Here is a 56939-nt window from a genome sequence, read left to right as displayed (position 1 = left end):
ACGCTGGCGTTGGCGGTGCCGAGGGCGATGGACGGGGACGGGTAGAGGTCCGGGGTGTCGGCGGGGACGCCGAGGGCGACCGCGGTCTCCTTGACCTTGTCGGGGCCGACATCGGTGGCCATCTGCGCGTACACCGAGTTCACCGACAGGTCGGTGGCCTTGCGCACGGTGATCGGGCCGTACGACCGCTGGTCCTCGTTCTCGGGGGCGTAGGGGCCGCCGCTCCAGCCCTGGATCGGGCGCCGGTTGGTGCCGTCGTAGACCGTGTTCGGGGTGATGGTGCGGCCGTCCTGGGTGGTGGACCCGTTCTCGACGGCGGAGGTGAACACGAACGGCTTGAACGTCGAGCCGACCTGGAAGTCACCGCGGGTCGCGCCGTTGGTGTACTGCTTCACGTAGTCGATGCCGCCGTACAGCGCGACGACCTCGCCGGTCTTGGGGTCGACGGAGGCGCCACCGGCCCGGACGTAGGTGTCGACCTTGTTGTTCTTCTTGTCCAGCTTGTTCATCAGCTGGTCGTCGACCGCCTTGACGAAGGCGTCCTGCCGGTCCTTCTGGATGGTGGTGGTGATGCGGTAGCCGCCGGCCTCGAGCTGTTCCGCGGTGACGACCTTGTTGGTGATCAGGTACTGCCTGACCGCCTCGACGAGATAGCCGCGCTGACCGGACAGACCCGTGGAGAGGATCTGCTCCTTGGGCATGGGGAACTTCATGCCGGTGCGCTCGTCCTGGCCGAGCCAGCCCTTCTTGACCATGCCGTCCAGGACGTAGTTCCAGCGGGCGAGGGCCGCCTTCCGGTTCTCCGGGTGGGCCACGACGTCGTACTCGCTCGGCGCGTTGACGAGCGCGGCGAGGTAGGCGGCGCGGGCGGGGTCGAGGTCGGCGGCGTCACGGCCGTAGTAGGCCTGGGCGGCGGCCTGGATGCCGTAGGCGCTGCGGCCGAAGTAGCTGGTGTTGAGGTAGCCCTCGAGGATCTCGTCCTTGGACTTCTCGCGGTCCAGCTTGATCGAGATGAAGAACTCCTTGGCCTTGCGGGTGACCGTCTGCTCCTGGGCCAGGTAGTAGTTCTTCACGTACTGCTGGGTGATCGTCGAGCCGGACTGCTTGCCCTTGCCGGTCGCGGTGTTCCAGGCGGCGCGGATCATCGCCTTGGGATCGACGGCGGACTCGGAGTAGAAATCGCGGTCCTCGGCGGCCAGGATGGCGTGCTGCGCGTCCTTCGAGATCTCGGCGAGACTGACGTTCTCGCGGTTGACCTGGCTGTCGCGCGTGTCGCGGGCGATCTGGGAGCCGTCGGCGTAGAGGTAGACGTTCGCCTGCTTGGTCGCGAACGCGTTGGCCGGCGGGATCTTCACGAGGGAGTAGCCGAGGAAGAACACGCCGAGGATCAGCAGCACGCCGGCCAGGCAGGTGCCGAGCACCATGCGCCAGGTCGGCACGAGCCGCCGCCAGCCGGTCCGCTTGGGCCGCTTGCCCTTCTTGGCGTTCTTGGCGTTCTTGGCGTTCTTGGCCTTCTTGTCCGGGGGCCCGTCACCGTCGGCGGCGGCGAGCACGGTGGTCTCGGCTTCGGAGGCGCCAGGGGTGCCGCCAGGGGTGCCCGCGGTTCCCGCGGAGGGGGACGCGGTCCCGGTACGGGGTCCGGGTACGGCGCGGGTGGCCTCGGTGCCCCGGGTCTGGGGACCGGGCGCACCGGCACCGGCACCGGCTGCGGACGCCGACGCGGACACGGCTCCCGCGGCTCCCGCGGTGCCCGCCGCGCGAGCGGCCCGGGCGGCGCGGGCGGCGGCCGGGGAGGAGGTGCCGGTGGTGCTCGTCGTACCGGCCGCGGGGGCGGCACCCTCGGTGCCGGGGGTCTGCGCGGAGCGCTTCCGGCCGACGGGACGGCCCGGCTCCGCCGGGGAGGAGGCCGGGGTCTTCGTGCCGGGCGCATCCGGCTCGCCCGCGCGGGGCGCGCCGATCCGGCGGAGCACCTGGGTGGTCTCGGGCGCCGTCCCGGCCCCGGCGGCACCGCCCGCCTTGCCGGCGTCCGGGGTGGACCGGTCCGCGCGGCCCGGCTTGCCGCCGGGGCGCTCCGGGGACGCGGGCGGGGTGATCCGCCGGAGGATCTGGGTGCTCTCGGACGGCTGGGCCGGCCCGGCACCCGCCGGTCCGCCCGCCTTCCGGGCGCCGGCGCCAGCGCCGGGTTCCGCGCCGCCCCGCTGTTCCGGACGGGCCCCACGCGCCGCCTGCCGGGCACGCGCCACGGACGCCGCCCGTTCCTGCGGCGTCCGCCCCTCAGCCCCGGCCACGTCACCCGACCGGCCGAACCCGGCCGGAGCCGCGCCGGTCCGCCCGGGCCCGGACCGCTCCGCACCGGACCGGCCGTCGGACCCACTCACACCCGATCCGCCGAACCCTGAAGCCGCACCCGGCCGACCGGCGTCGGAGCGACCCGCACCGGACCGGCCGAGCCCCTGTCGACCCCCATCGGACCGGTCCACCTCGGACCCACTCACACCCGATCCGCCGAACCCGGCAGCCGCACCGGACCGACCGGCCCCCGGCCGGCCCGCACCCGACCCGTCCGCCTCGGCCCCGCCCACACCGGACCCGCCGAACCCTGAAGCCGCACCCGGCCGACCGGCGTCGGAGCGACCCGCACCGGACCGGCCGAGCCCCTGTCGACCCCCATCGGACCGGTCCGCCTCGGACCCGCCCGCGCCCGGCCGGCCGGTGTCGGACCGGCTCGCGCCGGACCGGCCGGTCCCGTCCATGGCGTGGTTCGGCGTGTTCGGGCGCCTCGGGGCACCTTCCCCGCCCTCGGCGCCGCCGACATCCTCGGCACCGCGCCTTCCGGTGCCCACGGCCCGGCCGGTGTTCCCGGTGCCGTCGGCTTCCCGCGCGCCCCCGGGGCGGCGAGGCCGGTCGGTGTGGTGGTCGGTGGCCTTCTCCTCGTGGCCCCCCGGCTTCCCGGGCCCTTCAGCCGGCAGCGGCTTTTCCGGCGCCACGCCTTCGTTCGGCTGCTGCGGCTGCGGCTCGTCGCTCATGTCGTGCACGGACTCCTGTTTCGCGTCGTACGTTCCCGTACGCCTCGTACGCTTCTGCGCTCCCCTGCTGAAGACTCTCGCACCTGGCGTTCCGTTCCCGGATTCCGGCACGGTTCCGGCGGAAAACGCGTGGCCGGCCGCCGGGTCGCCGGACTAGGCTCCTGCGCTTCGGTGTCGAGTGGTCCGAGGAGGTCGACTGGCGTGGGCGCGGGACGGTTGTACGCGGCTGTCGCGGCAGGGGGGTTCCGACGGTACGCGACCTACCGTGCCGCCACTGCGGCAGGGGTGTTCACGAACACCGTCTTCGGTCTGATTCTCGTCTACACCTACCAGGCACTGTGGGACGAGCGGCCCCATCTCGGCGGCTACGACCAGGCGCAGGCGGTGACCTACGTCTGGCTGGGGCAGGCCTTCCTGTCGACGCTGGCGCTCGGCGGCGGCGGGGTCGAGGACGAGTTGATGGAGCGCATCCGCACCGGGGACGTGGCGATCGACCTGTACCGGCCGGCCGACCTCCAGTTGTGGTGGCTGGCGGCGGATCTCGGCCGGGCGTTCTTCCAGTTGCTGGGCCGGGGCGTCGTACCGTTCGTGTTCGGCGCGCTGTGCTTCCCGGTGTCGCTGCCGGCCGACGCCGGTACCTGGGCGGCGTTCCTGCTGGCCGTCCTCCTCGCGATGCTGGTCGGTTTCGGCATCCGGTACCTGGTGGCGCTGAGCGCGTTCTGGCTGCTGGACGGCACCGGAGTGACGCAGATGGCGTGGCTGTTCGGCTACTTCTGCTCGGGCATGCTGCTGCCGCTGAACGTGTTCCCGGGCGCCCTCGGCGAGGTCGTCCGGATGCTGCCCTGGTCCTCGCTGCTCCAGGCCCCCGCGGACGTCCTGCTGGGGCACGCCGATCCGCTGTCCACCTATCTGTTCCAGGGCGCCTGGGCGGTCGTCCTGCTGGGCGCCGGGCGGCTGGTGCAGTCGGCGGCCACGCGCCGGGTGGTGGTGCAGGGTGGCTGAGGGGCGGGCCCGGCGGACGGCCGAGGGGCTCCGGGCGTATCTGCTGATCGCGGGGATGTGGGTGCGGTCCACGATGGCCTACCGCGCGTCCTTCGCCATGACCACGTTCGGGAACTTCGCGGCGACCTTCCTCGACTTCGTCGCAATCATGCTGATGTTCTCCCGTGTGGACGCGCTCGGCGGCTATCCGCTGCCCGAGGTGGCGTTCCTGTACGGGCTGTCGGCGACCTCCTTCGGCCTGGCGGATCTGCTGATCGGGTCGATGGACCGGCTGGGCCGGCGGGTGCGGGACGGCACGCTGGACACGCTGCTGGTGCGTCCGGCGCCGGTGCTGGCGCAGATGGCGGCCGACCGGTTCGCGCTGAGGCGGCTGGGCCGGGTGACGCAGGGCGCGCTGGTGCTGGGCTGGTCGCTGACCCGGGTGGACATCGACTGGACGGCGGGGCGGCTGCTGCTGATGCCGGTGATGCTGGTGAGCGGCTGCGGGATCTTCTGCGCGGTGTTCGTGGCGGGGGCCGCGTTCCAGTTCGTGGCGCAGGACGCCTCGGAGGTGCAGAACGCCTTCACCTACGGCGGGACGACACTGCTCCAGTACCCGCCGACGGTGTTCGCGAAGGAGCTGGTGCGCGGGGTGACGTTCGTGCTGCCGCTGGCCTTCGTCAACTGGCTGCCCGCCACCCGTGTGCTGGGCCGGCCGTATCCGCTGGACCTGCCGGAGTGGACCGCGTTCGTCTCCCCGCTGGTGGCGGTGGCGTGCTGTGCGCTCGCGGGGCTGGCCTGGCGGGCGGGACTTCGTTCGTATCGCAGCACAGGGAGCTGACGTGGGCGACTTCATCACGCTGGAGAACGTCGAGAAGGTCTTCCAGGTGCGCCGCAGGACCGGGTTCCTGCGGCGGGAGCGGCGCGAGGTGCGGGCGGTGGACTCGCTGTCGTTCGCCGTGGCCCGCGGGGAGATGGTCGGGTACATCGGGCCGAACGGCGCCGGGAAGTCGACCACCATCAAGATGCTGACCGGAATCCTGACGCCGAGCGCCGGGCGGCTGCGGGTGGCCGGCATCGACCCGGCGCGGGAGCGGACCCGCCTCGCGCACCGGATCGGGGTGGTGTTCGGGCAGCGGACCACGCTGTGGTGGGACCTGCCGCTGATCGACTCGTACCGGCTGGCGCACCGCATGTACCGCATCCCGGACGCCCGTTACCGGCAGAACCTGGACCGGCTGGTGGAACTCCTGGACCTGGGCGCCCTGTTGGACGTGCCGGTGCGGCAGCTGTCGCTGGGGCAGCGGATGCGCGGGGACATCGCGGCGGCCCTGCTGCACGACCCGGACGTGCTGTACCTGGACGAGCCGACGATCGGTCTGGACGTCGTGTCGAAGGCCAGGGTGCGGGAGTTCCTGCGGGAGGTGAACGCCGAGCACGGCACGACCGTGCTGCTGACCACGCACGACCTCCAGGACATCGAGCAGTTGTGCTCCCGGGTGATGGTGATCGACCACGGCCGGCTGGTGTACGACGGCGCGCTCGCGGGGCTGCACGAGGCCGGGGAGAGCGAGCGGACGCTGGTGGTGGACCTGGAGCGGGAGCTGGGGCCGGTCGAGGTGCCGTCGGCCCGGGTGGTGCGGGTGGAGGGACCGCGGCAGTGGCTGGCGTTCCCGGCGGGGCAGTCGGCGGCACCGCTCGTCGCGCACCTGGCCGCCCGCTATCCGCTGGTGGACCTGTCGGTGCGGGAGCCGGACATCGAGGCGGTCATCGCCAGGATGTACGCGGAGAGGACGGAGGAGACGGAGAGGCCGGAGAGGCCGGAGAGGACGGTGCGGTAGCCCGGCCGGCGTGCTACGACGTGCACACCTTCGTCAGTTCCCCGGCCGCGTCCGTCACCGGGCTCACGTCCGGTGTCGCGTCGCCGTTCCTGATCGCCGTACGGACGTTGGCCACGGCCTTGCCGAGATCGTCCACGGCCTTGTCGACGTCGGCGTCGTCGGTCTTGTCGCCGATCTCGCGCAGGTTCTTCTCGATGGCGTCGAGCGAGGCGTCGGCCTGGGAGGGGTCGTTCGCGGCGTTCCGCACGGCCTGCTGGAGGTCGGTGACACTGTCGGCGATGGCGTCGGCGGTCTGGACGCAGTCCAGCGCCTTGTCCACGGCGTCGCAGCCGGTGGTCAGGCCGGCGGTGAGCGCGACGGCGGCCAGCGTGGCGGCGACGACGGCGACCCGGCCCCGGTGCGGGCGTCGGCCGGCGGGCGTGGCGGGCATGGCGGGTTCCCCTCCCCTGGGACGGCGGTACGGGCACGCGGGGCTGAGCCGTGCGTGCCCGTACCCACAGGGACGCCGCCGGGGCCCGTGGGGTTGCGGCGCCGGCCCCGGGGGGCCGACGGGCCGACGGGCCCGGGGTCCGGTCCCGCTTCCGGTCCGACAACGCGGCCGGCCGAACCGGAACCCACAACCGACGAGACGGGACCGGCCCCGCTTCCCGGCCCCGGGGGGTGCCAACGGTCCCGGCAGCGTCGCGGCGCCCCGAGGGACGCCGTCAGATCCGGGCAGCGTCGCGGCGGTCCCGGTTGGGCCGACGGGTCCCGACAGGGTCGCGGCGCCTCCGGGGTACCGACGGAGCTCGGCAACGTCACGGCGACCCCCGGCGGGACGCCAACGGCCCCGCCAACGTCACGGCAATCCCGGCACGGCACCGACAGGCCTCAGCAGCGTCACGGCAATCCCGGCAGGCCCCGGCAACGTCGCGGCAACCCTCGGGGCGCCGAAAGGGCCCGGCAACGTCACGCAACCCCGGCGGGACGCCAACGGTCCCAACCGAGTCACGGCGGCCCCGGCGGGACGCCGACAGGCCCCAGCAGCCTCGCGGCGACCCCCGGGTGCCGACCAGGCCCGGCAGCGTCGCAGCGATCCCCGGGGCGCCGACAAGGCCCGGCAACCCCGGCGGGACGCCAACGGCCCCAACCGAGTCACGGCGGCCCCGGCAGAACACCGGCAGGCCCCGGCAGCGTCACGGCAACCACCGGGGCGCCGACAGGTCCGGACAGCGTCGCGGCGGTCCCGAGGGTGCCGACGGGGCCCGGCACCGTCACGGCGACCCCGGCAGCACGCCAACGGTCCCAGCCACGTCACGGCAAGCCCCGGCAGAACACCGGCAGATCCCGGTAGCGTCACGGCAACCCCGGCGGGACGCCAACGGCCCCAACCGCGTCACGGCATCCCCGGCAGAACACCGGCAGGCCCCGGCAGCGTCACGGCAACCACCGGGGCGCCGACAGGTCCGGGCAGCGTCGCGGCGGTCCCGAGGGTGCCGGCGCGTTCCGGGGGGCTCGTCAGGGGCGGGTCGTCTCCAGGGCCGCGCGCTGGATCGCGGCCAGTTCGGTGCAGCCGGTGACGGCGAGGTCGAGCAGGGCGTTCAGCTCGTCGCGGGCGAAGGGCTCGGCCTCGGCGGTGCCCTGGACCTCGACGAAGCGGCCGTCGCCGGTGCAGACGACGTTCATGTCGGTGTCGGCGCGCACGTCCTCCTCGTAGCAGAGGTCGAGCAGCGGGACGCCGCCGACGATGCCGACGGAGACGGCGCTGACCGTACCGGTGAGCGGCTGCCGGTTCGCCTTGACCAGCTTCTTGCCCTGGGCCCAGGCGACGGCGTCGGCCAGTGCGACGTAGGCGCCGGTGATCGCCGCGGTGCGGGTGCCGCCGTCGGCCTGGAGGACGTCGCAGTCGAGGACGACGGTGTTCTCGCCGAGTGCCTTGTAGTCGATGACGGCGCGCAGCGAGCGGCCGATGAGCCGGGAGATCTCGTGGGTGCGGCCGCCGATCCTGCCCTTGACGGACTCGCGGTCGCCGCGGGTGTTGGTGGCGCGGGGCAGCATGGAGTACTCCGCGGTGACCCAGCCCTCGCCGCTGCCCTTGCGCCAGCGCGGGACTCCCTCGGTGACGGAGGCGGTGCAGAAGACCTTGGTGTCGCCGAAGGAGATGAGGACGGAGCCCTCGGCGTGCTTGCTCCAGCCACGTTCGATGGTGACCGGGCGGAGCTGTTCGGGCGTACGGCCGTCGATGCGAGACATGCCGCCGAGCCTAGCCGTAGCGGACGAAGGGGCTCCTCCCGCGTCGCCCACAGCGTCAGCGTCGGGAGGAGCCCCTTCGGAGTGAACCGGTCCGGCTCACATCATGTCTTCGATCTCCGCGGCGATCGGGTCGGCGTCGGTGCCGATGACGACCTGGATGGCGGTGCCCATCTTCACCACGCCGTGGGCGCCGGCGGCCTTCAGGGCGGCGTCGTCGACCAGGCCCGGGTCGGACACCTCGGTGCGCAGCCGGGTGATGCAGCCCTCGATCTCCTCGATGTTGTCGATGCCACCGAGCCCGGCGACGATCTTCTCAGCCTTGCTGGCCATGTTCCTTCTCCCTGCTCCGAACCGCTTTGTCGCAGTAACCCACAGTTGGCCCATCTTTGCGAGCGGTCTTGCCGTCCGTGCCGAATGATGGCGATCACAACAGCGGAACCGTCCGCCGACTGGTCTACACCACCGTGGGGAGGGTCGCCAAACCCATGTGCGCCGAGAGCACGGCCGGCCCCGTCCGGGCCCACTGGCACGGCCTCTTCCAGGGGCTGCAGAAGATGGGCCGGAGCCTCCAGCTGCCCATCGCGGTGCTCCCGGCGGCGGGCATCCTCAACCGGCTGGGCCAGCCGGACCTGTTCGGCGCGGACGGGCTGGGCTGGACCGCCGCGTCCAAGGTGATGAGCGGGGCGGGCGGCGCGCTGCTGGACGGGCAGCTGGGGCTGCCGCTGCTGTTCTGCGTGGGCGTCGCGATCGGCATGGCGAAGAAGGCGGACGGCTCGACGGCGCTCGCGGCGGTGGCCGGGTTCCTCGTCTACTACGGCGTGCTGCGGCAGTTCCCCGAGACGTGCCCGGCGGGCGCCAGGGTGGTGACGACGGGCTGCCAGGCGGCGAGCGGCACGGTGTCCGCGTTCACCTACCAGAACCCGGGCGTCTTCGGCGGCATCGTCATGGGTCTGCTGGCGGCCTTCTTCTGGGCCCGCTACCACCGCACCCGCCTGGTGGACTGGCTGGGCTTCTTCAACGGCCGCCGGCTGGTGCCGATCATCATGGCGTTCGCGGCGATCGCGTTCGCCGTGGTGTGCCTGCTGGTCTGGCCGGCCGTCGGGGGCGCCCTGGAGAGCCTCAGCGGATGGCTGCGGGACGCGGGCGCCTGGGGGACGGGCGTCTACGGGGTCGCCAACCGGGCGCTGCTGGTGGTGGGCCTGCACCAGTTCCTCAACGTGCCGATCTGGTTCCAGTTCGGCAGCTACACCAAGCCCGACGGCACGGTGGTGCACGGCGACATCAACATGTTCCTCCAGGGCGACCCGCACGCCGGCCAGTTCACCTCGGGCTTCTTCCCGGTCATGATGTTCGCGCTGCCCGCCGCCGCGCTGGCGATCACGCACTGCGCGCGGCCGGAGCGGCGCAAGGAGACCGGCGGTCTGATGCTGTCGGTGGCGCTGACGTCGTTCGTGACCGGCATCACCGAGCCGCTGGAGTACTCCTTCCTGTTCGTCGCGCCGGTCCTGTACGCGGTGCACGCCGTGTTCACCGGGGTGTCGATGGGGGCGACCTGGGCGCTCGGGGTGCACGACGGGTTCAGCTTCTCGGCGGGGCTGATCGACTACGTGATCAACTGGAACCTGGCGACGAGACCGTGGGCGGTCGTCCCGATCGGCCTGTGCCTGGCGGCCGTGTACTACGTCGTCTTCCGCGTCGCGATCACCCGGTTCAACCTGCGGACACCGGGGCGGGAGCCGGCGGAGGAGGTCGAGGACGTCACCCGGGCCTGAGGCCCATCGTCCGAGGTCGGGGGCCTACAGCGCGTAGCGCCGCCGTCGCGGAATCACGGGTTCCTTACGTCGCCTTCATCGTGCTACAACAGGTCTACACCACAGGTGGTGTAGACCAGAGACGCTGCCGTCCCCTTCCATGGTTCCCGGGCGGCGCCCTGCCCGATGGAGGAAGTATGAGCACCGCCACCGAGTCGGCGGCCCCGGCTGCGAAGCCGGCGAAGAAGAGGGGAGCGGGCCTGTTCCAGGGCCTGCAGAAGGTCGGCCGCAGCCTGCAGCTCCCGATCGCCGTCCTGCCGGCGGCGGGCGTCATGGTCCGGCTCGGCCAGGATGACATCTTCGGCAAGGACGGCCTCGGCTGGGACAAGGTCGCGACCGTCTTCAACGCCGCCGGCGGTGCCATCACCGGCAGCCTCCCCATCCTTTTCTGCATCGGTGTGGCCATCGGCTTCGCCAAGAAGGCGGACGGCTCCACCGCGCTCGCCGCGCTGGTCGGCTTCCTCGTCTACAGCAAGGTGCTGCAGGCCTTCCCGGTGACCGAGGAGCACATCGAGCACGGCAAGATCGTCGCGGCGACGTACAACGACCCCGGGGTGCTCGGCGGCATCATCATGGGTCTGCTCGCCGCCGTCATATGGCAGCGGTTCCACCGCACCAAGCTGGTGGACTGGCTCGGCTTCTTCAACGGCCGCCGGCTGGTGCCGATCATCATGGCCTTCGTCGGCACCCTGGTCGGCGTGCTGTTCACCCTCGTCTGGGAGCCCGTCGGCGACGGCATCACGAACTTCGGCGAGTGGCTGACGGGCCTCGGTTCCGTCGGCGCGTTCCTGTTCGGTCTGGTCAACCGCGGTCTGATCCCGATCGGTATGCACCAGTTCGTGAACACCGTGGCGTGGTTCCAGATCGGCGACTTCAAGAACGCCTCCGGTGAGATCGTGCACGGCGACATCACCCGGTTCCTCGCCGGCGACTCGTCCGCGGGCCTCTTCCAGACCGGCTTCTTCCCGGTCATGATGTTCGGCCTGCCGGCCGCCGCGATCGCCATCGCGCACTGTGCCCGCCCCGAGCGCCGCAAGGCCGTGATGGGCATGATGGTCTCCCTCGCGCTGACCTCGTTCGTGACCGGTGTGACCGAGCCCATCGAGTTCACCTTCATGTTCATCGCCCCGGTCCTCTACGTGTTCCACGCGGTGCTGACGGCCGTGTCCATGGCGCTCACCTGGGCGCTGGGCGTGCACGCGGGCTTCAACTTCTCGGGCGGCGCGATCGACTACGTCCTGAACTGGAACCTGGCGACCAAGCCGTGGCTGATCATCCCGATTGGTCTGGTGTTCGCGGCCGTCTACTACGCGGTCTTCCGGTTCGCGATCGTCAAGTTCGACCTGAAGACCCCGGGCCGCGAGCCCGAGGAGGAGGTCGAGGACCTCACCAAGGCGTGAGCCAGGCGTGACGAAGGCCCCGGAGCCCACCGGCTCCGGGGCCTTCGGCGTCTCCGGGGCCTTCCGCAGGTCCGGGGTCTTCCGCGGGTCCGGGGGTCAGATCTCGTACGTCTGCCGGGGCGCGGCCAGGTCCACCGGACCGGGGAACACCTCGCGCGCGTCCCGCAGGTTGACCTGGGGATCCGTCCACGGCGGGATGTGGGTGAGGAGCAGCCGGCGGGCGCCCGCGCGGGCCGCCGTCTCGCCCGCCTCGCGACCGTTGAGGTGCAGGTCGGGGATGCTCTCCTTGCCGTGCGTGAACGCGGCCTCGCACAGGAACAGGTCGGTGTCCCGGGCCAGCTCGTCCAGCGCCTCGGTGACCCCCGTGTCGCCGGAGTACGTCAGCGACCTCCCGCCGTGCTCGACACGGATGCCGTACGCCTCCACGGGGTGGCGGACCCGCTCGGTGTGCACGGTGAACGGGCCGACCTCGAACGTGGAGGGCTTCACCGTGTGGAAGTCGAAGACCTCGCTCATGGAGGAGGCGGAGGGGGTGTCCGCGTAGGCCGTGGTCAGGCGGTGTTCGGTGCCCTCGGGGCCGTAGACCGGCAGGGGGGCGCACCGGCCGCCCTCGTGGCGGTAGTAGCGGGCCACGAAGTACGCGCACATGTCGATGCAGTGATCGGCGTGCAGATGACTGAGGAAGATCGCGTCGAGGTCGTAGAGACCGCAGTGGCGCTGCAGCTCGCCCAGGGCGCCGTTGCCCATGTCGAGGAGCAGCCGGAAGCCGTCGGCCTCGACGAGGTAGCTCGAACAGGCCGATTCCGCGGACGGGAACGACCCCGAGCAGCCGACGACGGTGAGCTTCATGAAGCAGAAACCTCCGTGGGCGCAGAAGCGGTGGGCAGGACGGGGGGCCACTCGGATGTGAGGGCCGGGTGATGGCTGTCGGGGGTCGTGCGGTCCGTCGAGCGTAAGGCGCGACGGCGCGGGTCGCTCCTCCGCCAGGGGCCGTTGTGGGCGAACTCACCTGTGCTGTCACCGGTTCGGCTGGACCCGGGGCGCACCGGGTTCCCCGGAGGGCGCGCGATGTGCGGCGCGCGCCGGTAACGTCGTCGTATGGACACGTCCTGGTGGCTGGCGCTCGCCGCGGTGGTGCTGCTCGCGCTGGTGGCCACGCTCGTCGACGGCTGGGGCCGCAGCCGCCGGCCCGCCGGACGGCGCCTGCGGCCGCCGGGCCGGGCGGGCACCCGGAGCGGGGCCGCGCCGCGGCCCTCCCCCGGGGACATCTGGTGGGCGCGCGTCCCCTTCGAGGACCGGGCGGGGCACAAGGACCGGCCCTGCCTGGTGCTGGCCGTGCGCGGCGACCGGGCCACGGTCGCGAAGATCACCAGCAGGTACCACGACGAGCGCAGCGGGGTGATCCCGCTGCCGCCCGGCGCGGTCGGCGACACCCAGGGCCGCCCCAGCTTCCTGGAGACCGACGAGCTGCGCGAGGTGCCGGTGACCGGCTTCCGCCGCCGGGTCGGCGTGGTCGACCCGGTCCTGTGGGACCAGGTCCGGCACCTGGCGGGTTAGGCCCCGACGCGGACGGTGACCGTCCACTCCTCGACGCCCTCGCAGGCGACCCGGTCCGGTGCGGTGGGCTCGGGGCACCGGGGGCGGGACGAGGTGAGCCGCACCGTGCCGGGGGCCACCGCGCGGTACGCGGCCGTGGCGTCGCCGGGCCGGAGGACGAGCCCGGCGTTCACCGCCCGCAGTCCGGTGCCGCTCGCGGTGACCGGCTTCCAGGGCCGGTCCCGGGTGCCGTCCAGGACGATCCGGAGCTCGCCGCCCTCGGCCACGCAGACGTGGCGGTCCTGCTCGGCGGCCGTCAGGTGCGCGTGAGCGGTGCAGTCGCCGGCGTTCCGGCCGGCCGACGGAGCGCCGGTGCCGGACGGGGCCGGTGTCCGGCCGCCGCTCCCGGTGTCCTGCCGGGAGCCGCAGCCGGCCAGGAGCAGCGCTGCCGCCGCGAGGGCGAGGGGCGTGGTACGGCGCATGGGGGTCCGCCTTTCCGCAGGAGTGCTGGTGCGGATGTGACGTACCACCGGCGCGCGCGGATCCCCGCTACGCCCAGAGCTGTCCCTGGAGGGTCGCGATGGCCTCCTCGGTGGTGGCCGCCGTGTAGACGCCCGTGGACAGGTACTTCCAGCCGCCGTCGGCCACGATGAAGACGATGTCGGCGCTCTCCCCCGCCTTGACGGCCTTGTTCCCGACGCCGATCGCCGCGTGCAGGGCGGCGCCGGTGGAGACGCCCGCGAAGATGCCCTCCTGCTGGAGGAGTTCACGGGTGCGGGTGACCGCGTCGGCCGAGCCGACCGAGAAGCGGGTGGTGAGGACGGAGGCGTCGTACAGCTCGGGGACGAAGCCCTCGTCGAGGTTGCGCAGGCCGTAGACCAGGTCGTCGTAGCGCGGTTCGGCGGCGACGATCCGCACGTCCGGCTTGTGCTCACGCAGGTAGCGGCCGACGCCCATCAGGGTGCCGGTGGTGCCGAGGCCCGCCACGAAGTGGGTGACGGAGGGCAGGTCGGCGAGGATCTCCGGGCCGGTGGTGGCGTAGTGGGCGCCCGCGTTGTCCGGGTTGCCGTACTGGTAGAGCATCACCCAGTCGGGGTGCTCGGCGGCCAGTTCCTTGGCGACGCGCACCGCGGTGTTGGAGCCGCCGGCGGCGGGCGAGGAGATGATCTCGGCGCCCCACATGCCGAGCAGGTCCCGGCGCTCCTGCGAGGTGTTCTCCGGCATCACGCACACCATCCGGTAGCCCTTGAGCCTGGCGGCCATGGCGAGGGAGATGCCGGTGTTGCCGGAGGTGGGTTCGAGGATCGTGCAGCCGGGGGTGAGCCGGCCGTCCTTCTCCGCCTGCTCGATCATGTGCAGGGCGGGACGGTCCTTGACCGACCCGGTGGGGTTGCGGTCCTCCAGCTTGGCCCAGATCCGCACATCGGGGGACGGCGACAGCCGCGGCAGGCGCACCAGGGGGGTGTTGCCCACCGCGGCCAGCGGGGAGTCGTAGCGCATCGCTGGTCGGAGCCGGTCAGCGCATGCCGCCGGCCACGGCCGGCAGGATCGTGACGTTGTCGCCGTCGGACAGCTTGGTCTGGATGCCGTCCAGGAAACGGACGTCCTCGTCGTTCAGGTACACGTTGACGAAGCGGCGCAGCTCGCCGCCGTCCACGATGCGGGCCTGGATGCCGGCGTGCCGGGTCTCGAGGTCGGTGAACAGCTCGGCGAGGGTGTCGCCGCTGCCCTCCACCGCCTTCTGGCCGTCGGTGTACTGGCGGAGGATGGTCGGGATGCGGACCTCGATGGCCATGGCTCAGGGCTCCTGTCGGAAGGTGTCGTCGGTTCGGTCAGGGCGCGCGGCGGCAGCGCGCCGCGGCTCAGGGCCGTACGGCGGCAGCGCGGTGGGTCAACAGAGGGCGCTGTTCAGCCTGCACAGGTCGACGTGCAGCCGCGCCACGAGCAGGGTGCCCGGCGCCTTGCCGCCCACGTCGAGAAGAACCATGGGCTCATCGTATCGATTCCCGGTCCGCCGCCCGGAGTGTGATTCCGCATGCCGGACGGATTCCGTCCGAGGCGCGAGATCAGTAGGCGGGTACGACCCTGACCTCCTCCTCGGTGACCTCGCCGTCCACGATCCGGAAGGAGCGGAACTGGAAGTCGCCGAGGCCGTCGGTGTCGGCGGTGGAGACCAGGACGTAGTGGGCGCCGGGTTCGTTGGCGTAGGAGATGTCGGTGCGCGAGGGATAGGCCTCGGTGGCGGTGTGGGAGTGGTAGACGATCACCGGCTCCTCGTCACGGTCGTCCATCTCCCGGTAGAGCTTGAGGAGATCGCCGGAGTCGAACTCGTAGAAGGTGGGCGACATCGCCGCGTTCAGCATGGGGATGAAGCGCTCGGGGCGGTCCGAGCCCGCCGGGCCCGCCACCACGCCGCACGCCTCGTCGGGGTGGTCCTTGCGCGCGTGGGCGACGATCTGGTCGTACAGGGCCTGGGTGATGGTCAGCATGGGGGTCAGGATAAGCAGAGGGCCGTCCCGTACCGAGGGGTGGTACGGAACGGCCCACATGCCGGACGTCCTGAGCGGCGGCCGACGGGGGCGCCACGAGAGCTCCCGGCGGCCGGACGTCCCTTCCGGAAGGTCCGGGGTCCGGGGTCCGGCTCAGCGCTTGTGGAAGGCCGCGGCCTCCGGGTTGCGGCGCTTGAGCACCTGGTAGGCGACGGCGAGGAGCACACCCCACACCGGCGCGCAGTACAGCGAGACCCGGGCGTCCTTGTCGATGCCCATCAGCACGATCACCATGCCGATGAAGGCGAGCGCGATCACGCTGGTCCACGGCGAGCCGGGGGCGCGGAACTCCGAGCGGGGCAGCTCGCCGCGGTCGGCCTTGGCCCGGTAGCGGAGCTGGCAGATCAGGATGACGATCCAGGCCCACATGCCGGAGATGGTCGCGAAGGACACCACGTAGTCGAACGCCTTGCCCGGCCACTGGTAGTTGATCCAGACGCCGACCAGCATCAGCGCGGCGGAGAACGTGGTGCCGATCAGCGGGGTACCGCTCGACGTCAGCTTGGTGAACGCCTTCGGACCCTGGCTGTTGAGCGCCAGGTCGCGCAGCATGCGGCCGGTGGAGTACATGCCGGAGTTGCAGGACGACAGCGCGGCGGTGAGCACGACGAAGTTGACGATGCCCGCGCCGGCCGGGAGACCCATCCGCTCGAAGGCGACCACGAAGGGGCTGTTGCCCGCGCTGAAGCTGGTCCACGGCACGACCGACAGGATCATGATCAGCGCGCCGACGTAGAAGACGGCGATGCGCCACGGCACGGTGTTGATCGCCTTGGGCAGCACGGTCTTGGGGTCCTTGGACTCGCCCGCGGTCACGCCGACCAGTTCGACGGCGAGGAAGGCGAACATCACCATCTGCAGGGTCATCAGCGTCTCGTCGATGCCGTGCGGGAAGAAGCCGCCCTGGTTCCACAGGTGGGCGACGGAGGCGGTGTCGCCGGCGTCGGAGAAGCCGATGGTGAGGATGCCGGCGCAGATCAGGATCATGCCGACGATGGCGGTGACCTTGACCATGGAGAACCAGAACTCCAGTTCACCGAACAGCTTCACGGAGATCAGGTTGGCGCCGTAGAGGACGACGGTGAACACCAGGGCCGACAGCCACTGCGGGATGTCGGTCCAGTACGTGATGTACTTCGCCGCGGCGGTGACCTCGGTGATGCCCGTGACCACCCAGAACAGCCAGTACGTCCATCCGGTCACGAAACCGGCGAACGGGCCGATGAACTCGCGTGCGTAGTCAGAGAAGGAACCTGACACCGGGCGGTACATCAGCAGTTCGCCGAGTGCCCGCATGATCAGGAAGATGACGAGGCCCGCGACGGCGTACGCCAGGATGAGGCTCGGGCCGGCCTTGGAGATGCCCTTGCCGGCGCCGAGGAACAGGCCGGTGCCGATGGCACCGCCGATGGCGATCATCTGGATCTGCCGGGCACCGAGCCCGCGCTTGTACCCCTCGCCGCCCTCGCTGCCCTCGCCCCGCGCGGCCTCATTGCCGTCGTGCTGCTGGTCGACCTGCGCTGAGGTCATGTGTGGTGCGCCTTTCTCCATAACGACCCGGACCTGTCACGGCCGCGGATCGGGTCTCGATCCCCCCGGATAAATGGAGCTGTGCCTGGCCGACGGTCGTCGGCTCGGTGGCGCACCCGGCCGAACATGGGTGGTGTTGGCCGGGCGGTCGAGAAGATTTATCACGGGCGCAATACTGATCACACCTGGGCAGCGTGAGACAGCGCACATCCAAAAGCGGACAAAGATGGTCCGAAAGTAGCAAAAACAGCTGTCATGGTGATGGGATCGTTATGCCGGTTTGAGGCTTCCCTGAGGAAACGCCGATCGGAACCAGCCAGTCCGCCTCACGGCATCAAGGTCGACACCAGGGTCTCCTGGAGCCCGCCCAGCCAGAGATAGGCCAGCACCATCGGCTTGCGCGGGTCCTCGTCCGGCAGCCGGTAGAGCAGCTCCGTGTCGTCCTCGTCGGTGATCTCCAGCCGGGCGCCGATCGCCAGCCGGAGGTCGTTCAGGGCGCTGAGCCACTGCCGGGACTCCTCGGGGGTCAGCTTCAGCACCGCCCCGCCCTCCCCCGCCGCGGCGAGCGCGTCAAGGGAGCGGATCACGCCGAGCGCGTTCTCCCGCTTGCCCGCGCGCAGGTCGTTCTCGGTGAAGCGGCGGAACTCGGCGGAGTGCGCCCGCCGCTCCTCGGCCTCGGCCGGGGAGGCCGGGGCCTGCTCCGGGTCGCTGTAGGCGTCCGGGAGGAGCCGCCTGAGGACCGGATCGGCCGGCGGCTCGCTCGGCCCCTCGGCGAACAGCTCGGCCAGCGGGTCGTCCGGGGCGTCGGCGCCCGGGCCGGGACCGATCAGCTCCAGGAGCTGGACGGCCAGCGACCGGATGATGGAGATCTCGACCTCGTCGAGCGCGACGGCCGCGCCGCCGCCGGGAATCGGTTCGAAGTGTCCGGGCATCTGCGGCGTTTACTTCCGGTCCTGCTGGAGGGTGGCCCACAGGCCGTAGCCGTGCATCGCCTGCACGTCGCGTTCCATCTCCTCGCGGCTCCCGCTGGAGACGACCGCCCGGCCCTTGTGGTGGACGTCGAGCATGAGCTTGGTGGCCTTGTCCTTGGAGTAGCCGAAGTACGTCTGGAAGACGTAGGTGACGTAGCTCATGAGGTTGACCGGGTCGTTGTGGACGATGGTGACCCAGGGGACGTCGGGCTCGGGTACGGCGGAGATCTCCTCCGCCGACTCGGTGCGTTCGATCTCTACGGGCGCGGGTGACGTCACAGTGACCATGCTGCCACGCCCTCCATAAATCGTCACACCGACGAAAAGGGAGTACGATTCCGCGACATGAACACAGCGGACCTTGGGCTGCCGGTGGACGTTCCCTCGACGGCGCTCTTCACGGACCAGTACGAGCTGACGATGCTGCGGGCCGCCCTGAAGGCCGGTACGGCCGGACGGCGGAGCGTGTTCGAGGTCTTCACGCGGAGGCTGCCGGACGGGCGCCGCTACGGCGTGCTGGCCGGGACGGGACGGGTCCTGGACGCGGTGGAGAACTTCCGCTTCGACCCGGGTGTGCTCGGCTTCCTGCGCGAGCGGCAGATCGTCGACGAGGAGACCCTGGGGTGGCTCGCCGACTACCGCTTCAGCGGTGACATATGGGGTTACCCCGAGGGCGAGGTGTACTTCCCCGGCTCGCCCGTCATGCGGGTCGAGGGCAGCTTCGCCGAGTGCGTCCTGCTGGAGACGGTGATCCTGTCCATCCTCAACCACGACTCCGCGATCGCCGCCGCCGCCTCCCGGATGGCCTCCGCCGCCGGTGACCGGCCGCTGATCGAGATGGGTGCCCGGCGCACCCACGAGCTGGCCGCGGTGGCCGCCGCCCGCGCCGCCTACGTCGGCGGCTTCGCCACCACCTCCGACCTCGCGGCCGGGTTCCGCTACGGCATCCCCACCGTGGGCACCTCCGCGCACGCCTTCACCCTGCTGCACGACCGGGAGCGGGACGCCTTCCGGGCCCAGGTGGAGACCCTCGGCCGGGGCACCACCCTGCTGGTGGACACCTACGACGTCACCGAGGCCGTCCGCACGGCGGTGGAGGTGGCCGGGCCCGAGCTGGGCGCGGTCCGCATCGACTCCGGCGACCTGCTGCTGGTGGCCCACCGGGTGCGGCAGCAGCTGGACGAGCTGGGCGCGACCGATACGAAGATCATCGTGACCTCCGACCTGGACGAGTACGCCATCGCCTCGCTGGCCGCCGCGCCCGTGGACGCCTACGGCGTCGGCACCCAGCTGGTGACCGGCTCCGGGCACCCCACCAGCTCCATGGTGTACAAGCTGGTCGCCCGCGCCGACTCCGCCGACCCGGAGGCCCCGCTGGTGCCGGTCGCGAAGAAGTCCAGCGGCGGCAAGGTGTCGGTCGGGGGCCGCAAGTGGGCGGCGCGCCGGCTGGACGCGGACGGCATCGCCGAGGCCGAGGTCGTCGGCACCGGGCCGGTACCGGCCGAGCTGGCCGGCCGGCAGCTGCTGGTGCCGCTGGTGCGCGGCGGGACGGTGGTGGCCCGGGAGCCGCTGGACGTGACCCGTCAGCGGCACATCGCGGCGCGCGCGAATCTGCCGCTGTCCGCGACCCAGCTCTCGCGCGGGGAACCCGTCCTCCCGACGGAGTACGTGCACGGGCGCCCGGGTAGCTAAAGCGCGACCGCCGTCCGCCCCTTCCCACCCCTCCCGTCCGGGCCCGGAAGTCTCTAGGCTCAGTTACTTCACTCTCAGTCGAAGGACACCCACCATGCGCCGCGCCTTGATCGTCGTAGACGTGCAGAACGACTTCTGCGAGGGGGGCAGCCTCGCGGTGGCCGGCGGGGCGGACGTGGCCGCCGCCGTCACCGAGCTGATCGGCGAGGCTGCGGGCACCGGCTACCGGCACGTGGTCGCCACCCGTGACCACCACATCGCGCCCGGCGGTCACTTCGCGGACGACCCCGACTACGTCCGCTCCTGGCCCGCGCACTGCGTCGCGGGCACGGAGGGCGTGGGCTTCCACCCGAACTTCGCGCCCGCGGTCGCCTCCGGCGCGGTGGACGCCGTGTTCGACAAGGGGGCGTACGCGGCGGCGTACAGCGGCTTCGAGGGCGCCGACGAGAACGGCGTGTCCCTGGCCGACTGGCTGCGCTCCCGGGAGGTCACGGAGGTGGACGTAGTGGGCATCGCCACGGACCACTGCGTACGGGCCACCGCCCTGGACGCCGCCCGCGAGGGCTTCCGCACCCACGTCCTGCTGGACCTCACCGCCGGGGTGTCCCCGGAGACGACCGAGCGGGCCCTGGAGGAGCTGCGGGCGGCGGGCGTGGAGCTGACCGGCAAGCCGGTGGCCGGCGGCTGAGGCGGCGCCTCAGCCCGCCACGGCGGGCCCCCGCAGCAGCGCCCGGATGGGGTGCCACAGCTCCGTCGCCATGACGCCGCCGGCCGCCGTGGGCGCCGTGCGCCAGACCAGGCCGTCGGGGTGGTGCAGCACCGCCGTGATCTCGTCCGGGGTCGGAGGCTCGGCGTTGCCCCGCAGGTACACCGCCCGCAGACCGAGGTTCCGGAGCCTGGTCAGGGCGCGTGCGCGGTTGCCGGCGTGCACCAGGACCCGCACCCCGGCGGAGCCGTACGGCAGGTTCAGCGCCACCACCACCGTGCCGTTCGGCAGCTTGCTGTAGCCTCCAGCGGCCATGCGGTCACATCCCCGTCCGGGTCGGTGTCAATAAGCGGTCCACAGGACGCACCTAAACACGATCGGCGGCAACCCGCCAGGGGGTTGCCGCCGATACGCCTATGACCTGCGGTGATACGGGTTACTTCACCGCGGGGCCGACCTTGAGGGAGATCGTGGAGCCGTCCTTGGCCTCCTTGACGATCGTGATCTTGGTGTTGGTGTCAGTGACCTTCACGCCACCGGTCGGGTTCGCCGGGTCGTAGTAGGTGCTGGTGTGGTCGTTGAAGACCGACACACCCTTCTGCGACTTGATCTTGGTGGCCACGCCCGACTGGTGCAAGGTGAGCGCGTCGGTGGTCTCCAGGCTGAACGGCGAGTCGTAGGCCTGCATGCGGTTGCGCAGCAGCGTGCCGTCGGACCACCGCAGCGCCTTCGGGTGGGCGTCCACCGGCAGGATCAGACCGGTGCCCGGGTGACCGCCGGCGGTGTCGTTGGTGTTGTTGTCCGCCTGGGAGGTGTCCCACTTCCAGATCAGCAGGCCGTTCTGGTACGGGTAGTGCTCCACCCAGTCCGGGCGGCTGGTGTTGAGGTAACCGAAGTTGTACGGACCGGTCTTCAGCGTCTTGTCGTACGACACGTACTGCCGGTTCTCGGCGATGTAGTACTGCTTGTAGTCCTTGGTGAAGGACGCGCCGATGCGGGAGAAGCCGTTCGCGCTCCAGCCGGCGTCCGCCTTCTCGGCGTCGTCCGAGAACAGCGGGGTGCCGTCGGCGGTCACGGTGATCTCGTCGGCGGCGAAGCCGTTCTCCGCGACACCGCCGTCGGTCGCGTAGCGGAAGCGCAGGTCGATCTTCTTGCCCGCGTAGGCGTCGAGCGGGAACGCCAGCTTCTTGTACGTCTGCGAGAAGCCGCTCAGCGCCGGCTTGCCGCTGGCGTCCTTCGGCAGGGCCTGTCCGTCCGCGGTGCCGTCCAGCGCGGTCCAGTTGGCGCCGCCGTCGGTGGACACCTCGGTGTAGACGTAGTCGTAGCCGTCCTCGGTGGCCCACCAGCCGTCCAGGGTGAGGCTCGCCGAGGTCCTGCCGGTCAGGTCCACGGACCGGGTCAGGGTGTTCTTCAGGTCGTTGCCGCTGCCGCTCCACCACTGGGTGGAGCCCTGGGCGGGCTGGACGATCGTGGTGCTGACCGCCTTGTCGGGCAGGTTGACCACGAGGGCCTGCTTGTCGAAGGTGTTGTACTCGGCCGGGCCCAGCTTGTGCGTGGACTGCTTGCCGGCCGTGGCGGTGTCGTAGTTCAGCCAGCCCAGCTGGAGCTTGTCCCAGGCGTTCATGTCGCCGGGCAGGTCGCCGATGGCGTCCTTGCCCCGGCCGAGCCAGGAGCCGGAGGACATCAGGGTCCAGAAGCCGGTGGAGTTGTCGCCGCCGGCGGTGTCGTACTCGTCCGGCAGGCCGAGGTCGTGGCCGTACTCGTGGGCGAAGACGCCGAGGCCGCCGTTCTCCGGCTGGATGGTGTAGTCGCCGACCCAGATGCCGGTGTCGCCGACCTGGGTGCCGCCGAGCTTGTTGTCCTGCGGGCCGGTGGCGCCGGCGTCGGTGCCGAAGGCGTACCAGCGGTGGGCCCAGATCGCGTCCTCGCCCTGGGCGCCGCCGCCGGCGGACTCGTCCTCACCGGCGTGCACGATCTGGAAGTGGTCGACGTAGCCGTCCGGCTCGTTGAAGTCGCCGTCGCCGTCGTAGTCGTAGCGGTCCCACTGGTCGTACTGGGCGAGGTCCTTCTTGATGTCGGCGTCGGTGCGGCCGGCCGCCTTCTGCTGGGCGACCCAGGCGTTCAGGCCGTCGCTGACCACGTTCCACACGCTCGGGCAGTTCTTCGAGCCACAGGCGTTGTTGCCGTAACGGGCCTCGTTGTAGGGGACCTTGACCCAGTCCGTGACCTCGCCGGAGACCGAGTAGCGGCCCGAGGACTGCTTCTCGTAGTACTTCTTCAGCGACTCGGTCTTCGCGCCGGTGCCGAAGTAGAGGTCCTGGTAGTGCTTCCGGTCGTAGTCCTGCTGCCAGGCCGTGGAGTTGTCCTTGGCGCGGTCCGGCGCGGCGATCCGGTTGTGCAGCGGACCGGGCGTGCCGCCGAACTTGGGGTCCGTCTTGTCCCCGAACTCCACCAGGATGGTGAAGATCTTGTCGGTCTTCTCGCGGCTCAGCTCGACGTACTTGCTCTTGCCCTTGCGGCTCTTGAGCTTGACGACCTTCGAGCCGTTGCGCTCCTGCGCGGTGGCCTTGCCGGATATGAGCTGGTTCAGGGCCTCTTCGCGCTGGGCGTCCTGGGTCTTGCTCAGCGGGCCGTCCAGGTCGTGCTTGTGCTGCTTCACCGGTGCCGGGTCGTGCCGGTTCGTGGCGGCGGCCCGGGTCTGGGGGCTCGCCTCGGCGACGGCGAACGTCGCGAACGAGGCGGACGCCGCCGCGAGGGTCACGCCGATGGCGGCCGCTCTGAACGTCCAGGATCTGCTGGTCACTTGAGTTCCTCCCCCGCGTCGCGCACACGGACAGGGGGTTCCGGGCATGGAGGAATCCGTGCGCGCAAGATCAACGCGTGTAGTCAAGTGACGACATTTGACTAGAGGTTTGGCAGAAAAGACAGACCTTGACTTGCGCAGGACAAGTGCACTATGCGGAGGTGGAGTCCGCTTTACGGACAGGTGGCGACGCGCCGGCCGGCCTGCCGCCCCGCCGTTCCGCCGGATCGGTGACTCCGTGCGCCCCCCGTGCACCGGCACCGTGGGTCAGGTGACGCTTACCGGGCGCTCGGCCCGGGCAGGGACGCCAGGAGAATCGAACGGCCCCCGTCTCTCCGCCCCGAGACCGCCGAGGACACGATCGCCATGCCCCGTCCGAGCGCCGCCCAGTTCGCCTACGGCTCCTGCACCGTGATCCTCTCGACGCTCGCCATGCTGCTGCTGTCCCAGACGACGTCGGGTCCCTGGATCACCGTCATCGCCTGCGCGGCCCTGGTACTGGGCCTGCTGGTCGCCTGGACGGTCCCCGCGCCCGGGGCGCGCGGAACGACGCGGCCGTGCGCCGAGCCGGCCGCGGACGAGGGGCGCGTGCCCACGACCCGGTGACCGGCTCCGCGCCGCTCAACGCGTGCTGACCACCACCGTCTTGGCCGCCTTGTCGTGCAGGCCCTGCTTGTACGGCTTGTCGAAGAAGCTCCAGCCGCCCGCGACGGCCGTCCAGACACAGGCGCAGCAGAACGCGAACGGCACCCACAGCACCAGGGCGCGGGTCAGCGCGGTCGGGACGGACGGGGTGGCGCCGTTGTCCAGGTTGGCCACCCGCAGGTCCAGCCACTTCTTGCCGAGGGTCTGCCCCGTCCTGCTGGTCAGGACGGTGTCGTAGGCGATGTAGAGCACGGCCGCGATGAGGGACTGGGCGACGGACCGGCCCACCTCGATCCGGTCGCCGTCGACGGTGTACTCGCTCACGCCGAACGGCCAGGTGAGCAGCCAGACGACGATGCCGACCAGGATCATGTCGATGATCCGCGCGAGCGTCCGCTTGCCGCTGTCCGCGAGCGGGGGCATGCCGGCCAGCGGATCGGCGGGATAGCCGCCGGCCCCGGAGCCGTACGGGCCTCCCCCGTAAGGTCCGCCGCCGTAGGGGCCGCCGGGGGGCGGAGGCTCGCCGCCGCCGTACGGGGGCGGGGTGTCGTACGGCGAGCCCGGCCCCTGGTCCGAGGGGGGCCGCTTCCTGAACGGGTCGTCCTCGGGGGGCTGCTCTCCGGAGCCGGGGGGCGGTTCGCTGCTCATGGCCCGAGTGGAACCCGGGGCCCGGGGCCGCGCATCCGGCAGACGGCCGTACGGGGTACCGGCCCGCTCCCGGCCTCAGCCGGCGACGAACGTGTGCGCCGCCTTGTCGTGCCAGCACTGCCGCCAGGGCCGGTCGAACAGACACCACAGCACGCCCACGACGCCGACGACCAGCAGGCCCGGCACGCTGAACACCAGCCAGCGGCGCAGTGCCGGGCCGAACGACGGCGGCTCGTGCGCCTCGATGTCCCGCACCTCCAGGCCGCACAGCCGCTTGCCGAGGGTGCGGCCCCAGCGGGCGGTGGGCAGCACCTCGTACAGGACGCCGGCGAGCAGCAGGACGGCGAGGACGATGCCGAGGCCGGTGCCGGTCGTGCCGTCGAGCAGCCACACGGTGACCTGGTGGCCGGACAGCCGGGCCGCGTCGATCTTCCGCTGGACGTGGTCCGCGGCCCGGAGGCCGAGCGGCACCGCCGCGGCGGCCGTCACGGCGCCCACCACGGCCAGGTCGATCAGCCGCGCCGCGAGCCGCCGGCCGAGCCCGGCGGGGCGGGCGGAGGCCTGCCGGCGCGCGGCGGCCTGGAAGAGGTCCTCCACCGGCGGCTTCCAGGGCGCCACGGACGGCTCGTCCCCGCCCCCGGCCAGCTGATGCACCTGCTGCGCCCACGACGCCTGACCGCCACCGGGCCCGGCGGCCACCGGCCCGGCGGTCACGGGAGCGGGGCCGGACTGCTGCGGCACGGGAGGTGCCACGGCGGGGGCGGGTGCCTGGGCGGCTGGCCCCGGGTGGGGGGCTTGAGGTGAGTGGGGGGCCTGGGCGGCGGACTTTCCGGCACCGAAGCCGGGGGCGGCGGCGACGGGCCCCTGGGCGCCGAAGCCGGCGGGGGCGGCATCGGGGCCGGGCTGGTCGGAGGGCACCGGGCGCATGGTCATCGTGCCGTCGTCGGTGCGGGCCGCCGCCGGGCCGGGCACCGGGCGCCGGAAGACGAAGGTACCGGGGTCGGGAACCTCGCCGACCTCGGCCGCGGCGCCGTCGGGGCGTGCGGCGCCGTTACCACCGGAACCGGCCGGAGAGTCCGCCGGCACCCGCGGATCGGCGGCCCGGGCACCACTGCGCCCGGCATCCCCCACGTCCCCGCCGAACCCGGCCGACCGGTCCCGCTGCCCGGGGAGGCCGGGGGCGGGGGGCTGAGCGGGGGCGCCCGGCTGGGCGGGCCGGCCGGCCTGGCCGGGTACCCCGGGCTGAGCCGAGGCGGCGGGCAGACCGGGTCCGCCTGACTGACCGGGAACTCCGGGCTGAGCGGGGGCGCCGGGCAGGCTCGGGCCTCCGGACCGGCCGGGTACGCCGGACTGGCCGGGTACGCCGGGCAGGCCGGGTACGCCGGGCAGGCCGGAAACTCCGGGCTGAGCCGAGGCGGCGGGCAGACCGGGGCCGCCCGGCTGACCGGGGGCACCAGGCCCACCGGTCCCTCCCGGCTGACCGGGGGCGCCGAACTGACCGGGCCGTGCGGGCGAGTCAGGCTGACCTGACTGTGCGGCCGAGCCCGGCTGACCCGGCTGACCGGGCTGGGACGGCGGGACCGGCTGGTTCCACTGGGCGGCCCGGCCCGTCTGCGCGGGCGGAGCGGCCTGGGCCCCCGGAGCACTCCGCGCGGCCGGACCGCCCTCGCCCCCCGCGGCAGCGTCCGACTGGGCCCACTGGCCCGCCTGACCACTGAGGCCCGCCTGGTCCACGGCCGCCCACTGCCCGGCCGCACCTCCGGGGCCGGACCGGGCCCACTGATCGGGCTGGCCGGCCTGGGCCTGTTCCGCGGGGTCGCCGGCCGGGCCGGGGCCCGGGTGCCGGGGGGACGGGGAGGCGGGCGGGTCCTCGTCGAAGAAGTGGGGGCCGGTCTCCTCCACGGCGGGGGCGGCCGGCCGGATGCCGGGGGGCGGGATGAGCGGCTCGCCGTCCTTCGGCGCCGGGCGGCTGGTGCCGGGCACCCAGGAGGCGCCGTTCCAGTACCGGACGTAGCCGGGGATGGACGGGTCCGGGTAGTAGCCCTCGCGGGGCCTGTCGTCGCCGGGTGCCGGGGTTGGGGCGCTCATGTCCGTCGTCCCGTATCTGCTCGGGGGTGTGATGGGGGCCTCCACATCTATCAGACCGGGGCAGCCCGCAGCGCCAGTCCCGCGGGACCCACCCCTTTCCGGGCAACGCCGCACCCGCTTGACGGGGCCCGCGAAAAAAATGTTCCCGGACCCGCGTAATGGTCCGGCCCCCGCCCGCTCTCCCCCGGTACGGGCCCGATCCGAGCGGCCCCGACCGGAAGGGAGACACCGTCATGCGGCACACCGTGGTGGAGCGGGAGCTGGAGCTGCGACTCGTCCTGTCGCCGGAGGACAGCGTCCCGGTCCCGGCCCGGCTCACGTACCGTTCCGACGACCCCTACGCCGTCCACATCGCCTTCCACATCGACTCCGGGCACCCGGTGCACTGGACGTTCGCCCGCGAGCTGCTCGTGGAGGGGGTGTTCCGGCCGTGCGGCCACGGGGACGTGCGGGTGTGGCCGGGGAAGTCGGACGGGCGCGCCGTCGTCCTGATGGCGCTGAGCGCACCGGACGGCGACGCGCTGCTCCAGGCGCCGGTCGGGCAGGTCTCGGCCTGGCTGGAGCGGACGCTGCGGGCGGTGCCGCCGGGCACGGAGGGCGGTCAGCCGGGCCTCGACGACGCCCTCGACCAGCTCCTCGCCCGGTGAGCCGGACGCCAGGGCACGGCCTGTCAGAACAGCTTGCCCGGATTGAGCAGGCCCAGCGGGTCGAAGGCCCGCTTCACGGCCCGCTGCATCTCCACCCCGACCGGCCCCAGCTCCCGGGCCAGCCACTCCTTCTTCAGCACGCCGACCCCGTGCTCCCCGGTGATGGTGCCGCCCAGTTCCAGGCCGAGGGCCATGATCTCGTCGAAGGACTCGCGGGCCCGGCGGGACTCGTCGGGGTCGCGGGCGTCGAAGCAGACGGTGGGGTGGGTGTTGCCGTCGCCCGCGTGCGCGCACACGCCGATCGTCAGGCCGTACCTCGCGGCGATCCGCTCGACGCCCTCCAGCATCTCGCCGAGCCGGGAGCGGGGCACGCACACGTCGTCGATCATCGTCGTGCCCTTGACCGCCTCCAGCGCGGTCAGCGAGAGCCGCCGGGCCTGGAGCAGCAGTTCGGACTCGGCCTCGTCGTCGGCGGGGACGACCTGGGTGGCGCCGGCGGCCTCGCACAGCGCGGCGACGGCGGCGAGGTCGGCGGCCGGGTCCGCGGTGTCGAAGGCGGCCAGCAGCAGCGCCTCGGTGGTCTCGGGCAGCCCCATGTGCGCGAGGTCGTTGACCGCCTTCACCGTCGTACGGTCCATCAGTTCGAGGAGGGAGGGGACGTGACCGCCGGCCATGATGCGGCACACCGCGTCGCAGGCGGCGGTGGCCGAGGCGAACTCGGCGGCCAGCACCAGCTGCCTGGGCGGCTTCGGCTTCAGCGCCAGCACGGCCCGGACGACGACACCGAGGGAGCCCTCGGAGCCGACGAAGAGACGGGTGAGGTCGTAGCCCGCGACGCCCTTGGCGGTGCGCCGGCCGGTGGACATCAGCCGGCCGTCGGCGAGGACGACGTCCAGGCCGAGGACGTACTCGGCGGTGACGCCGTACTTGACGCAGCACAGGCCGCCGGACGCGGTGCCGATGTTGCCGCCGATGGTGCACATCTCCCAGCTGGAGGGGTCCGGCGGGTAGCACAGGCCGTGTTCCTCGACCGCGCGGGACAGGGTCGCGTTGATCACGCCCGGTTCCACCACGGCGATCCGGTCGACGGGGCTGATCTCCAGGATGCGGTCCATCTTGGTCAGGGACAGCGCGATACAGCCGTCGACGGCGTTGGCGCCCCCGGACAGTCCGCTGCGGGCGCCCTGCGGGACGACCGGGACGCGCAGCTCGGTGGCGGTGCGCATGACGTGCTGGACCTGCTCGACGGTGCGCGGCAGGACGACGACGGCGGGCCGGCCGGCCGGGCAGAAGCTCGCCATGTCGTGGGCGTAGGAGGCGGTGATGTCGGGGTCGGTCAGGACGGCCTCGGGCGGCAGGCCGGCCAGGAGCCGGTCGGTGAGGTTACCGGTGTGTTCGTCGCGGGGCGCTTCGATACGGCTCATGATCACAGCGTGACACTCGCGGCCATCGGTGTGAACCCCGCCCGCGCCGCCCTTGGGCCACCCGGATGTGCTCGTCGTATTGACGCACAGTGAGCGCCATGGACAACCGGCAGAGCGTGGGTACGTCCCTGATCTCCGAGCCGCCGGCGGCGCGCCGGCGGCGGGTGGTGCGGCGGCTGCTGCTGGCCGCGCTGGCGGGCAGTCTGGCGACGGGCACGGCGCTGGTCCTGCTGCCCGCGGGGCAGGGGCCGCACCGGCCGCCCCGGCCGCCCGCCGCCGGCCCGCAGTCCCGGCCGCGGGAGCAGGCGCTGACGGCGGTGACCTACGGCGTGCCGGCCGCGCTGCCCGGGCTGACCGCGCTGATCGGGCGCCAGGAGCGGCTGGTGCGTGAGCGGCCGAAGGACGCCCTGGCCTGGGCGGTGCTGGGGTCGGCGTACGCGGAGCGGGGCCGCCGGGCGGGCGACGCCGCCGACTATCCGCGCGCCGAGCGGGCGCTCCAGGCCTCGCTGGCGGTACGGGGCACGCGGAACACCGAGGCGCTGGACGGGCTGGCCGCGCTGGCGCTGGCGCGCCGTGACTTCCCGGCGGCGAAACGATACGCCGAGCAGGCGCACCAGACGGCGCCGAAGCGCTGGTCGGGGTATCCCGCGCTGATCGACGCCTATACCGGGCTCGGCGACCACGAGAAGGCCCGGGCCGCCCTGGACAAGCTGCTGGCGCTGCGCACCGACGCGGCGGCGCGGCCGGCCGTCATGGCGCGGGCGGCGGCGGTGTACCGGGACCGGGGCTGGCGCGAGGACGCGGTGGCGCAGCTGACCGACGCGGCGGCCGCCGCCCGTACCCCGGCGGAGCAGGCCGCCTGGCTGGCCGGGGTGGGGCAGCTGGCCTGGGAGCGCGGGGACCTGCCGGAGGCGCTGCGCCACTTCGAGGCGGCGCTGCGGCTCGACCCGGACCAGCGGGCGGCACCGGCGGGGCGGGCGCGGACACTGGCCGCGCTGGGCCGTGCCTCGGAGGCGCTGGCAGCGTACCGGGCCGCCGTCGCGACCCGGCCGCGCCCGGAGGACCTGCTGGAACTCGGCGAGCTGCAGGAGTCGCTGGGGCAGCAGGACGCCGCCGAGGAGAGCTACGCGCGGATGCGGGAGGCGGTGGCGCGGTCGGTGGCGGGCGGGGTGGACGAGGAGCTGCTGATCGGCCGGTTCGAGGCGGACCACGGGGACCCTTGGGAGGCCGTGGAGCGGCTGGAGGAGGAGTGGCGGCGGCAGCCGGGCATCGAGGTGGCCGACGCGCTGGGCTGGGCGCTGCACCGCACCGGCGACGACCGGGAGGCGCTGACGTACGCGTCCGTCGCGACGGACAAGGCGAAGGGCGGCGGGGTGCGCAGCGCGCTGTACGCGTACCACGTGGGCGTGATCGAGGCGGAGCTGGACCGGACCGGCCCCGCGCGGCGGCACCTCCAGGAGGCGCTCAGGATCAACCCGTACTTCTCGCCGCTGCGGGCGCCGCTGGCCCAGGAGGCGCTGCGGGAGCTGGGCGACGTACCCGACGAGCCGCCGCCCAGCGAGTAGGACCCGCGGTCGGGGCCGCTACAGGTTGCCCCGCTTGGCCTGCTCGCGCTCGATCGCCTCGAACAGGGCCTTGAAGTTGCCCTTGCCGAAGCCCATCGAGCCGTGCCGCTCGATGAGTTCGAAGAACACCGTCGGCCGGTCCTGGACCGGCTTGGTGAAGATCTGGAGCAGATAGCCGTCCTCGTCGCGGTCGACGAGGATCTTCAGCTCGCGCAGGGTGTCGACCGGCACGCGGGTCTCGCCGGCCCACTCGCCGAGGGTGTCGTAGTAGGAGTCCGGGGTGTCCAGGAACTCGACGCCGGCCGCGCGCATGGTGCGGACGGTCTGCACGATGTCGTTGGTGTTGAGCGCGATGTGCTGGACGCCGGCGCCGCCGTAGAACTCCAGGTACTCGTCGATCTGCGACTTCTTCTTGGCGATGGCGGGCTCGTTGATCGGGAACTTGACCTTGAGGGTGCCGTCCGCGACCACCTTCGACATCAGCGCGCTGTACTCGGTGGCGATGTCGTCGCCCACGAACTCCTTCATGTTCGTGAAGCCCAGCACCTTGTTGTAGAAGGCCACCCACTCGTTCATCCTGCCGAGTTCGACGTTGCCCACGCAGTGGTCGATGGCCTGGAAGGTGCGCGCGGCGGGCGGCTCGACGAGCGGCTCGGCCGCCGTGTAACCGGGCAGGTAGGGGCCGTCGTAGCCGGAGCGGTCGACCAGGGTGTGGCGGGTCTCGCCGTAGGTGGCGATCGCGGCGAGGACGACCGTGCCGTGCTCGTCCTTCACCTCGTACGGCTCGGTGACGCCCCGGGCGCCGTTCTCGACGGCGTACGCGTAGGCGGCGCGGGCGTCCGGGACCTCGATGGCCAGGTCGATGACGCCGTCGCCGTGCTCGGCCACGTGCCGGGCCAGGAAGTGGCCCCAGTCGCCGGCCGGCTTGATCACCGAGGTGAAGACGAACCGGGCGGAGCCGTTCTCCAGCACGTAACTGGCGGTCTCGCGGCTGCCGTTCTCCGGTCCGGAGTAGGCGACCAGCCGCATGCCGAAGGCGGTGGAGTAGTAGTGCGCGGCCTGCTTGGCGTTGCCCACGGCGAAGACGACCGCGTCCATTCCCTTGACCGGGAAGGGGTCCTCCTGCCGTACGGTCGTGCCGGGAGTGTGGTGTGTGGTCTGCGTCATACCCGAAGGGTGGCTCCGCTCTGCAAGGTGCGCAATAGTTCGCGGATCCACTGGGCAATGTGTTCAGTGGTACGGCCGCTCCTACGGCCTTTCTGTACAGGATGACCATCTCAGGGGGTCCCGTGACGATCGATCATCTGGACGGGCGGATCATCGTGCTGCTGGCCGAGGAACCGCGCATCGGTGTGCTGGAGATGTCCCGGCGGCTGGGGGTGGCGCGGGGCACCGTGCAGGCGCGGCTGGACCGGCTCCGCTCGAACGGGGTCATCCGCGGCTTCGGCCCGCAGGTGGACCCGGCGGCCCTCGGCTATCCGGTCACCGCGTTCGCCACCCTGCAGATCCGGCAGGGCCAGGGCACCGACGTCCGCGCCCACCTGGCGACCGTGCCGGAGGTGCTGGAACTGCTGACGACCACCGGCAGCGGGGACATGCTGTGCCGGCTGGTGGCCCGCTCGAACGCCGATCTGCAACGGGTGATCGACCGGGTGGTGGGCTTCGACGGCATCGTGCGCGCCTCCACGACGATCGTGATGGAGACACCGGTACCCCTACGGGTGATCCCCCTGGTGGAACAGGCGGCGCGGGAGGGGGGATAGGCCGGGGCGGATCCGGCCCCCGGGAACCGCCGGGGGCTCGGCAGCGAACTCAGCAGCTCGGGACCGGGCCCTTCCCCTTCTCCAGGGCCACCAGGGCGTCGACGGCACCCTTCAGCGTGGTCACCGGCACCAGGCGCAGCCCCTTGGGCAGCTCGGCCCCGGCCTCGGCGCACTCCGCCTTCGGCACCAGGAAGACGGTGGCCCCGTCGCGGCGCGCGGCCTGCGTCTTCAGGGCCACCCCGCCGACCGCGCCGACCTTGCCGTCGGCGTCGATCGTGCCCGTCCCGGCGATGGTGCGCCCGCCCGTGAGGTCGCCGCCGCTGCCGTCGCCGTCCAGTTTGTCGATGATCCCGAGGCTGAACAGCAGGCCCGCGCTGGGGCCGCCCACGTCGGCGAGGCGCAGCGTGACCCTGACCTTGTCCGCGCTGAGCCCGAGGTGGTTCAGCGCCGCCCGGGTGGCCGAGTCCTGGGACTCCCGCATCTGCGCCAGGTTGTGCTTCTCGATCTCCTTGACGGTGTCGCCCTCGGGGTAGACCGAGTCGCGCGGCATGACGGCCCGGTCGGTGCGGAACCAGCTGCCGACCAGGTCGCCGAGGGAGATCCGGGCGTCCGGGCCGGTCGCCACGATCGTGGTCATCCGCAGCTGCCCGCTGGTCCTGCGCACCGGCGTGCCGGAGACGGTGATCACCGGGGTGCCCTGGTTCTCACCGAGCACGTTCGCCGTCGAGCCGGGCTGCGCCACGGAGAACGGCAGCGGCGCGAACACCGCCGTGGCCAGCAGCGCCACGACGGGCAGCGCGCAGACGGCGAGGGCCTGGAGGCGTGTGAGACGTGAGAGCACGCCCTCAATCTAACGTGCGGGGTGTCGAGACCCCGTGCCGTGTCGGGACGGGCGACCTTGCCGCACCTGACGGACGGGCGACCGTGCCGCACCTGCCCCTCCGCGACCGTCGCCGTGGCCACGCGTCGGGCGTCCCGGCCCGCGCCCGGGGATCGCGGTCGGCGCAGCACTTCCGCGACCTCACGGACGCGGGCCGCGCCCGGGCATCGAGGGCCCTGCCGTGTCGTGGCCCGGAGCCACTGCGCTGCCCCGGGGCCTATGCGGCGGCCGCAGATTCCCGGGGACGGCACAGCACTTCCGCGACCTCACGGGCGCGGGCCGCGAGCCCGTGCCGCGGCCGCAGGCTTCCGGCGGGCGGCGCAGGCCCCGGTGGTCGACACCGCGCTTCCGCGACCTCACGGGCACGGGCCGCGCCCGGGCATCGAGGGCCCTTGCCGTGTCGTGACCCGGAGCCACTGCGCTGCCCCGGGGCCTATGCGGCGGCCGCAGATTCCCGGGGACGGCACAGCACTTCCGCGACCTCACGGGCGCGGGCCGCGAGCCCGTGCCGCGGCCGCAGGCTTCCGGCGGTCAGCGCAGGCCCCGGTGGTCGACACCGCGCTTCCGCGACCTCACGGACGCGGGCCGCGCCCGGGCATCGAGGGCCCTTGCCGTGTCGTGACCCGGAGCCACTGCGCTGCCCCGGGGCCTATGCGGCGGCCGCAGATTCCCGGGGACGGCACAGCACTTCCGCGACCTCACGGGCGCGGGCCGCGAGCCCGTGCCGCGGCCGCAGGCTTCCGGCGGTCAGCGCAGGCCCCGGTGGTCGACACCGCGCTTCCGCGATCTCACGGGCACGGGCCGCGCCCGGGCATCGAGGTTCCTTGCCGTGTCGTGGCCCGGGAGCCACTGCGCTGACCCCGGAGCCCGTGCTGCGGCCGCAGATTCCCGGGGGCGGCGCAGTGCTCCGCGACCTCACGGACGCATGCCGTACCCGGGCTCCGCGAGCCCGTGCCGCGGCCGCAGGCTTCCGGCGGGCGGCGCAGGCCCCGGTGGTCGACACCGCGCTTCCGCGATCTCACGGGCACGGGCCGTACCCGGGTGCAGGGTCCTCACGCCGCGCCAAGTTCCAGCGGCCCGTGCCGCGTTCGGACCCCGCGGGCCGGTGTCGTGTCCGAGCCGTGGGCCGTTACCGTCCGCGCCGTCTGCGCGCCCCGCGGTCAGCGCAGTGCTTCCGCGACCTCGCGGGCCGCTTCCACCACCCTCGGGCCGACCCGCTCCGGTACGGCGTCGGCCAGCATCACCACGCCCACGCTGCCCTCGACGCCCGTGACCCCGACCAGCGGCGCGGCGGCCCCGCTCGCGCCGGCTTCCAGTTCCCCGTGGGTGAGGGTGTAGCCGGGGTCGGCGGACGGCGACTGGCGTGCGGCGAGGATGGCCCGGCCCGCGGCCCCCCGGTCGAGGGGGTGCCGGAATCCGGCCCGGTAGGCCACGTGGTAGTCGGTCCAGGTCGGTTCCACCACGGCGACGGCGAGCGCCTCCGTGCCGTCCACCAGCGTCAGGTGCGCGGTCGCCCCTATGTCCTCGGCGAGGGACCGCAGGGCGGGCAGCGCGGCCTCGCGTACCAGTGGATGTACCTGCCGGCCGAGCCGCAGCACACCGAGGCCGACCCGGGCCCGACCTCCCAAGTCCCTTCGTACGAGCGCGTGTTGTTCGAGGGTGGCAAGCAACCGGTAGACGACCGTCCGGTTCACGCCCAGCCTGTTGGACAACTCGGTGACGGTCAGCCCATGGTCCGTGTCGGCCAGCAGCTTGAGGACACGCAGTCCCCGGTCGAGCGTCTGAGAGGTCTCCGCGGTCACGACGCCCACTCCTTCGGCGGTGAGGTCGGCGGGTCCCTGAGCGGCGGATGCGTCACCGAGTCCCGTCGGCGACGCGCTTCAGAGGCCGCCGATCGGCAGGACGGCCCGGTGGCTATCCGAGCCCTGTCGCTTCACGGCTGCGCTCCGCGGCGGCGCTGCCACGGGGCGTGTGCGTAGCCGGACAGTAGCGAAGCCGGTTCGCTAAGCGGAAGTCTCAGTCCAGAATCCGGGCAAGGCCAGATCCGGCCTGACTGCATTCGTCCGGATACGCACACCGGGAGAGCGTCGAAACGGCCTCGAACGAGAACGTACTCGAACGTACGTACGGAGATCCGGAAGGGGTTCACCCGGGCCCGACAGCGGGGCACCGTCAGCCCGGCCGGGAGCGCCCCCGCCCCACACCGTCCCCCTCCCCGGGGCCCGTGAGCCGGCCCCGCGGCCCCTCCGGCCCCTCCTCGGGCGGCCGGGACCGCAGCCTTTCTCCGACCGGGGCCACGGGCTCAGTCCAGTCCCTCGCCGCCACCACCGCAGCCCTTCCGGTGTTCCGGGGTGCGGGGCGGAGCCTCGTGGCGTGGGTTCTCTGCCGGCCGAGTCGGTGGGCAGGCGGTCACTTCATCCGCGTGGCCCACTCCTGTACCTTCGCGATGCGCTGCCTCAGCTGTCCCGCCGTGGCCTCCGCGCTCGGCGGTCCTCCGCACACCCGCCGCAGCTCGGTGTGGATCACCCCGTGCGGCTTCCCGCTCTGGTGCACATACGCGCTGACCATCGTGTTCAGCCGCTTCCGCAGCTCCATCAGCTCCTTGTGCGTCACCACCGGCCGCCGCTCGGCCGGCAGTTCCAGCAGGTCGGCCTCCGTGTCCGGCTTCTTCCGGCTGTGCGCGATCTGCCGGGCCTGCCGCTTCTGCAGCAGCAACTGCACCTGCTCGGGCTCCAGCAGCCCCGGAATCCCCAGGTAGTCCTGCTCCTCCTCGCTCCCGGGGTGGGCCTGCATGCCGAACTCGGCACCGTCGTAGAGAACCCGGTCGAACACGGCGTCGGACTCCAGCGCCTCGAACGGCAGCATGTCCTGCTCGCCGGTGTCCTCGTCCTGCTGCTTGTTGGCCTCCTCCATCTCCTTCTCGGATTCTGCGTACGGGTCCTCCTCGCCCTCCTTCTTCGGCTTGTCGAGGGCGTGGTCCCGTTCCTTCTCCATCTCGTTGGCGAAGGTCAGCAGGTCGGGCACGGTCGGCAGGAACACGGACGCGGTCTCGCCGCGCCGCCGGGACCGTACGAAGCGCCCGACGGCCTGCGCGAAGAACAGCGGCGTGGAGATCGTCGTGGCGTACACCCCGACCGCGAGCCGCGGCACGTCGACGCCCTCGGACACCATGCGTACGGCGACCATCCACCGGTCGTCGCTCGCGCTGAAGTCGTCGATCCTCTTCGAGGCGCCGGTGTCGTCGGACAGGACGAGCGTCGCCTTCGTCCCGGTGATCTCCCGGATGAGCTTGGCGTACGCGCGCGCGGAGTCCTGGTCGGAGGCGATGACGAGCGCGCCCGCGTCCGGGATGGCCTTGCGGACCTCGGTCAGCCGCTGGTCGGCGGCGCGCAGCACGCTCGGCATCCAGTCGCCGCGCGGGTCGAGGGCCGTACGCCAGGCCTGGCTGACCGCGTCCTTGGTCATCGGCTCGCCGAGCCGGGCGGCGACCTCGTCACCGGCCTTGGTGCGCCAGCGCATGTTGCCGCTGTAGGAAAGGAAGATCACCGGCCGGACGACGCCGTCGGCCAGCGCCGACCCGTACCCGTACGTGTAGTCGGCCGCGGACCGCCGGATCCCGTCCGCCCCCTCCTCGTACGTCACGAAGGGGATGGGGTTGGTGTCGGAGCGGAACGGCGTACCGGTGAGCGCCAGCCGACGCGTGGCGGGCTCGAAGGCCTCCAGGCACGCCTCGCCCCAGGACTTGGAGTCGCCGGCGTGGTGGATCTCGTCCAGGATCACCAGCGTCTTGCGCTGCTCGACCCGGTTGCGGTGCAGCATCGGACGCACACCCACACCGGCGTACGTCACGGCGACGCCGTCGTACTCCCTGCCGAGCGGGCCCGCGCTGTACTCCGGGTCGAGTCTGATCCCGATCCGGCCCGCGGCCTCGGCCCACTGCTTCTTCAGGTGCTCGGTGGGCGCGACCACGGTGACCTGCTGCACGACGTGGTGGTGCAGCAGCCAGGAGGCCAGGGTGAGCGCGAAGGTCGTCTTGCCCGCGCCGGGTGTGGCGACGGCGAGGAAGTCGCGCGGCTGCTCCTGGATGTACTTCTCCATCGCCCCCTGCTGCCAGGCACGCAGCTTGCTGGCGGTACCCCAGGGGGCCCGGCCCGGGAAGGCGGGCGAGAGGTGATGGGAGGAAGCGGAGGTGGCGGAGGAAGCGGCGGTGGTAGTCACGGTCTCCGTGGATCAGGGTCGGGCGGCTACGTACGACAACCGGGCCACCCTACCGGCGCCGCCCTGCGCGCACGGCGCGAACGAGCCGGGGTCGCCCCCGGGTGGGAGGCACATCACAACGGCCCCGTGATCACCTCCCGTCACTCAGCTCCCGGGGTACGTTCCCGCACCCGCGTGGTCACCCAGGAGCCCGCCAGCGCCACCGCGGCCATCGGCAGGAAGACGGCGGCGAAGGCGGCGGGGTGGCCGCCGTGGCCCGCCGTGCCGGCGGCGGTGCTGCCGCCGCCCAGGGCCGCGAAGGCCGCGCCGGTCGCCGCGAGCAGGACGACGTTGGACAGGGCGTCCGAGATCTGGAGCGCGGCGGAGTTGGCGCCGGCCTCCTCGGGAGCGGACAGCTTCAGCAGCAGCACGCTGGTGGAGGAGATCACCAGCCCCATCCCGAAGCAGCCGACGCCCCAGGCGGCGGCCACGGTCCACACGGGCACGGAGTGGATCAGCACGCCGGGCGCGGTCACGATCGCGGCGGCGACCAGCACCATGCCGAAGGTCATCAGCCGTTCCCGGTACGGCGCCAGGCGCGGCCGGGACTGCACGAACGAGCCCAGCGCCCAGGTGCCGCCGCCGGCCGCGAGCGAGAACCCGGCGAGGGTGGGCGACAGGCCGCGCTGGGTGACCAGCATCAGCGGGACGAAGGACTCGGCGGAGATGAAGGACCCCGCCGCCAGCCCGCGCAGCAGCACGACGGAGGGCAGTCCGCGGGCGGCCCGGTAGGTGCCGCGGGGCAGCAGTCCGAGGACGGCGGGGACCAGCAGGGCGGCCCCGGCCAGCCCCGGGAGCAGGGAGAGGGGGCGCAGATCCTGGGCGGCGTACTGGAGGAGCCCGGCGCCGAGGGAGATCCCGAGGGCGAGCCGGATCCGCCGCCGGTCGAAGGCGCCGGCGCCGGCCCGCCCGTCCACCGGGCCCGCCGCCCGCCGGCGTATCTGCGGCAGGGCGAGGGCGAGCGGGAACACGACGAGGACCGGGATGCCGAGGAACACCCAGCGCCAGCCGAGCTGCTCGGTGACGGCGCCGGAGGCGAGGGGGCCCACGATGGACGGTACGACCCACCCGGCGGCGAACGCGGCCATGATCGCGGGCCGCAGCCGCTCGGGGTAGGCCCGGCCCACGACGACGTACAGCGCGACGATGACCAGCCCGCCGCCCAGACCCTGCACGGCCCGGCCGAGGATGAACACCCACATGGCCTGCGCGGTCCCGGCGATGACGAGCCCCGCGGCGAAGGCCGCGATGCCGCTGGTCAGCGCACCGAGCGGGCCGCGCCGGTCGGACCACTGACCGGCGAGCACCATGCCGAAGAGGCTGGTCGTGAAATACCCGGAGAAGGCGAACGCGTACAGCGCCACGCCGTCCAGCTCCCGTGCGGCGACCGGCATCGCCGTTCCGACGGCGGTCGCCTCGAACGCGATCAGCACGACGACGGACACGATCCCGACACTGAGCGCCCGGTAGGCCCGGCTCAACACGCCGGCCGCCTGGTCGGCCGGGGGATCAAGGACAGCGGGGTCATGGGATTCGAGGGCGCTCATGCCCGTCAGAGTAAGGCCCACGAACGCCTTTGACCCCTGTCAGGAGCCGCACCCGCTCTGGTCCCTTGGTCGTACGCCCACCCCCGCTTCATGAACGCCGTGTGGCAGTCACGTTGCAGCCCTCCCGATCCCCTTGAGCCCCGCCCACCCCACCCCATACGTTCATCTCACCAACACGGCCGTGTGCCCGAGTGGTTGAGGGACTCGCCTGCAAAGCGAGTTACGCGGGTTCGATTCCCGCCACGGCCTCCACTCCGACGCTGCGGCCGGCCACTGGCGGGTGGCCGGCCGCAGCGGTGCGGGAATCCCGTCCGCCGAGTGTCCCGGATTTCGGCGATCTTCCCCGTGGCTGGGGAAAACGAGGGATCCTGGACAACCGTGATCGAAAATCTGAGCGAAACCCATCCGGACGGTGAGGTCAGGGCGCTCCTCCGGGTCCTGGACGGGCAGCGGCGTCACGTGCTCGGCACTCTCGACGGGCTCGGCGCGGCGGACCTGCGGCGGCCCGTGCTGCCGTCCGGCTGGCACTGCCTGGGGCTGGTCCAGCACCTCACGCTGGACGTGGAGCGGTTCTGGTTCCGCGCCGTGGTCGCCGGTGACGAGGAGGTCGTCCAGGGCCTGCCGAGCGGTGACGAGGCGTGGCGGGTGGCACCGGACGTGCCCGCCTGTGACGTGCTCGACCGGTACCGGCAGGAAGCGGAGCTCGCCGACGACGTCATCACCGGGACCCCTGCCGGCGCGGCCCTGGCCTGGTGGCCGCACGATCTGTTCGGCGAACCGCGCCTCCACACCCTGCGTGACGTCCTGCTGCACGTCATCACCGAGACCGCCTGCCACGCCGGCCACCTGGACGCGGCACGCGAGCTGATCGACGGCCGCCGCTGGCTGGTCATGACCTAGCGGTCCGGGGGCGGGGCCGGCGGCCGACCTCCATGAGGAGGGCGGGGTCGACGTGATCGGCACGCTCACGGGTGGTGAGGTCTGACGGGGCCGTGCGTCACAGCACCCCGTCCGTCTCGTCCTGCAAGAGGTGGGTCCAGTAGTGCCAGGTCGTCTGCGGGAGGGTGGCCGTGGGGTCGAGGGACTCCAGGGTGTGGAGCATGAGGGCGGCCAGGTGGTCGTAGGCGTGGGTGGCCAGTTCGTGGTTCAGGTGGGTGTCGATCGTGCGCTCGTGGTGGATGAGCCACAGGGTGAAGGCCAGTGTGGAGACGTCGGAGTTGAGCGGGTGGAGCGCCGCGTCCGGCTCGCTGAACGTCAGCACCGCGCCCGTTCTGCCGTCCACCACCAGGCTGGTGCCCTCCCTCAGACGGCCGAGGCGGATCAGGTGGTCGCAGTGGGCCGGGAGGCCGGTGACCGGGTGGTCGGGGCGCTCATCGGTGACGTACTCCCGGAGCGTGGGCAGCGGCACGTCCGTGTCGGCGGAGGAGAACACCGCCGACTCCGGCAGTCCCGTCTCGCGCAGGAAGCGGCGCGTCGGCTCGTGGGTGAGCGTCGACGGGAAGTCGACCTCCTCGAACCGGGTCACCCTGCCGTGCCCGAACTCCTGGTCCAGCACCCGTGCCGGCATGTCCAGGGCGAGCCCCGAGGCCGTACCGGGGCCGGCGACCAGGGCGAGGGGGCGGATCAGGGCCGCCGCCTTCCAGTACGGCGGGACCGCGCCGTCCGAGCCCTCCTCGAAGAGGATGAGCAGGCGGCGGGAGGCCTCGGTCGCCGTCCGGGGGCCGTACTGGCCCGCCAGGGACGCGAACCGGCCGCGCAGGCCCGCCAGTTCCTCGGTGACCGCGGCGAAGCGCAGCAGGGTGTGCAGGGACGACGCTAACGGGCGCGTGTCGTACGGGTCGCGCAGGTAGGCCGTGGTCAGCTCGCCCGTGGCGCCGTCGAGCAGGATCGACTCGCGCTCCATCCCGGCGGGGGTGAGCAGTTCGCCTATGACCAGCCGGCCGCGCAGCTCCTCCGCGAGGCGCAGGGGGCCGTCGGCGGCGTCGGCGAGGGTGCGCAGGCCGTGCGTGCGCAGCGGGGAGAAGGTCAGCAGGTCGGTCACCGCGGGCAGGCCGGTGCCCGTGAGCAGGCCGCGCGTCGGCGCGTGGGTGACGTAGCGGTCCAGCTCCGCCTCGGTCAGCGTGATCGCCGGAACCCCGGCGTCGGTCGTGCTCATCGCTCCCCCGCGATCTTCCCCGTGCGTGACGGGCCCGCGCACACCGTCGTACGCGACCCGGGCAGGTGCCCCCACCGCTCCGCAGCCTACGCCGCACCACTGACAACGGCCGCTGTCAGGCAAGACGCCGGCCGGGCCGGGCACGTTGCCCGTCCGGCCGGACCGGCGGCCGGCGGCACGCGGGCCGTCCGGCTCAGGTGAAGTAGACCCCACCGAGGACAACGGCCAGTGCCGCCGCGGCGAACAGCAGGATCCACAGGGCCGGCCCGCCCGGCGCGGGAGGGGGTCCGTAACGCGGCTCGCCGGACGAGGCTCCGGGTGGCGGGGTCCGAGCCGGGGTGCCCGGGCCGGCCGGCGGGGTGGTCATCGGTCCGCGGCCACCGCCGCCTGCGGGCGGATCGGGAGGCGGTTGACCGGGCGGCCGGTGGCGGCGCGTACCGCGGAGGCGATGGCCGCGGGGGCCGTTACCACCGGGACGGCGCTGACCGACTTGGCGCCGAAGGGGGCGACCACGTCCCGTTCCTCGACCAGCTTGACGATCCGGATGTCGGGGGCGTCCAGGGCGGTCGGGAGGGCGTAGCCGGTCAGGTCGGGGTGGCGGACCAGGCCGCGGGGCGTGCGCAGGTTCTCGGTGAGGGCGATGCCCACGCCCTGGGTGACGCCGGCCTCGATCCGGGCGGCCAGCTGGGCCGGGTTGAGGATCCGGCCGACGTCCTGGGCGACCGCCAGCTCCACCACCCGTACCGAGCCCAGCTCGACGTCCACGTCCACCACCGCGCGGATCGCGCAGAACGCGAGGCCCACGAAGGCGTCGCCCTGTCCGGAGGCGTCCAGCGGCTCGGTCGGATGCGGGCGGCACTGCGCCGTGGCCCACAGCTCCTTGCCCTCCAGCGCCTCCATGACGGTGGTCGACAGCACCCCGTCGTACGAGGTGATCTTGCCGTCGGTGATCTGGAGCAGCTCCGTCGACATGCCGAACTTGTGCGCGAGCGGCTGGAGGAGCTGGGTGCGGACCATCTTCGCCGCGCGCTCCACCGCGCCGCCCGACACCCAGGTGTGCCGGCCCCGGCAGCCCGCGCCGGCCGGCGGCTGGTCGGTGTCGACGGGCGCGACGTGGACCTCCTCGATGCCGAGGGTGTCCTGGACGATCTGCCGGGCCAGGGTGGTGAAGCCCTGGCCGGTCTCCACGGCGGCGCACAGCACGGTGGCCACCCCGTCGTGGACCTTGACCGTGGCCGTGGACACCTCGTCGGCGCCCTCCGCGCCCAGCATGTGCACCATGCCCAGGCCGTAGCCGACGCCCCGGCGCACCGCGCCCGGTTCGCCCGCGCCCTCGGGGCCGCCGGGCAGCAGCCACTCCTCCTCCGGCGTGTCCTTCGGCAGCGCGGGCAGCGGGAAGTCCCGTACCGCCTGGAGGAGTTCGGCCACCGGGGCCGGGCAGGTCACGGTCTGGCCGATGGGCAGGACGTCCCCGGTCGCCAGGACGTTGCGCAGCCGCAGCTCGGCCGGGTCCACGCCCAGTTTCCGCGCCAGCTTGTCCATCTGCGCCTCGTAGGCGGCGCACACCTGCATGGCGCCCTCGCCGCGCACGTGGCCGGAGGGCGGGTTGTTGGTGCGGACGGCCCAGCCCTCGATGAACGCGTTCGGGACGACGTACGGGCCGCACGCGAAGGAGACGGCGGCGGCCAGCGCGTCGGCGGAGGTGTCGGCGTACGCGCCCGCGTCCAGCAGGATCTGCGCCTCGACCTTGACCAGCCTGCCCTCGGCGTCGGCGTGGTGGCGGTAGCGCAGCAGGGTGGGGTGGCGGTGGGCGTGGCCGAGGAAGGACTCCTCGCGGGTCGCCGTCAGCTTCACCGGGCAGCCGGTGCGCAGCGCGAGCAGGCCGAGCGGGAGCTGGAATCCCTGGTCCTCGCGGTCCGCCGTGGCGCCGGGCACCCCGGTGACCACGATCTTCACCCGATCGGGGGGCAGGCCGTAGCAGGCGGCGGCCGTGTTGCGGTCGGTGTGCGGGTCGGTGGAGGCGAGGTACAGCTCCACCCCGCCGTCCGGGCGCGGTACGGCGAGACCGGCCTCGGCGCCGATGGGGGCGGGGTCCTGGCGGCCGATGCGGTACAGGCCCTCGACCACGACCTCGCCGACCGCCTCCGGGTCGCCGTGGCGCAGCGGGATGTGCCGGATCAGGTTGCCGTCGGGGTGCAGCGGCTCGGCCTCGAAGGCCTGTTCCGGGTCGGTGACGGGCTCCAGGACCTCGTACTCGACGATGACGGCGGCGGCGGCCATCCGCGCGGTGTCCGGGTGGTCGGCGGCCACCGCCGCGATGGGCTCGCCGTGGTGGCGTACGACGTCGGAGGCGAACACCGGCCGGTCGGGCGTGCCGCGGCCGTGGCGGGGCGTGCCGGGGACGTCCTCGTGGGTGATGACGGCGCGGACGCCGGGCATCTCGCGCGCGTGGGTGGTGTCGATGGACACGATGCGCGCGTGCGCGTGCGGGGAGCGCAGGACGGCCGCCCAGAGCAGGCCCTCGGCCCACAGGTCGGCGGCGTACGGGAAGGTGCCCTCGGTCTTGGCGCGGGCGTCGGCGTGCGGCAGGGAGACGCCGAGGCCGTGCGGCGACGGCTCGGTCTCGGGGGCGGGTTCCGCGGCGGTGGCCGCGATGCCGGCTTCGTTGCTCACGCCTGGCCTCCGTCCTGGCCGTAGTGCTGCTGGTCCTGCGGTCCTGGGGGTGTGGTGCCGTACGGGTCCGGCGCGTCGTACTGCTCCGGGGGCCGGGGGGCGGCGAACGCGCCGGGGGCCTCGAAAGCCGACGGGTGGACGCCGCCGGAGCCGGGGGCCGCCTGGTGCGGAACGCGTGCCTCGTCCCCGTCCGCCTCCGTCCCGGCGTGGGACGCCTCGCGCTCGGCGACGACCTCCTTGACGGCCTCCAGGACGCCCCGGTAGCCCGAGCAGCGGCACAGGTTGCCGCACAGGGCCTGCCGGGTCTCCAGTTCGGTCGGCGCCGGGTTGCCCTCCAGCAGGTCGTGCACGGTCATCGCCATGCCGGGGACGCAGAAGCCGCACTGCACGGCGCCGCAGCGGGCCAGCGCGCGCTGGACGTCGGAGGGCTGCCCGTCGACGGCCAGGCCCTCGACCGTGCGGACCTCGCTGCCGGCCGTGGTGACCGCCGGGACCAGGCAGGACGCCACCAGCCGGCCGTCCACCTGGACGTTGCAGGCCCCGCACTCGCCCTGCGAGCAGCCGTCCTTGGCGCCCGCGAGACCGAGCCGTTCGCGCAGCACGTAGAGCAGCGACTCGCCGATCCAGGCATCGGTGACCGGCCGGTCGGTGCCGTTGACCCGCAGGACGTAGGAGGCGAGGGGGTGGTCGTCGTGCGGCGGCAGCGGGGCGGCGGGGGCCTCTTCGGCGCCGTCGGGGGCGGGTTGCCCGTTTCCGGGGGCTTCAGGAGTTCCGGGAGCTTCAGGACTTCCGGGAACTTCGTGGGGCTCCTGGGCGTCCTGAGCGGCTTCGGCTTCCTGAGCCTCTGGGGCCTCCTCGGCCTCGGCCTCGGTCTCGGCCTGCGGGGTGTCCTCGGCGGTCCGGCCGGCTTCCGACGGCCCGGGCGCGTCGGCCGCGGCGGGGGGCTCGGGGGTCTCGGCCGCGGCGAGGTCGGTGGCGGGGTGCGGGGCGGCCGGATCCGGAGCCGCTTCGGTGCCGGGCGTGTCGGCCGTGGCCTCCGGGTGGGCGGCGGGAGCCGGGGCGTCCGGGGCCGGGGGCGCGGGCGCGGGGGCCGGGTCGCTGGGCTGCTCGTGGCCCGCGGGAGCTTCGGAGGGGAGTTCGAGGGCTTCGGCGAGGCCGTGGGCGTCCGCTTCCGGCGTCGCGTCGGAGCCGGCCGGCCGCTGCGCCGGTACGACCGGTTCGCCGGGCGTGGCGGACGTGGCCACGGCGCCCGGCGTGCCGGTGCCGCCGGGCGTGTCGCCGTCGGTCACGTCAGCGTGTCCGGCGTGGGCCGGCCCGTCCGCGCGACCGTGCTCGTCGTCCCCCGCCTCCGGGGAACCGGCGCCCGTGTGACCGCCGTCGGCGTGCCCGGCGTCCGGCAGGGCGTGCCCCGCGTCCCCGTGATCCGCCTCGACGCCGTCGGCCCCGACGCTCTCGACCGCGCCGTTACCGACGTGGCCGTTCCCGGCGTGCCCGGCGTCAGGGTGACCCGCACCGGCGTGCCCGGCAGCACCCTCATGGCCGCCCTCGAAGTACCCGACGTCTTCGTGGCCGCCCTCGGCGTGACCGCCATGACCGCCATGACCGCCGTCCACGTGGCCGGCATCCGCGTACCCGGCGCCCACGTGCCCGGCGGCCGCCTCGTGGACGTCCTGGACCTGGCCGGGGTCCGGGTAGCCGCCCCCGTGGCCGTCCGGATAGGTCTCGCCGGGGCCGGAGGGGCCCGGTCCGTACCCGGGCCCGGGGGTGTACGGGTCCGGGGCCGGGCCGGACGGGTGGGAGCCGGTGTGGCCGGGGGCGTCCCAGGGCGTGGCCCAGGGGGCCGGGGCGCCGCCGGGCAGGGTGGCCGGGGGGGTGCCGCCCCACTGCTCGGCCAGCGAGGAGGTGGTGTACTCGCCGGACTCGTCCGGGAGGTCGCCCCCGGCGACGGGGATGGACCACTGCCCGGTGACGTCGTGTCCCGGGGCGGCCGGCGCCGCGGGCTCCTCGAAGGTCCACTGCTGGGTGGCCCCGGGCTCGTAGGTGAACCGGTCGTCCGCGGCGTGCGACGGGGCTTGCGCGGCGTTCGGGTCGGGCCACTGGCCCTCCGGCACCGGCCAGCCGGCCGTGCCGTCGGCGGGCGCGGCCGTGATCGGCGGCGGCACATAGCCGTGGCCCGGCGCGGCCAGCGGGCTGTCGGCGGACAGCAGGGCGTCGATGCCCCCCTCGGGAAGCTGGACGAAGGCGGTGGCGCCGTCGTCGTAGTCGCCCTGGGGCAGCGGGTTCCAGCGTCCGCCGCCCTGGGGCGTGCCCTCTCCGTGCTGGTCGTCGGTCACGACAGCGCCCTCCCCAGTGCTCGTCGGGCCAGCGCGGCGACGGTGCGCCGCAGGTGCAGTACGGCGGGCGGAAGCGGGGCCACCGTGCCGTCGGGTTCGGGGGCCGCGTCGGGGATGCAGGCCGCGGCGACGTACTCGCCGAAGGCGTGCAGGGCCTCCGGGACGAGGGCGCGGTCGTTGTCCCAGTCGATGAGTCCCGCGATCCACTGCTCGGCCTCCAGGGGCCTCAGCGGCATCGGCGCTATGGCGCCCACGGCGCAGCGCACGCCGCGCCGGGCGGGGTCGAGGACGAGGGCCACGGAGGCCGTCGCGCGGCCCGGGCCGGTGCGTCCGGTGGCCTTGAGGAAGACCTGCGGGGCGTGCAGCAGCGGTACGCGGACGTAGCCGATGAGTTCGCCGCCGCGCAGCATCTCCACGCCGGCCAGCAGGTGCGACACCGGGATCTCCCGGCGGGCGCCGCCCGGGCCCGCGATGATCAGGGTCGCCTCCAGGGCGGCGAGCACCGGCAGCGCGTCCCCGGTGGGGGCGGCCGAGGCGATGTTGCCGCCCAGGGTGCCCGCGTTGCGGATGTGCGGCGGGCCGGCGGCGCGCGCGGCGGCGGCGAGCGCCGGGATGAGGGCCGCGAAGTCGGGGCGGCCCATGCGCGCGTGGGTGAGGCCGGCGCCGAGCAGGGCGTGGCCGTCCTGGTACTGCCAGCCGCGGATCTCGCTGATGCGGCCCAGTCCCACCAGCGCGGCGGGCCTGAGCTGACCGGAGTTGACGGCGGCCATCAGGTCGGTGCCGCCCGCCACGGGGACGGCGGTGGGCATGGCCGCGAGGGCCGCCACCGCCTCGTCCAGCGTCGTGGGCAACGTGACGGCCTGCGCCGTCCGCGGTGCGTGCGTGGTCAAACCGGCTGCCCCTTCCCGCTGCCCCACCTGGTCCCGCCTGTGTTGCCGTACGGTACGTGCTGACAGGGCGGACGACGCAACTCTGGCACATCTTCGCGACGCCCGAACGCGGGGGTCCGCTAGGAGGCTTTCGCCCACCTCACCGGGGGGTTGGTCCGGTTTCGCACGGCATCACCGGTGCGGGTGGATTGCCACTCTTCGGTGATACTGCCGGGGTTTTTCCGGCACTTGTTCGGGGCAGGACGGGGGCGACCCCGTGCGGTCAGCGGTTCGGGGGCGGTCCCTCGATCGGGCGGCCGGGCACGCCGGGCCGGCGCTGCCACGGACGGGGGCCGGTGGGTGGCCGGTAGGCGACGCCGAGGGCGTCAAGTCGCCGGTAGTGGGCGGTCATCCGGCGTTCGAAGTCAGGGAAGTCCCGGTCGGCGGGGGCGGGCAGCGCGCTCCAGGCGACCTCGGCGAAGGCGGCGAGGCGGGGAAAGGCCTGGTAGTCCACGCGCGCGGAGTCCTCCAGGACCTCGGTCCACACGTTGGCCTGGGTGCCCAGCACGTGCCGGGCCTCCTCCTCGGTGAGCCCGGCCGGTACCGGTTCGAACCGGTAGACGTCCTCCAGGGTGCGCACGAAGCCGATCGGCACCGGTTCGTCGTCGCCGGGGGCCTGACGGTGGTCCAGATACACGTACTGCTCGGGGCACATGACCACGTCGTGGCCGGCCCGCGCGGCGGCGACGCCGCCCGCGTAGCCGCGCCAGGAGGCGACGGCCGCGCCCGGCGCGAGCCCGCCCTCCAGGATCTCGTCCCAGCCGATGAGGCGGCGGCCGCGCGCGGCGAGCCAGGCGTCGAAGTGCCCGATGAACCAGGACTGGAGCGCGTCCTCGTCGGTGAGGCCGAGGTCGGCGATGCGGGTCTTGGCGGTGACGGACTCGGTCCACTGCTCCTTGCGGCACTCGTCGCCGCCGACGTGCACGAACGGGGAGAACTCGGCGGCGTCGGCGGGGAACAGCTCCAGGACCTCCTCGAACACCCCCTCGTAGAAGCGCAGGGTGGTGTCGGTGGGGGCGAGGACGTTGGACGAGATACCCCAGGTGTCCCAGACGGAGAGGGCGGCGGTGTCCACGACGTCGGTGTTGCCGAGTTCGGGGTACGCGGCGATGGCGGCCTGCGAGTGGCCCGGTACGTCGATCTCGGGGACGACGCTGATGTGCCGCTCGGCGGCGTAGGCGACGATCTCCCGGATGTCGTCCTGGGTGTAGTGACCGCCGTGCGGTTTCTCGTCCCACAGCGGTGAGGCGCGGTGGCCGAATTTGGTCCGCGAACGCCAGGATGCGATTTCGGTCAGTTTCGGATAGCGCCTGATCTCGATCCGCCAGCCCTGATCGTCCGTCAGGTGCAGGTGCAGGACGTTGAGTTTGTGCGCGGCCATCAGGTCCAGGTAGCGCAGCACGCCTTCCTTGGGCATGAAGTGCCGGGCGACGTCGAGGAGCAGGCCGCGCCAGCGGAACCGGGGGGCGTCCTCGACGACCCCGGGAGGGACGCGGAGCGCCGCGGCCGGGCGCACCGGGGCGCGGCGGAAGGCGTCGGCGCCGAGCAGCTGGCGCAGGGTCTGGGCACCCCAGAACACCCCGGCCGGCCCGCCGCCGCGGATCTCCACGCCGTCCCCGGCGCCGGCGGTGAGCCGGTACGCCTCCGGGGCCAGGGTGTCGTCCAGGAGCAGCCGTACGCCGTCGCGGGCGTCCCGGGGCCCGGGGCGCAGCGGCAGGCCCAGGGCCGCGCCGAGGGTGGCACGCAGCCAGCGTTCGGTGCGCTCGGTGCCCTCGGCGGCCCACAGCGTGGTGCCGGGACCGAGCGGCACGCCCGGTCCGGCGGGTTCCTCGACGGCGCGCGGCGCCGGGATCAGTTCCACGTCCTCAGCCCCCTGAGAGAGGTCGTTGCAATATGCGCAACAGGCGTTGCACAAGCGGCACCACGAAGGCTAGGCACTGAGCCCGGCCCCCACAAGAGGTCTGGACCAGTCGGCGTCCCGGGAACACGAAGGTCCCCGGGACGCGCCGCACGCGTCCCGGGGACCTCACCGCCTCCGGCCGGGCCGGGGACCTACTTGTCGCCGCCCTTGCCCTTGTCGTCGCCGCCGCTGCCCATGGATTCGTAGATCTCCTTGCACATCGGGCAGACGGGGTACTTCTTCGGGTCGCGGCCCGGCACCCAGACCTTGCCGCACAGCGCCACGACGGGGGTCCCGTCGAGGGCGCTCGCCATGATCTTGTCCTTCTGGACGTAGTGGGCGAAGCGCTCGTGGTCGCCGTCGCCGTGGGACACCTGCGGCGTCGGCTCTACGAGGGTCCCCGTACCAGTCCCGCGCTCGGGCTCGAGAGTGCTCATAACAGCCAGGGTACTGAAGCACACACGCATCAGTTGAGCGAAGGGTCGTCCGGATACGTGGCCACCATCGCCAGCTCGCTGCGCTGGCGGCGCAGCACCTCCCGCCACAGCCGCTCCGGGGCCGGGGAGGACACGTCACCGGGCTCCGACTCCACCACGTACCACGCGCCCTCCACCAGCTCGTCCTCCAGCTGGCCGGGGCCCCAGCCGGCGTACCCGGCGAAGATGCGCAGGCTGCCCACGGCCGAGGCGAGCAGCTCCGGCGGGGCCTCCAGGTCCACCAGGCCGATCGCGCCGTAGATCCGCCGCCAGCCGAGCGGTGCCCGGTCGCCGTCGGCGCCGCCCGGGATGACCGCCACGCCCAGCGCCGAGTCCAGCGACACCGGGCCGCCCTGGAAGACCACACCGGGCTCGCCGGCGAGGTCGGCCCAGCCCTCCAGGATGTCGCCCACGTCCACGGGGGTGGGGCGGTTCAGGACGACACCGAGGGAACCCTCCTCGTCGTGGTCGAGGAGGAGCACCACCGCACGGTCGAAGTTCGGGTCCGCCAGGGCGGGAGTGGCCACGAGCAGCCGCCCTGTGAGCGAGGACACCTCGGTCATGCCAGACATGATCCCGCATCTTCCCCCGGTGTGGGGAGCCAATCGGGGGCACCGGGGTGAAGCCCGCCCGGACCGGGTCACGCCCCCGGCGCACACCCGGGGCGCCGGTGACCCCATGTGCCCGAAAGAGAACGGTTCGTGTTGTGACACAGCTATGACGGTCTGGCCGGGTACTGGGCTTACGGGAGGGGGGTAATCGGCGATTACCCTGTCTTCCCGGCCCCTGCGCACAGTGATCGGCCGGCCCCTGACCAACTCATCGGAACGCGAGATTCATGACCGTCAACGACGATGTCCTGCTTGTCCACGGCGGAACCCCGCTGGAGGGCGAGATCCGTGTCCGCGGTGCGAAGAACCTCGTGCCGAAGGCCATGGTCGCCGCCCTGCTGGGCAGCGAGCCGAGCCGACTGCGCAACGTTCCGGACATCCGTGACGTGCGGGTCGTCCGCGGCCTGCTCCAGCTGCACGGGGTGACGGTCCGTCCGGGCGAGGAGCCGGGCGAACTGGTGCTGGACCCGACGCGCGTCGAGAGCGCCAACGTCGCCGACATCGATGCCCACGCGGGTTCCAGCCGTATCCCGATCCTCTTCTGCGGCCCGCTGCTGCACCGTCTCGGCCACGCGTTCATCCCCGGCCTCGGCGGCTGTGACATCGGCGGCCGGCCCATCGACTTCCACTTCGACGTGCTGCGGCAGTTCGGCGCGACGATCGAGAAGCGGGCCGACGGGCAGTACCTGGAGGCGCCGCAGCGGCTGCGGGGCACGAAGATACGGCTGCCGTACCCCTCCGTCGGCGCGACCGAGCAGGTGCTGCTGACGGCCGTACTGGCCGAGGGCGTCACGGAGTTGTCCAACGCGGCCGTCGAGCCGGAGATCGAGGACCTCATCTGCGTGCTGCAGAAGATGGGCGCGATCATCGCGATGGACACCGACCGCACGATCCGCATCACCGGTGTCGACAAGCTGTCCGGCTACACCCACCGCGCCCTGCCGGACCGCCTGGAGGCCGCCTCCTGGGCCTCGGCGGCGCTCGCGACCAACGGCGACATCTACGTCCGCGGCGCCCAGCAGCGCTCGATGATGACGTTCCTGAACACCTACCGCAAGGTGGGCGGCGCCTTCGAGATCGAGGACGAGGGCATCCGTTTCTGGCACCCCGGCGGGCAGTTGAAGTCCATCGCCCTGGAGACGGACGTGCACCCCGGTTTCCAGACGGACTGGCAGCAGCCGCTGGTGGTGGCCCTGACCCAGGCCACGGGCCTGTCCATCATCCACGAGACGGTCTACGAGTCCCGGCTCGGCTTCACCTCCGCGCTGAACCAGATGGGCGCCCACATCCAGCTCTACCGCGAGTGCCTGGGCGGCTCCGCGTGCCGCTTCGGCGCCCGCAACTTCCTGCACTCCGCGGTCGTCTCCGGCCCCACCCGGCTCCAGGGCGCCGACCTGGTCATCCCCGACCTGCGCGGCGGCTTCTCGTACCTCATCGCGGCCCTCGCCGCCGAGGGCACGTCCCGGGTCCACGGCATCGAACTGATCAACCGCGGCTACGAGAACTTCATGGACAAGCTCGTCGAGCTGGGTGCGAAGGTCGAGCTCCCGGGCAAGGCGCTCGGCTAGACCCCACGGACGCCGAAAAGGGCGGCCCCCCTTCCATCGAGGGGGGCCGCCCTTTTCGGCGTCCTGAGCCTGAGGCGCCCCGAAGGGGCGCGGGGCCGTGTCGATCAGCGGCTCCGCCGCGGGGCACGATCAACCACAGCGGACCCGCGGTAGCCCACGGCGCTCAGTGGGCCGTCGCTCGAAGCGGAGCGCTTACTTGCCCTTGGCGGCTTCCTTGAGCTTGCTGCCCGCGGTGACCTTCACGCTGTAGCCGGCCGGGATGTTGATGGGCTCGCCGGTCTGCGGGTTGCGCGCGGTGCGAGCGGCACGGTGGGTGCGCTCGAAGGTCAGGAAGCCAGGGATGGTGACCTTCTCGTCGCCCTTGGCGACGATCTCGCCGACGGTCTCGGCGAACGCGGCCAGCACGGCGTCGGCGTCCTTGCGGGTCACCTCGGCGCGGTCGGCCAGCGCGGCCACCAGCTCACTGCGGTTCATGTTGTTACTCCCGTGTTTTTCTTGCCGTTGGGGTGTGCCACGCGGCGGACCGCCGAGGCACTGCGATGCCGATGCGCTCGCGCCCATGGGGGTGCCCCCGGGGACCGGAGTCCCTGAAGGAGCATCCTGCCCCTACCTGCGGCGGGAAAGCCAATCCGGCACCCGTAGGAGTCGTGAGAACACCCTGGGGAGTCACACGAAGAGCGCCCGCCCGGCCGTCACCCTAGAGCGCGCCCGGCATCCGGTGGTTCCACGACGCGCCGGTGCGGGGGACCGCGTGGTGATCCTCACAGCCCCCTGCACCGTACGCCGCGCCGTGCTCAGGCCGTCGCGCCGGCCGCCTTGGCGGCCTCCCGGACCGCGCCGGCCACGGCGCCCGCGACCTTGTCGTTGAAGACGCTGGGGATGATGTAGTTCGGGTTCAGCTCGTCCTCGCTGACGACGTCGGCGAGGGCCTTCGCGGCGGCGAGCATCATCTCGGTGTTGACGGTGCGGGACTGGGCGTCCAGCAGACCGCGGAAGACGCCCGGGAAGACCAGCACGTTGTTGATCTGGTTCGGGAAGTCGGAGCGGCCGGTGGCCACGACGGCCGCGGTCTGCCGGGCGATGGCCGGGTCCACCTCGGGGTCGGGGTTCGCGAGCGCGAAGACGATGGCGCCCTCGGCCATGGCGGCCACGTCGGTCCCGTCCAGGACGTTCGGGGCGGAGACGCCGATGAAGACGTCGGCGCCGCGCACGGCCTCCTTCAGGGTGCCGGTCAGGCCCTCGGGGTTGGTGTTGTCGGCGATCCAGCGCAGCGGCGAGTCGGCCGGGGCGTTCACCAGGTCCTCGCGGCCGGCGTGCACGACTCCGTGGATGTCGGCGACGACGGCGTTCTTCACGCCGGCCGCCAGCAGCAGCTTGAGGATGGCCGTACCGGCCGCGCCCGCGCCGGACATGACGACCCGGATGTTCTGGATGGCCTTGTCCGTCACGCGCAGGGCGTTGGTCAGGGCGGCGAGCACGACGATGGCGGTGCCGTGCTGGTCGTCGTGGAAGACCGGGATGTCCAGGGCCTCGCGCAGCCGGGCCTCGATCTCGAAGCAGCGCGGCGCGGAGATGTCCTCCAGGTTGATGCCGGCGAAGCCCGGGGCGATGGCCTTGACGATCTCCACGATCGCGTCGCTGTCCTGGGTGTCCAGGCAGATCGGCCAGGCGTCGATGCCGGCGAAGCGCTTGAAGAGGGCCGCCTTGCCCTCCATGACGGGCAGCGCGGCCTTGGGGCCGATGTTGCCGAGGCCCAGCACGGCCGAACCGTCCGTCACGACCGCAACGGAGTTGCGCTTGATGGTCAGGCGGCGGGCGTCCTCGGGGTTCTCGGCGATGGCCATGCAGACGCGGGCCACGCCGGGCGTGTAGACCATGGAGAGGTCGTCACGGTTGCGGATGGGGTGCTTCGACGCCATCTCGATCTTGCCGCCGAGGTGCATCAGGAACGTACGGTCGGAGACCTTGCCGAGCGTGACGCCCTCGATGCCGCGCAGTTTCTCGACGATCTCCTCGGCGTGGGCCGTGGAGGTGGCCGCGATGGTGACGTCGATACGGAGCTTCTCGTGGCCGGACGCGGTGACGTCGAGGCCGGTCACCGAGCCCCCGGAGGACTCCACGGCGGTGGTGAGCTGCGAGACGGCCGTTCCGCTCGCGGGCACCTCCAGCCGGATCGTCATCGAGTAGGAGACGCTGGGCGCCGTTGCCATGGCCGACTTCCTCTGCTTTCACCGTGTCGCGAGTTGTGCCGTCCGATCGTCGCACCTACCACTCGGTACGTGGTAGTCGCCCTGGGTTGCGGACGTTTTGTTCACGCGACATTCCCTATGGGGTGCGTGGTTTCGGAAAACTACTTCCACCATACGAGAAACGATCGGGCGTGAAAAGAGGCCGCCCGGGCAAAGAAAGAGGCCCACGTCACATCCGTGACGTGGGCCTCCCACGCTCATGACACCGACCCGCCATGCTCGCCTCGCGGCAAGTGGTCGCTCGTGGCGACTAAGGTTGGGCCCGGGGGCTTGGATCGGGCCGGTGCCACGTCAAGGCTAACAAACCCTCGCCCAGGGCCATTCCCCCTGCGCCGGATTGCCGGGAAATCAGTCCCTGAGCAGGTCCGGCACCCCCGCCGCGTCCGGCTCGTCCCGCTCCCCCGAGACCACCGTCAGCTGCTGGGTGGCCCGGGTCAGTGCCACGTACAGCACCCGCAGGCCCGCCGGCGACTCGTCGGCGATCTCCGCGGGCGACACGACGACCGTCGCGTCGTACTCCAGGCCCTTGGCCTCCAGGCTGCCCAGGGCCACCACCCGGTCGCCGAGCCCGGCCAGCCAGCGCCGGGCCTCCTCGCGCCGGCCCATCGCCACCACCACGCCGACCGTGCCGTCCACCAGGCCCAGCAGCCGCTCGGCCTCCGCGCGCACCGTCCGGCCCAGGGAGTCCGCCACCACGGTGAAGCGCGGCTCGACCCCGGTGGACCGTACGGCGGAGGGTGCCTCGGCGCCGGGCATGGCGAGCGCCAGCACCCGCGCGGCCAGGTCGGCGATCTCGGCCGGGTTGCGGTAGTTCACGGTGAGCTGGAAGCGGCGCCGGGGCCGGGTGCCGAGCGCCTCGTCGCGGGCCTCCGCCGCCTCGTCCGGGTCGGACCAGGAGGACTGCGCCGGGTCCCCGACGACCGTCCAGGTGGCCTGCCGGCCGCGGCGGCCGACCATGCGCCACTGCATCGGCGTCAGGTCCTGCGCCTCGTCCACGATGACGTGCGCGTACTCGGTGCGCTCCTGCGCCAGCCGCTCGGCCCGCTCCCGCTGGGTCTCCTCGCGCACCGGCATCAGCTCCTCCAGGCCGGTGAGCTGGTCCAGCGGGTCCAGTTCGCGCTTCTTGCGGGGCCGGGCCGGGGCGCCCAGGATCGCCTGGAGCTCGTCCAGCAGCGCGATGTCGTGCACGGACAGGCCGTCCCGCTTCAGCGAGCGGGCGACCTTGCGGACCTCGCCCGGGTTGAGCACGCGCCGGGCCCAGCGGCCGAGCCGCTTCTCGTCGGCCATGGCGGCGAGCACGGCCTTCGGGGTCAGCTCGGGCCACCAGGCGTCGAGGAACGCCAGGAAGGAGTCCTCACCGGTGACGTCCTCGTCGAAGGAGGAGCGCAGCTCGGCGGCCAGCTCCGGGTCGGTGTGCCGGCCGGCGGCGCCGGACCGGGCCCACAGGGCGTCCAGCAGCAGCCTGCGGGCGCGCGGGCGCAGCAGGTTGACCGGCGCGGTGCCGCCGAGGGCGGTGCGACGGATACGTTCCAGCTCGTCGGCCTCCAGTTCGAGGCGGCGCCCGAAGGCCACGACGCGCAGCCGGGCGGGCGGGCCGTCGTGCGGCCGGGGCTCGTCGTCGCCCGCGTCGGCGGGGGCGGCCGGGCCCAGCTCCAGGGCGCCCCGGGCGGCCTTGCGCAGCACCTTCAGCATCCGGGAGGAGCCCTTGGCGCGGGCCACGGCCGGGGAGTCGTAGACGGTGGCCTCCGCGCCGTCGACCAGCGAGCCGATGGCGCGGATGGCGACCTGGCCCTCCTCGCCGAGCGAGGGCAGCACGCCCTCGGTGTAGGCGACCAGCAGCGGGGTCGGCGAGACGATCAGGATGCCGCCCGCGTAGCGTCTGCGGTCCTGGTAGAGCAGGTAGGCGGCGCGGTGCAGGGCGACGGCGGTCTTGCCGGTGCCGGGCCCGCCCTCCACGTAGGTGATGGAGGCGGCGGGGGCGCGGATGACCAGGTCCTGCTCGGCCTGGATGGAGGCGACGATGTCCCGCATCGTGTGCCCGCGGGCCTGGCCGAGGGCCGCCATCAGGGCGCCGTCGCCGATGACGGCCAGTTCGCGGCCGTCCAGGAAGGCCGTCAGCTCCGGCCGCATCAGGTCGTCCTCGACGCCGAGCACCCGGCGCCCCTTGGAGCGGATGACCCGGCGCCGCACCACCCGTCCCGGTTCCACCGGCGTGGCCCGGTAGAAGGGCGCGGCGGCGGGCGCCCGCCAGTCGATGACCAGCGGGGAGTAGTCCTCGTCGAGGACGCCGATACGGCCGATGTGCAGCGTTTCGGCGATGTCGGCGGTGTTGTCCTCGCGCACGGCGCCCTCGGCGGGCTCCACGGCCGTGTAGGCGCCGTCGGGGCCCTTCTTGCCGTCCTTGCCGAGCAGCAGGTCGATCCGTCCGAACAGGAAGTCCTCGAACTCGTTGTTCAGCCGGTTCAGGTGCACACCGGCCCGGAAGACCTGGGCGTCCCGTTCAGCGAGCGCGCCCGGGGTGCCGACCTGCCCCCGCTGGGCCGCGTCCCGCATCAGGAACTCGGCCTCGTGAATCTTCTCCTCGAGCCGCCGGTACACCCGGTCCAGGTGTTCCTGTTCGACGCCGATCTCCCGGTCACGGACGGAATCGTGTGTCTCGTGTTCCGAGCCGACCGCGGACTGCTGAACCTGAGCGGCCACCTGGCCCCCTTCTGACGTGCTGGGCAGCCGTCAACCGTACGCGAAGGCGGCCCGGCAAAGCTACGGGGCGGTCACCTGGCGGCGCGCGCCGGACCGTGCGTCCGTGCGTCGGCGTCCACCGGCTTCCTCCCCTCGGACGTCCAGGGAGCGCTTCGGCGGGCCCTGGACGTTCTTCAGCTCCGGCACGGCCCGGGTGCGCCGGTCCTCGCCGGTCATGGCGGTGGTCGCGCCGACCCGCGTCGCGGGGTCCGCGGCGGACTTCCGCGGAGGCCGGCGCGGAACGCGGACCGGGCCGACGGCGCGGCGACCTGCCCGCCCCCGTCCGCGGCGCCCCGGCCTTGGTCGTCGCGCCCTCGTCTGCGGCGCCCCGGTCCGCGGCGGCGGCCGGCGGGCGCGCGACGACCAGGGCCGACGTGGCGGCGATCGGGCAGAAACCGCGCCGGCGCTTGCGAGCGCGCTGCTCGGCGGCCTCGTCCACCAACCCCTCCACCAGCCCGGGGCCGGGCCGGGCGGCCGGTGCCTCGCCGCTCGCGGGGTGCAGCCGACGCCCCGGCAGGCCGGCCGGCGCGGCGAGCACCGGATCGGCCCGCGTCCGCACGAGGCCGGTGCCCGCACGAGGCCGGTGCCCGCACAAGGCCGGTGCCCGCACGTACCCGGCATCCCCGCGTGGCCACTGCCCGCATGAGGCCGGTGCCCGCGCCTGACCACTGCCCGCACAAGGCCGGTGCCCGCACGTACCCGGCATCCCCGCGTGGCCACTGCCCGCATGAGGCCGGTGCCCGCGCCTGACCACTGCCCGCACA

The 56939-nt window shown here is 73.0% G+C and carries 47 protein-coding genes and 1 tRNA gene (1 of these 48 cut by a window edge); 15 read left to right on the top strand and 33 right to left on the bottom strand.

The annotated features are described in order from the left end of the window. Positions 1-1970, bottom strand: the 5' portion of a protein-coding gene (locus AB0E62_RS05330) for a transglycosylase domain-containing protein (protein WP_362189150.1). It extends 889 nt beyond the left edge of the window; the window shows 1970 of its 2859 coding nt (coding positions 1-1970); the start codon lies at positions 1968-1970; its stop codon lies beyond the left edge, outside the window. 1257 nt (positions 1971-3227) lie between these two features. On the opposite strand from AB0E62_RS05330, the gene AB0E62_RS05325 reads away from it, so the two are divergent. From AB0E62_RS05325 to AB0E62_RS05315, 3 genes are read left to right on the top strand one after another with little or no spacing between them, the layout of a single operon-like run. Beyond that, the gene (locus tag AB0E62_RS05325) at positions 3228-4028 is read left to right on the top strand and encodes an ABC-2 family transporter protein (protein ID WP_362188357.1); all 801 of its coding nucleotides are present in this window, start codon (positions 3228-3230) and stop codon (positions 4026-4028) included. Further along, complete coding sequence (locus AB0E62_RS05320; protein WP_362188354.1) at positions 4021-4848, top strand: ABC transporter permease; 828 nt, start codon at positions 4021-4023, stop codon at positions 4846-4848. Before AB0E62_RS05325 ends, AB0E62_RS05320 begins: the two co-directional genes overlap by 8 nt. 1 nt (position 4849) lies before the next feature. Further along, entirely contained in the window at positions 4850-5848 is a 999-nt protein-coding gene (locus tag AB0E62_RS05315; RefSeq protein ID WP_362188351.1) for an ATP-binding cassette domain-containing protein, read from the top strand. 13 nt (positions 5849-5861) lie between these two features. Here AB0E62_RS05315 and AB0E62_RS05310 read toward each other — a convergent pair whose 3' ends face one another. The 3 genes from AB0E62_RS05310 to AB0E62_RS05300 form a co-directional block, all read right to left on the bottom strand. Next, positions 5862-6278 (bottom strand): hypothetical protein, encoded by a 417-nt coding sequence (locus AB0E62_RS05310; RefSeq protein WP_362188348.1) that lies wholly within the window; start codon positions 6276-6278, stop codon positions 5862-5864. A gap of 1067 nt (positions 6279-7345) precedes the next feature. Beyond that, positions 7346-8080: a ribonuclease PH gene (gene rph / locus AB0E62_RS05305; protein WP_362188345.1), complete on the bottom strand. Its 735-nt coding sequence runs from the start codon at positions 8078-8080 to the stop codon at positions 7346-7348. A 96-nt stretch (positions 8081-8176) separates the two neighbouring features. Continuing rightward, entirely contained in the window at positions 8177-8410 is a 234-nt protein-coding gene (locus tag AB0E62_RS05300; protein ID WP_161294306.1) for a PTS glucose/sucrose transporter subunit IIB, read from the bottom strand. Between the two features lie 155 nt (positions 8411-8565). Here AB0E62_RS05300 and AB0E62_RS05295 point away from each other — a divergent pair, with 155 nt between their 5' ends. Continuing rightward, the gene (locus AB0E62_RS05295; RefSeq protein ID WP_362188342.1) at positions 8566-9852 is read left to right on the top strand and encodes a PTS transporter subunit EIIC; all 1287 of its coding nucleotides are present in this window, start codon (positions 8566-8568) and stop codon (positions 9850-9852) included. 176 nt (positions 9853-10028) lie between these two features. Continuing rightward, on the top strand, positions 10029-11291 hold the full coding sequence (locus tag AB0E62_RS05290) for a PTS transporter subunit EIIC (RefSeq protein WP_362188339.1): 1263 nt from the start codon (positions 10029-10031) through the stop codon (positions 11289-11291). A gap of 96 nt (positions 11292-11387) precedes the next feature. On the opposite strand, the gene AB0E62_RS05285 is transcribed toward AB0E62_RS05290, so the two are convergent. Further along, positions 11388-12140: an MBL fold metallo-hydrolase gene (locus AB0E62_RS05285; protein WP_362188336.1), complete on the bottom strand. Its 753-nt coding sequence runs from the start codon at positions 12138-12140 to the stop codon at positions 11388-11390. 249 nt (positions 12141-12389) lie between these two features. On the opposite strand from AB0E62_RS05285, the gene AB0E62_RS05280 reads away from it, so the two are divergent. Then, entirely contained in the window at positions 12390-12848 is a 459-nt protein-coding gene (locus AB0E62_RS05280; protein ID WP_362188333.1) for a type II toxin-antitoxin system PemK/MazF family toxin, read from the top strand. On the opposite strand, the gene AB0E62_RS05275 is transcribed toward AB0E62_RS05280, so the two are convergent. The 8 genes from AB0E62_RS05275 to clpS all read right to left on the bottom strand — a co-directional run bounded on the left by AB0E62_RS05275 (position 12845) and on the right by clpS (position 18165). Continuing rightward, positions 12845-13309, bottom strand: a complete 465-nt coding sequence (locus AB0E62_RS05275) for a hypothetical protein (protein WP_362188330.1) — start codon at positions 13307-13309, stop codon at positions 12845-12847. The genes AB0E62_RS05280 and AB0E62_RS05275 overlap by 4 nt on opposite strands. Positions 13310-13376: 67 nt before the next feature. Continuing rightward, entirely contained in the window at positions 13377-14327 is a 951-nt protein-coding gene (locus tag AB0E62_RS05270; RefSeq protein ID WP_362188327.1) for a cysteine synthase, read from the bottom strand. A gap of 16 nt (positions 14328-14343) precedes the next feature. Then, a complete protein-coding gene (locus tag AB0E62_RS05265; protein WP_362188324.1) occupies positions 14344-14622 on the bottom strand; it encodes a MoaD/ThiS family protein in 279 nt (92 codons plus the stop codon). Between the two features lie 96 nt (positions 14623-14718). Continuing rightward, the gene (locus tag AB0E62_RS05260; protein ID WP_362188321.1) at positions 14719-14814 is read right to left on the bottom strand and encodes a putative leader peptide; all 96 of its coding nucleotides are present in this window, start codon (positions 14812-14814) and stop codon (positions 14719-14721) included. A 79-nt stretch (positions 14815-14893) separates the two neighbouring features. Then, positions 14894-15316 carry a M67 family metallopeptidase gene (locus tag AB0E62_RS05255; RefSeq protein WP_362188319.1) on the bottom strand — a complete coding sequence of 141 codons (423 nt, stop codon included), beginning with the start codon at positions 15314-15316 and terminating at the stop codon, positions 14894-14896. A 153-nt stretch (positions 15317-15469) separates the two neighbouring features. Then, positions 15470-16906 (bottom strand): amino acid permease, encoded by a 1437-nt coding sequence (locus AB0E62_RS05250; protein WP_362188316.1) that lies wholly within the window; start codon positions 16904-16906, stop codon positions 15470-15472. Between the two features lie 326 nt (positions 16907-17232). Then, positions 17233-17838, bottom strand: a complete 606-nt coding sequence (locus AB0E62_RS05245) for a DUF2017 domain-containing protein (protein WP_362188314.1) — start codon at positions 17836-17838, stop codon at positions 17233-17235. Between the two features lie 9 nt (positions 17839-17847). Next, on the bottom strand, positions 17848-18165 hold the full coding sequence (clpS, locus tag AB0E62_RS05240) for an ATP-dependent Clp protease adapter ClpS (protein WP_362188311.1): 318 nt from the start codon (positions 18163-18165) through the stop codon (positions 17848-17850). Between the two features lie 57 nt (positions 18166-18222). Between clpS and AB0E62_RS05235 the strand changes: the two genes are divergently transcribed. Beyond that, the gene (locus AB0E62_RS05235) at positions 18223-19569 is read left to right on the top strand and encodes a nicotinate phosphoribosyltransferase (RefSeq protein WP_362188308.1); all 1347 of its coding nucleotides are present in this window, start codon (positions 18223-18225) and stop codon (positions 19567-19569) included. 94 nt (positions 19570-19663) lie between these two features. Further along, positions 19664-20257: an isochorismatase family protein gene (locus AB0E62_RS05230; protein WP_362188305.1), complete on the top strand. Its 594-nt coding sequence runs from the start codon at positions 19664-19666 to the stop codon at positions 20255-20257. 9 nt (positions 20258-20266) lie between these two features. On the opposite strand, the gene AB0E62_RS05225 is transcribed toward AB0E62_RS05230, so the two are convergent. Together AB0E62_RS05225 and AB0E62_RS05220 are read right to left on the bottom strand one after the other, a co-directional pair. Then, positions 20267-20590, bottom strand: coding sequence for a hypothetical protein (locus tag AB0E62_RS05225; RefSeq protein WP_362188303.1), 324 nt, complete (start codon positions 20588-20590; stop codon positions 20267-20269). A gap of 121 nt (positions 20591-20711) precedes the next feature. After that, positions 20712-23078, bottom strand: coding sequence for an immune inhibitor A domain-containing protein (locus AB0E62_RS05220; RefSeq protein ID WP_362188300.1), 2367 nt, complete (start codon positions 23076-23078; stop codon positions 20712-20714). A gap of 366 nt (positions 23079-23444) precedes the next feature. Here AB0E62_RS05220 and AB0E62_RS05215 point away from each other — a divergent pair, with 366 nt between their 5' ends. Beyond that, positions 23445-23684, top strand: coding sequence for a hypothetical protein (locus tag AB0E62_RS05215; protein ID WP_362188297.1), 240 nt, complete (start codon positions 23445-23447; stop codon positions 23682-23684). Positions 23685-23699: 15 nt separating this feature from the next. On the opposite strand, the gene AB0E62_RS05210 is transcribed toward AB0E62_RS05215, so the two are convergent. Next, positions 23700-24371, bottom strand: coding sequence for an RDD family protein (locus AB0E62_RS05210; protein ID WP_362188294.1), 672 nt, complete (start codon positions 24369-24371; stop codon positions 23700-23702). A 75-nt stretch (positions 24372-24446) separates the two neighbouring features. Next, entirely contained in the window at positions 24447-26459 is a 2013-nt protein-coding gene (locus tag AB0E62_RS05205; RefSeq protein WP_362188291.1) for an RDD family protein, read from the bottom strand. Positions 26460-26692: 233 nt separating this feature from the next. Between AB0E62_RS05205 and AB0E62_RS05200 the strand changes: the two genes are divergently transcribed. Further along, entirely contained in the window at positions 26693-27106 is a 414-nt protein-coding gene (locus AB0E62_RS05200; RefSeq protein WP_362188288.1) for an SsgA family sporulation/cell division regulator, read from the top strand. Between the two features lie 23 nt (positions 27107-27129). On the opposite strand, the gene AB0E62_RS05195 is transcribed toward AB0E62_RS05200, so the two are convergent. After that, positions 27130-28536 carry an FAD-linked oxidase C-terminal domain-containing protein gene (locus tag AB0E62_RS05195; protein ID WP_362188285.1) on the bottom strand — a complete coding sequence of 469 codons (1407 nt, stop codon included), beginning with the start codon at positions 28534-28536 and terminating at the stop codon, positions 27130-27132. A 92-nt stretch (positions 28537-28628) separates the two neighbouring features. On the opposite strand from AB0E62_RS05195, the gene AB0E62_RS05190 reads away from it, so the two are divergent. After that, complete coding sequence (locus AB0E62_RS05190; RefSeq protein WP_362188282.1) at positions 28629-30095, top strand: tetratricopeptide repeat protein; 1467 nt, start codon at positions 28629-28631, stop codon at positions 30093-30095. Positions 30096-30113: 18 nt separating this feature from the next. Here AB0E62_RS05190 and hppD read toward each other — a convergent pair whose 3' ends face one another. Further along, complete coding sequence (hppD, locus tag AB0E62_RS05185) at positions 30114-31262, bottom strand: 4-hydroxyphenylpyruvate dioxygenase (RefSeq protein ID WP_362188279.1); 1149 nt, start codon at positions 31260-31262, stop codon at positions 30114-30116. Between the two features lie 122 nt (positions 31263-31384). Here hppD and AB0E62_RS05180 point away from each other — a divergent pair, with 122 nt between their 5' ends. After that, the gene (locus AB0E62_RS05180; RefSeq protein ID WP_362188276.1) at positions 31385-31858 is read left to right on the top strand and encodes an Lrp/AsnC family transcriptional regulator; all 474 of its coding nucleotides are present in this window, start codon (positions 31385-31387) and stop codon (positions 31856-31858) included. Positions 31859-31907: 49 nt separating this feature from the next. On the opposite strand, the gene AB0E62_RS05175 is transcribed toward AB0E62_RS05180, so the two are convergent. The 4 genes from AB0E62_RS05175 to AB0E62_RS05160 all read right to left on the bottom strand — a co-directional run bounded on the left by AB0E62_RS05175 (position 31908) and on the right by AB0E62_RS05160 (position 38542). Then, a complete protein-coding gene (locus AB0E62_RS05175; RefSeq protein WP_362188274.1) occupies positions 31908-32699 on the bottom strand; it encodes a S16 family serine protease in 792 nt (263 codons plus the stop codon). A 1199-nt stretch (positions 32700-33898) separates the two neighbouring features. Further along, entirely contained in the window at positions 33899-34540 is a 642-nt protein-coding gene (locus tag AB0E62_RS05170) for a helix-turn-helix domain-containing protein (protein ID WP_362188271.1), read from the bottom strand. A 607-nt stretch (positions 34541-35147) separates the two neighbouring features. Continuing rightward, positions 35148-36956 carry a DEAD/DEAH box helicase gene (locus AB0E62_RS05165; protein WP_362188268.1) on the bottom strand — a complete coding sequence of 603 codons (1809 nt, stop codon included), beginning with the start codon at positions 36954-36956 and terminating at the stop codon, positions 35148-35150. A 140-nt stretch (positions 36957-37096) separates the two neighbouring features. Then, positions 37097-38542 carry an MFS transporter gene (locus tag AB0E62_RS05160; RefSeq protein WP_362188265.1) on the bottom strand — a complete coding sequence of 482 codons (1446 nt, stop codon included), beginning with the start codon at positions 38540-38542 and terminating at the stop codon, positions 37097-37099. 177 nt (positions 38543-38719) lie between these two features. Between AB0E62_RS05160 and AB0E62_RS05155 the strand changes: the two genes are divergently transcribed. Both AB0E62_RS05155 and AB0E62_RS05150 read left to right on the top strand, forming a co-directional pair. Next, positions 38720-38794, top strand: a tRNA-Cys gene (locus tag AB0E62_RS05155). Positions 38795-38920: 126 nt separating this feature from the next. Then, entirely contained in the window at positions 38921-39442 is a 522-nt protein-coding gene (locus AB0E62_RS05150; protein ID WP_362188262.1) for a DinB family protein, read from the top strand. A gap of 97 nt (positions 39443-39539) precedes the next feature. Here the strand turns inward: AB0E62_RS05150 and AB0E62_RS05145 are convergent, their stop codons facing one another. The 7 genes from AB0E62_RS05145 to AB0E62_RS05115 all read right to left on the bottom strand — a co-directional run bounded on the left by AB0E62_RS05145 (position 39540) and on the right by AB0E62_RS05115 (position 49571). After that, positions 39540-40697 carry an SUKH-4 family immunity protein gene (locus AB0E62_RS05145; protein ID WP_362188259.1) on the bottom strand — a complete coding sequence of 386 codons (1158 nt, stop codon included), beginning with the start codon at positions 40695-40697 and terminating at the stop codon, positions 39540-39542. Positions 40698-41060: 363 nt separating this feature from the next. Beyond that, entirely contained in the window at positions 41061-43370 is a 2310-nt protein-coding gene (locus AB0E62_RS05140; RefSeq protein WP_362188256.1) for a molybdopterin cofactor-binding domain-containing protein, read from the bottom strand. Beyond that, positions 43367-45703: a 2Fe-2S iron-sulfur cluster-binding protein gene (locus AB0E62_RS05135; RefSeq protein WP_362188253.1), complete on the bottom strand. Its 2337-nt coding sequence runs from the start codon at positions 45701-45703 to the stop codon at positions 43367-43369. The genes AB0E62_RS05140 and AB0E62_RS05135 overlap by 4 nt, the downstream gene beginning before the upstream one ends. Then, complete coding sequence (locus AB0E62_RS05130) at positions 45700-46593, bottom strand: FAD binding domain-containing protein (RefSeq protein WP_362188250.1); 894 nt, start codon at positions 46591-46593, stop codon at positions 45700-45702. The genes AB0E62_RS05135 and AB0E62_RS05130 overlap by 4 nt, the downstream gene beginning before the upstream one ends. Positions 46594-46855: 262 nt before the next feature. Beyond that, the gene (locus AB0E62_RS05125; RefSeq protein ID WP_362188247.1) at positions 46856-48493 is read right to left on the bottom strand and encodes a beta-N-acetylhexosaminidase; all 1638 of its coding nucleotides are present in this window, start codon (positions 48491-48493) and stop codon (positions 46856-46858) included. A 191-nt stretch (positions 48494-48684) separates the two neighbouring features. After that, complete coding sequence (locus AB0E62_RS05120; protein ID WP_030610517.1) at positions 48685-48969, bottom strand: DUF3039 domain-containing protein; 285 nt, start codon at positions 48967-48969, stop codon at positions 48685-48687. Positions 48970-48998: 29 nt separating this feature from the next. Further along, entirely contained in the window at positions 48999-49571 is a 573-nt protein-coding gene (locus tag AB0E62_RS05115; protein ID WP_362188244.1) for a YqgE/AlgH family protein, read from the bottom strand. 275 nt (positions 49572-49846) lie between these two features. Here AB0E62_RS05115 and murA point away from each other — a divergent pair, with 275 nt between their 5' ends. Beyond that, positions 49847-51187 carry a UDP-N-acetylglucosamine 1-carboxyvinyltransferase gene (gene murA / locus AB0E62_RS05110; protein ID WP_362188242.1) on the top strand — a complete coding sequence of 447 codons (1341 nt, stop codon included), beginning with the start codon at positions 49847-49849 and terminating at the stop codon, positions 51185-51187. A 192-nt stretch (positions 51188-51379) separates the two neighbouring features. Here murA and AB0E62_RS05105 read toward each other — a convergent pair whose 3' ends face one another. From AB0E62_RS05105 to AB0E62_RS05095, 3 genes are all read right to left on the bottom strand, one after another. Further along, positions 51380-51661, bottom strand: a complete 282-nt coding sequence (locus AB0E62_RS05105; RefSeq protein ID WP_023550134.1) for an HU family DNA-binding protein — start codon at positions 51659-51661, stop codon at positions 51380-51382. A 320-nt stretch (positions 51662-51981) separates the two neighbouring features. Beyond that, entirely contained in the window at positions 51982-53397 is a 1416-nt protein-coding gene (locus tag AB0E62_RS05100; RefSeq protein ID WP_362188239.1) for an NAD-dependent malic enzyme, read from the bottom strand. 387 nt (positions 53398-53784) lie between these two features. Continuing rightward, on the bottom strand, positions 53785-56136 hold the full coding sequence (locus AB0E62_RS05095; protein WP_362188236.1) for a UvrD-helicase domain-containing protein: 2352 nt from the start codon (positions 56134-56136) through the stop codon (positions 53785-53787). Between the last annotated feature and the right edge of the window lie 803 nt (positions 56137-56939).

The organism is Streptomyces sp. NPDC038707 (assembly GCF_040636485.1).
Classification (GTDB): Bacteria; Actinomycetota; Actinomycetes; order Streptomycetales; family Streptomycetaceae; genus Streptomyces.
Note: the sequence above shows the minus strand (reverse complement) of the source record. Positions and strands in the feature narration are given on the sequence as shown.

What these genes read in the sequence shown, in the direction of transcription:
- AB0E62_RS05120 (WP_030610517.1), bottom strand. Translation starts at nt 48,969, where the DNA reads ATGAGCACTCTCGAGCCCGAGCGCGGGACTGGTACGGGGACCCTCGTA.
- AB0E62_RS05105 (WP_023550134.1), bottom strand. Translation starts at nt 51,661, where the DNA reads ATGAACCGCAGTGAGCTGGTGGCCGCGCTGGCCGACCGCGCCGAGGTG.
- AB0E62_RS05300 (WP_161294306.1), bottom strand. Translation starts at nt 8,410, where the DNA reads ATGGCCAGCAAGGCTGAGAAGATCGTCGCCGGGCTCGGTGGCATCGAC.
- AB0E62_RS05270 (WP_362188327.1), bottom strand. Translation starts at nt 14,327, where the DNA reads ATGCGCTACGACTCCCCGCTGGCCGCGGTGGGCAACACCCCCCTGGTG.
- AB0E62_RS05100 (WP_362188239.1), bottom strand. Translation starts at nt 53,397, where the DNA reads ATGGCAACGGCGCCCAGCGTCTCCTACTCGATGACGATCCGGCTGGAG.
- hppD (WP_362188279.1), bottom strand. Translation starts at nt 31,262, where the DNA reads ATGACGCAGACCACACACCACACTCCCGGCACGACCGTACGGCAGGAG.
- AB0E62_RS05250 (WP_362188316.1), bottom strand. Translation starts at nt 16,906, where the DNA reads ATGACCTCAGCGCAGGTCGACCAGCAGCACGACGGCAATGAGGCCGCG.
- AB0E62_RS05235 (WP_362188308.1), top strand. Translation starts at nt 18,223, where the DNA reads ATGAACACAGCGGACCTTGGGCTGCCGGTGGACGTTCCCTCGACGGCG.
- AB0E62_RS05160 (WP_362188265.1), bottom strand. Translation starts at nt 38,542, where the DNA reads ATGAGCGCCCTCGAATCCCATGACCCCGCTGTCCTTGATCCCCCGGCC.
- AB0E62_RS05225 (WP_362188303.1), bottom strand. Translation starts at nt 20,590, where the DNA reads ATGGCCGCTGGAGGCTACAGCAAGCTGCCGAACGGCACGGTGGTGGTG.
- AB0E62_RS05210 (WP_362188294.1), bottom strand. Translation starts at nt 24,371, where the DNA reads ATGAGCAGCGAACCGCCCCCCGGCTCCGGAGAGCAGCCCCCCGAGGAC.
- AB0E62_RS05200 (WP_362188288.1), top strand. Translation starts at nt 26,693, where the DNA reads ATGCGGCACACCGTGGTGGAGCGGGAGCTGGAGCTGCGACTCGTCCTG.
- AB0E62_RS05285 (WP_362188336.1), bottom strand. Translation starts at nt 12,140, where the DNA reads ATGAAGCTCACCGTCGTCGGCTGCTCGGGGTCGTTCCCGTCCGCGGAA.
- murA (WP_362188242.1), top strand. Translation starts at nt 49,847, where the DNA reads ATGACCGTCAACGACGATGTCCTGCTTGTCCACGGCGGAACCCCGCTG.
- AB0E62_RS05215 (WP_362188297.1), top strand. Translation starts at nt 23,445, where the DNA reads ATGCCCCGTCCGAGCGCCGCCCAGTTCGCCTACGGCTCCTGCACCGTG.
- AB0E62_RS05280 (WP_362188333.1), top strand. Translation starts at nt 12,390, where the DNA reads ATGGACACGTCCTGGTGGCTGGCGCTCGCCGCGGTGGTGCTGCTCGCG.
- AB0E62_RS05290 (WP_362188339.1), top strand. Translation starts at nt 10,029, where the DNA reads ATGAGCACCGCCACCGAGTCGGCGGCCCCGGCTGCGAAGCCGGCGAAG.
- AB0E62_RS05190 (WP_362188282.1), top strand. Translation starts at nt 28,629, where the DNA reads ATGGACAACCGGCAGAGCGTGGGTACGTCCCTGATCTCCGAGCCGCCG.
- AB0E62_RS05255 (WP_362188319.1), bottom strand. Translation starts at nt 15,316, where the DNA reads ATGCTGACCATCACCCAGGCCCTGTACGACCAGATCGTCGCCCACGCG.
- AB0E62_RS05230 (WP_362188305.1), top strand. Translation starts at nt 19,664, where the DNA reads ATGCGCCGCGCCTTGATCGTCGTAGACGTGCAGAACGACTTCTGCGAG.
- rph (WP_362188345.1), bottom strand. Translation starts at nt 8,080, where the DNA reads ATGTCTCGCATCGACGGCCGTACGCCCGAACAGCTCCGCCCGGTCACC.
- AB0E62_RS05310 (WP_362188348.1), bottom strand. Translation starts at nt 6,278, where the DNA reads ATGCCCGCCACGCCCGCCGGCCGACGCCCGCACCGGGGCCGGGTCGCC.
- AB0E62_RS05260 (WP_362188321.1), bottom strand. Translation starts at nt 14,814, where the DNA reads ATGGTTCTTCTCGACGTGGGCGGCAAGGCGCCGGGCACCCTGCTCGTG.
- clpS (WP_362188311.1), bottom strand. Translation starts at nt 18,165, where the DNA reads ATGGTCACTGTGACGTCACCCGCGCCCGTAGAGATCGAACGCACCGAG.
- AB0E62_RS05275 (WP_362188330.1), bottom strand. Translation starts at nt 13,309, where the DNA reads ATGCGCCGTACCACGCCCCTCGCCCTCGCGGCGGCAGCGCTGCTCCTG.
- AB0E62_RS05295 (WP_362188342.1), top strand. Translation starts at nt 8,566, where the DNA reads ATGTGCGCCGAGAGCACGGCCGGCCCCGTCCGGGCCCACTGGCACGGC.
- AB0E62_RS05115 (WP_362188244.1), bottom strand. Translation starts at nt 49,571, where the DNA reads ATGACCGAGGTGTCCTCGCTCACAGGGCGGCTGCTCGTGGCCACTCCC.
- AB0E62_RS05245 (WP_362188314.1), bottom strand. Translation starts at nt 17,838, where the DNA reads ATGCCCGGACACTTCGAACCGATTCCCGGCGGCGGCGCGGCCGTCGCG.
- AB0E62_RS05145 (WP_362188259.1), bottom strand. Translation starts at nt 40,697, where the DNA reads ATGAGCACGACCGACGCCGGGGTTCCGGCGATCACGCTGACCGAGGCG.
- AB0E62_RS05205 (WP_362188291.1), bottom strand. Translation starts at nt 26,459, where the DNA reads ATGAGCGCCCCAACCCCGGCACCCGGCGACGACAGGCCCCGCGAGGGC.
- AB0E62_RS05265 (WP_362188324.1), bottom strand. Translation starts at nt 14,622, where the DNA reads ATGGCCATCGAGGTCCGCATCCCGACCATCCTCCGCCAGTACACCGAC.